The 41,895-nt window shown below is 41.8% G+C and carries 46 protein-coding genes, 1 tRNA gene, 1 rRNA gene and 1 other RNA gene; 12 read left to right on the top strand and 37 right to left on the bottom strand.

From position 1 onward, the window contains the following. The 22 genes from VMW78_04335 to VMW78_04440 all read right to left on the bottom strand — a co-directional run. Window positions 1-61 (bottom strand): 16S ribosomal RNA (locus tag VMW78_04335); the annotation flags it as partial. Window positions 62-513: 452 nt separating this feature from the next. Continuing rightward, a complete protein-coding gene (tyrS, locus tag VMW78_04340) occupies window positions 514-1,800 on the bottom strand; it encodes a tyrosine--tRNA ligase (protein HUV50231.1) in 1,287 nt (428 codons plus the stop codon). Window positions 1,801-1,965: 165 nt separating this feature from the next. Continuing rightward, window positions 1,966-3,528 (bottom strand): ribonuclease Y, encoded by a 1,563-nt coding sequence (rny, locus tag VMW78_04345; protein ID HUV50232.1) that lies wholly within the window; start codon window positions 3,526-3,528, stop codon window positions 1,966-1,968. Window positions 3,529-3,930: 402 nt separating this feature from the next. Beyond that, window positions 3,931-4,111: non-coding RNA, 6S RNA (ssrS, locus tag VMW78_04350), on the bottom strand. 54 nt (window positions 4,112-4,165) lie between these two features. Continuing rightward, the gene (locus VMW78_04355; GenBank protein HUV50233.1) at window positions 4,166-4,459 is read right to left on the bottom strand and encodes a cell division protein ZapA; all 294 of its coding nucleotides are present in this window, start codon (window positions 4,457-4,459) and stop codon (window positions 4,166-4,168) included. A 274-nt stretch (window positions 4,460-4,733) separates the two neighbouring features. Further along, on the bottom strand, window positions 4,734-4,973 hold the full coding sequence (locus VMW78_04360) for a hypothetical protein (protein HUV50234.1): 240 nt from the start codon (window positions 4,971-4,973) through the stop codon (window positions 4,734-4,736). A gap of 45 nt (window positions 4,974-5,018) precedes the next feature. Beyond that, window positions 5,019-5,783 carry an NTP transferase domain-containing protein gene (locus tag VMW78_04365; GenBank protein HUV50235.1) on the bottom strand — a complete coding sequence of 255 codons (765 nt, stop codon included), beginning with the start codon at window positions 5,781-5,783 and terminating at the stop codon, window positions 5,019-5,021. Between the two features lie 122 nt (window positions 5,784-5,905). Continuing rightward, window positions 5,906-6,316: a F0F1 ATP synthase subunit epsilon gene (locus VMW78_04370; GenBank protein HUV50236.1), complete on the bottom strand. Its 411-nt coding sequence runs from the start codon at window positions 6,314-6,316 to the stop codon at window positions 5,906-5,908. 22 nt (window positions 6,317-6,338) lie between these two features. After that, a complete protein-coding gene (gene atpD / locus VMW78_04375) occupies window positions 6,339-7,754 on the bottom strand; it encodes a F0F1 ATP synthase subunit beta (GenBank protein HUV50237.1) in 1,416 nt (471 codons plus the stop codon). A gap of 78 nt (window positions 7,755-7,832) precedes the next feature. Next, window positions 7,833-8,726: an ATP synthase F1 subunit gamma gene (atpG, locus tag VMW78_04380; protein HUV50238.1), complete on the bottom strand. Its 894-nt coding sequence runs from the start codon at window positions 8,724-8,726 to the stop codon at window positions 7,833-7,835. 76 nt (window positions 8,727-8,802) lie between these two features. Beyond that, complete coding sequence (gene atpA / locus VMW78_04385; protein HUV50239.1) at window positions 8,803-10,320, bottom strand: F0F1 ATP synthase subunit alpha; 1,518 nt, start codon at window positions 10,318-10,320, stop codon at window positions 8,803-8,805. Then, the gene (gene atpH / locus VMW78_04390) at window positions 10,320-10,871 is read right to left on the bottom strand and encodes an ATP synthase F1 subunit delta (GenBank protein ID HUV50240.1); all 552 of its coding nucleotides are present in this window, start codon (window positions 10,869-10,871) and stop codon (window positions 10,320-10,322) included. Before atpH ends, atpA begins: the two co-directional genes overlap by 1 nt. Next, window positions 10,871-11,476, bottom strand: coding sequence for an ATP synthase F0 subunit B (locus VMW78_04395; GenBank protein ID HUV50241.1), 606 nt, complete (start codon window positions 11,474-11,476; stop codon window positions 10,871-10,873). The genes atpH and VMW78_04395 overlap by 1 nt, the downstream gene beginning before the upstream one ends. A gap of 2 nt (window positions 11,477-11,478) precedes the next feature. Beyond that, complete coding sequence (locus tag VMW78_04400) at window positions 11,479-11,904, bottom strand: ATP synthase F0 subunit B (protein HUV50242.1); 426 nt, start codon at window positions 11,902-11,904, stop codon at window positions 11,479-11,481. 118 nt (window positions 11,905-12,022) lie between these two features. Continuing rightward, a complete protein-coding gene (locus VMW78_04405; GenBank protein ID HUV50243.1) occupies window positions 12,023-12,433 on the bottom strand; it encodes a polymer-forming cytoskeletal protein in 411 nt (136 codons plus the stop codon). A gap of 115 nt (window positions 12,434-12,548) precedes the next feature. After that, the gene (rodA, locus tag VMW78_04410; protein HUV50244.1) at window positions 12,549-13,652 is read right to left on the bottom strand and encodes a rod shape-determining protein RodA; all 1,104 of its coding nucleotides are present in this window, start codon (window positions 13,650-13,652) and stop codon (window positions 12,549-12,551) included. Window positions 13,653-13,873: 221 nt separating this feature from the next. Continuing rightward, complete coding sequence (gene mrdA / locus VMW78_04415) at window positions 13,874-15,649, bottom strand: penicillin-binding protein 2 (GenBank protein HUV50245.1); 1,776 nt, start codon at window positions 15,647-15,649, stop codon at window positions 13,874-13,876. A gap of 66 nt (window positions 15,650-15,715) precedes the next feature. After that, window positions 15,716-16,141 carry a hypothetical protein gene (locus VMW78_04420; GenBank protein ID HUV50246.1) on the bottom strand — a complete coding sequence of 142 codons (426 nt, stop codon included), beginning with the start codon at window positions 16,139-16,141 and terminating at the stop codon, window positions 15,716-15,718. A gap of 116 nt (window positions 16,142-16,257) precedes the next feature. After that, window positions 16,258-17,091, bottom strand: coding sequence for a rod shape-determining protein MreC (gene mreC / locus VMW78_04425; GenBank protein HUV50247.1), 834 nt, complete (start codon window positions 17,089-17,091; stop codon window positions 16,258-16,260). Window positions 17,092-17,095: 4 nt separating this feature from the next. After that, window positions 17,096-18,136, bottom strand: coding sequence for a rod shape-determining protein (locus VMW78_04430; GenBank protein ID HUV50248.1), 1,041 nt, complete (start codon window positions 18,134-18,136; stop codon window positions 17,096-17,098). A gap of 137 nt (window positions 18,137-18,273) precedes the next feature. Beyond that, on the bottom strand, window positions 18,274-19,368 hold the full coding sequence (locus tag VMW78_04435; protein ID HUV50249.1) for a serine hydrolase: 1,095 nt from the start codon (window positions 19,366-19,368) through the stop codon (window positions 18,274-18,276). Between the two features lie 72 nt (window positions 19,369-19,440). Further along, window positions 19,441-20,361 carry an LD-carboxypeptidase gene (locus tag VMW78_04440; protein ID HUV50250.1) on the bottom strand — a complete coding sequence of 307 codons (921 nt, stop codon included), beginning with the start codon at window positions 20,359-20,361 and terminating at the stop codon, window positions 19,441-19,443. 89 nt (window positions 20,362-20,450) lie between these two features. Between VMW78_04440 and VMW78_04445 the strand changes: the two genes are divergently transcribed. Beyond that, a tRNA-Pro gene (locus VMW78_04445) sits at window positions 20,451-20,527 on the top strand. 22 nt (window positions 20,528-20,549) lie between these two features. Here VMW78_04445 and VMW78_04450 read toward each other — a convergent pair. Continuing rightward, on the bottom strand, window positions 20,550-21,338 hold the full coding sequence (locus tag VMW78_04450; protein HUV50251.1) for a hypothetical protein: 789 nt from the start codon (window positions 21,336-21,338) through the stop codon (window positions 20,550-20,552). Between the two features lie 231 nt (window positions 21,339-21,569). Between VMW78_04450 and VMW78_04455 the strand changes: the two genes are divergently transcribed. Together VMW78_04455 and VMW78_04460 are read left to right on the top strand one after the other, a co-directional pair. Then, a complete protein-coding gene (locus VMW78_04455) occupies window positions 21,570-22,853 on the top strand; it encodes a citrate synthase (GenBank protein HUV50252.1) in 1,284 nt (427 codons plus the stop codon). Next, on the top strand, window positions 22,854-23,504 hold the full coding sequence (locus VMW78_04460; GenBank protein ID HUV50253.1) for an HD domain-containing protein: 651 nt from the start codon (window positions 22,854-22,856) through the stop codon (window positions 23,502-23,504). Between the two features lie 7 nt (window positions 23,505-23,511). On the opposite strand, the gene amrB is transcribed toward VMW78_04460, so the two are convergent. The 14 genes from amrB to VMW78_04530 all read right to left on the bottom strand — a co-directional run bounded on the left by amrB (window position 23,512) and on the right by VMW78_04530 (window position 34,704). Further along, a complete protein-coding gene (gene amrB, locus VMW78_04465) occupies window positions 23,512-24,369 on the bottom strand; it encodes an AmmeMemoRadiSam system protein B (protein ID HUV50254.1) in 858 nt (285 codons plus the stop codon). A 16-nt stretch (window positions 24,370-24,385) separates the two neighbouring features. Continuing rightward, complete coding sequence (gene hypB / locus VMW78_04470) at window positions 24,386-25,057, bottom strand: hydrogenase nickel incorporation protein HypB (protein ID HUV50255.1); 672 nt, start codon at window positions 25,055-25,057, stop codon at window positions 24,386-24,388. Between the two features lie 17 nt (window positions 25,058-25,074). Continuing rightward, entirely contained in the window at window positions 25,075-25,434 is a 360-nt protein-coding gene (gene hypA, locus VMW78_04475) for a hydrogenase maturation nickel metallochaperone HypA (protein HUV50256.1), read from the bottom strand. Window positions 25,435-25,495: 61 nt separating this feature from the next. Next, window positions 25,496-27,520, bottom strand: a complete 2,025-nt coding sequence (locus tag VMW78_04480) for a pyruvate carboxylase subunit B (protein ID HUV50257.1) — start codon at window positions 27,518-27,520, stop codon at window positions 25,496-25,498. After that, the gene (locus VMW78_04485) at window positions 27,517-27,747 is read right to left on the bottom strand and encodes a hypothetical protein (protein ID HUV50258.1); all 231 of its coding nucleotides are present in this window, start codon (window positions 27,745-27,747) and stop codon (window positions 27,517-27,519) included. The genes VMW78_04480 and VMW78_04485 overlap by 4 nt, the downstream gene beginning before the upstream one ends. Before the next feature lie 125 nt (window positions 27,748-27,872). After that, complete coding sequence (locus VMW78_04490; GenBank protein HUV50259.1) at window positions 27,873-29,426, bottom strand: carboxyl transferase domain-containing protein; 1,554 nt, start codon at window positions 29,424-29,426, stop codon at window positions 27,873-27,875. A 47-nt stretch (window positions 29,427-29,473) separates the two neighbouring features. After that, window positions 29,474-29,875 (bottom strand): methylmalonyl-CoA epimerase, encoded by a 402-nt coding sequence (gene mce, locus VMW78_04495; protein ID HUV50260.1) that lies wholly within the window; start codon window positions 29,873-29,875, stop codon window positions 29,474-29,476. 27 nt (window positions 29,876-29,902) lie between these two features. After that, the gene (locus VMW78_04500; GenBank protein HUV50261.1) at window positions 29,903-31,195 is read right to left on the bottom strand and encodes a pyridoxal phosphate-dependent aminotransferase; all 1,293 of its coding nucleotides are present in this window, start codon (window positions 31,193-31,195) and stop codon (window positions 29,903-29,905) included. A gap of 146 nt (window positions 31,196-31,341) precedes the next feature. Further along, window positions 31,342-31,560: a NifU family protein gene (locus VMW78_04505; GenBank protein ID HUV50262.1), complete on the bottom strand. Its 219-nt coding sequence runs from the start codon at window positions 31,558-31,560 to the stop codon at window positions 31,342-31,344. A gap of 22 nt (window positions 31,561-31,582) precedes the next feature. After that, on the bottom strand, window positions 31,583-32,695 hold the full coding sequence (gene tgt / locus VMW78_04510; protein HUV50263.1) for a tRNA guanosine(34) transglycosylase Tgt: 1,113 nt from the start codon (window positions 32,693-32,695) through the stop codon (window positions 31,583-31,585). Between the two features lie 97 nt (window positions 32,696-32,792). Beyond that, window positions 32,793-32,933 carry a hypothetical protein gene (locus tag VMW78_04515; GenBank protein HUV50264.1) on the bottom strand — a complete coding sequence of 47 codons (141 nt, stop codon included), beginning with the start codon at window positions 32,931-32,933 and terminating at the stop codon, window positions 32,793-32,795. A 75-nt stretch (window positions 32,934-33,008) separates the two neighbouring features. Continuing rightward, window positions 33,009-34,064, bottom strand: a complete 1,056-nt coding sequence (gene queA, locus VMW78_04520) for a tRNA preQ1(34) S-adenosylmethionine ribosyltransferase-isomerase QueA (GenBank protein ID HUV50265.1) — start codon at window positions 34,062-34,064, stop codon at window positions 33,009-33,011. A gap of 43 nt (window positions 34,065-34,107) precedes the next feature. After that, window positions 34,108-34,470 carry a four helix bundle protein gene (locus tag VMW78_04525; protein ID HUV50266.1) on the bottom strand — a complete coding sequence of 121 codons (363 nt, stop codon included), beginning with the start codon at window positions 34,468-34,470 and terminating at the stop codon, window positions 34,108-34,110. A 48-nt stretch (window positions 34,471-34,518) separates the two neighbouring features. Then, window positions 34,519-34,704 carry a DUF2065 domain-containing protein gene (locus VMW78_04530; protein HUV50267.1) on the bottom strand — a complete coding sequence of 62 codons (186 nt, stop codon included), beginning with the start codon at window positions 34,702-34,704 and terminating at the stop codon, window positions 34,519-34,521. 543 nt (window positions 34,705-35,247) lie between these two features. Between VMW78_04530 and VMW78_04535 the strand changes: the two genes are divergently transcribed. The 9 genes from VMW78_04535 to VMW78_04575 form a co-directional block, all read left to right on the top strand. Next, on the top strand, window positions 35,248-35,511 hold the full coding sequence (locus tag VMW78_04535; protein ID HUV50268.1) for a hypothetical protein: 264 nt from the start codon (window positions 35,248-35,250) through the stop codon (window positions 35,509-35,511). Window positions 35,512-35,517: 6 nt separating this feature from the next. Then, complete coding sequence (locus VMW78_04540; GenBank protein HUV50269.1) at window positions 35,518-35,772, top strand: hypothetical protein; 255 nt, start codon at window positions 35,518-35,520, stop codon at window positions 35,770-35,772. A gap of 105 nt (window positions 35,773-35,877) precedes the next feature. Continuing rightward, the gene (gatB, locus tag VMW78_04545; GenBank protein HUV50270.1) at window positions 35,878-37,320 is read left to right on the top strand and encodes an Asp-tRNA(Asn)/Glu-tRNA(Gln) amidotransferase subunit GatB; all 1,443 of its coding nucleotides are present in this window, start codon (window positions 35,878-35,880) and stop codon (window positions 37,318-37,320) included. Window positions 37,321-37,528: 208 nt separating this feature from the next. Beyond that, window positions 37,529-37,906 carry a GxxExxY protein gene (locus VMW78_04550; GenBank protein ID HUV50271.1) on the top strand — a complete coding sequence of 126 codons (378 nt, stop codon included), beginning with the start codon at window positions 37,529-37,531 and terminating at the stop codon, window positions 37,904-37,906. Between the two features lie 118 nt (window positions 37,907-38,024). After that, window positions 38,025-39,704, top strand: coding sequence for a VCBS repeat-containing protein (locus tag VMW78_04555; protein HUV50272.1), 1,680 nt, complete (start codon window positions 38,025-38,027; stop codon window positions 39,702-39,704). A gap of 482 nt (window positions 39,705-40,186) precedes the next feature. Then, window positions 40,187-40,456 carry a type II toxin-antitoxin system PemK/MazF family toxin gene (locus tag VMW78_04560; protein HUV50273.1) on the top strand — a complete coding sequence of 90 codons (270 nt, stop codon included), beginning with the start codon at window positions 40,187-40,189 and terminating at the stop codon, window positions 40,454-40,456. Window positions 40,457-40,552: 96 nt separating this feature from the next. Beyond that, window positions 40,553-40,789, top strand: coding sequence for a hypothetical protein (locus tag VMW78_04565; GenBank protein HUV50274.1), 237 nt, complete (start codon window positions 40,553-40,555; stop codon window positions 40,787-40,789). Between the two features lie 2 nt (window positions 40,790-40,791). Continuing rightward, window positions 40,792-41,199 carry a type II toxin-antitoxin system VapC family toxin gene (locus tag VMW78_04570; GenBank protein HUV50275.1) on the top strand — a complete coding sequence of 136 codons (408 nt, stop codon included), beginning with the start codon at window positions 40,792-40,794 and terminating at the stop codon, window positions 41,197-41,199. Window positions 41,200-41,652: 453 nt separating this feature from the next. Further along, on the top strand, window positions 41,653-41,895 hold a 243-nt coding region (locus tag VMW78_04575), incomplete at its 3' end, for a hypothetical protein (protein ID HUV50276.1).

Here is a 41,895-nt window from a genome sequence, read left to right on the forward strand (position 1 = left end):
CTTGCATGTGTTAAGCACGCCGCTAGCGTTCATTCTGAGCCAGGATCAAACTCTCCAATTAAATTTCTTTAAGTTGCTTTTGCAACAAATTTACAAGAGACCTAACTCACAAGCTGTCACTATTTAGTTTTCAAAGATCAAGATTAAAATTCTCTGCAGCAGGCTTCAAAAAATATGCTCGCTGTTTTCCAAAAAGGCATTTCTATAATATCTTTTGCATGATGTCAAGAAGTTTTTTCTTAATTTTTATTGATATATAAAAATATATTTATCTGAACTGCAAAAGCAAATGTAATCCCTGTCTTGCTGCATAAATTTTTGATCATATAAATAAATTATAATGTATGTAAAACTTATAATTGTCAAGCAGGATTTTTAAGAAGTCATCATATTTTATGGTATTGTAAAAAAACGAATTTACCACAAAGGATATATAAATAATTATTTAAAATTACAAAATTTTCTCTGCACCCCCTGTGGTAAAAAAACCAATTTTTTACGGGCTTGTCATATTTAACATCTAATCTTTATTTTGTGAAAATGTTTTTTACCCGCCCTTAACAATATCTCCTTATTATTAAGGTCATTCTCGTTTATCATATATTCAGTTGAATTAATTCGATTGTTATTTATATATGCCCCACCCTGCTTGATCAGCCTCATTGCCGCACTTCCTGATGGGGCAAGCCCTGCAAGATGAAATAATTTAAATGCAGGAATGCCTGCCTGGATCTGTTCTAAATCAAAAAATGAATTCGGCACTGAAATATCATCAAAATCGGCCTTATCTCGCGGGATAGTGCTTGCAGGCATTATCCTCTCCGGCACAATACGAGTACCAAACATACTTGATGCTGCATTATAAGCTTTTACCGCCTCCTGTCGACCATGAACAAGTTGAGTTGTTTCAAAAGCAAGTACCGTTTTAGCGCTGTTTAAATCATCATCCTCCAGCTTTTCAACATCTCTAATTTCATCTATAGGCAAAAAAGTATAAAGGGCCAAAAAACGAACAACATCATCATCATCTGTATTGATCCAGTATTGATAATATTCATATGGACTCGTTCTTTCAGAATCAAGCCAAACAGCTCCATCGGCTGTTTTTCCCATCTTTGCGCCGTTACTTGTAGTAATCAATGGAGAGATTATACCAAAAACGGTCTCTCTGCGCATCTTTCGAACAAGCTCAATACCGCTAATTATATTCCCCCACTGGTCGCTTCCTCCCATCTGAAGCCTGCAACCATATTTATCAAAAAGATTTAGGAAATCATATGCCTGTAAAAGCATGTAATTGAATTCAATAAAGTTCAACCCCTCTTCTGCTTCAAGGCGCATCTTATAGCTTTCCGCCTTTATCATTCGATTGACGCTGAAATGCCTTCCGATGTCTCTGAGAAAAGGTATATATTTTAATTCGGTCAACCAGTCGGCATTGTTTAATATAAGGGCTTTCCCTTTGCTGAAATCTATAAAGCGAGACAGTTGCTTTTCTATCCCCCGCGCATTATGTTCCACTATTTCAGGCGTAAGCAGCTTTCGCATCTCAGTCTTGCCGCTCGGGTCTCCAACAAGCCCTGTCCCGCCTCCAATAAGAGCTATGGGACGGTGCCCATGCTTCTGCATATGGGCAAGCGACATTATAGGCACAAGGCTTCCAATATGCAGGCTTGATGCTGTTGGATCAAAACCGATATAACCAGTAATATTCCCCTGATCAAAATATTCAACCAACTCATCGTTATGAGTGGTTTTTTCAATAAAACCACGCTCTTGAAGCGTCTCAATTACATTCATGATTCAATTCCTAATTTATATCAAGTCAGCACGCATTTGGTACAGATATGAGTGCCTAAAGTCTGCCCTCATCATGTATGCATTGGCTTAAGAAACCTGTATCAACCAGCAGAATCCCTTAACTTCAGGCATTTCAGGCGCTTATTTTTGAGCTAACCCTAAGAGTTATTTGTTTGCATATTCCACTGCTCTGGTTTCTCTAATAACTGTAACCTTGATCTGACCCGGGAATGTTAATGACTCTTGAATCTTTTTTGCAATATCTTTGCTTAAAAAAACTGACTCCTCATCTGAAATTATTTCACTTTCGACTATTACTCTAAGTTCCCTGCCGGCCTGAATAGCGTAAGTGTTTGAAACTCCTTTAAATGAATTAGCTATTTTTTCAAGATCTTCCAGCCGTTTAATATAATTTTCAAGTAATTCTTTTCTAGCTCCAGGCCTTGCCCCGGAAAGCCCGTCAGCAGCCTGTACCAACAAATCATAGACCGAACTAGGTGGTATATTCTCATGATGAGCAGCTATAGCATTTACAATTTTAGTGGCTTCACCAAATTTTTTAGCAAGCTTAGAACCGATCAAAGCATGTGGCCCTTCGACCTCGTGATCCACTGCTTTTCCAATATCATGCAATAATCCCATACGTCTTGCCAGTTTTTGATTAAGTCCTAATTCAGAAGCCATAATACCACATAAAAACCCCACCTCAACTGAATGCTGCAGAACATTCTGCGAATAACTTGTTCGAAATTTTAATCTACCGACAATCTTAATTAGCTCATTATGAATACCATGAACTCCTAAATCAAAGGCAGCCTGTTCTCCTGCCTCCTTTATTGCCAAATCAATTTCCTGTTCAACCTTTTTTACAACATCTTCTATCCGCGCCGGATGTATTCGACCGTCTGATATCAACCTCAAAAGTGAAAGCCGAGCCACCTCCCGCCTGACAGGATTAAAACCAGACAGTATAACCGCCTCAGGAGTATCATCTATAATAAGATCGATGCCTGTAGCAGCCTCAATAGCGCGTATATTACGCCCCTCTCTTCCGATTATACGCCCCTTCATCTCATCGTTGGGAAGTTGCACAACAGACACGGTTCGTTCGGCAATAAAATCCCCGGCATATCTCTGGATGGCAGTAGCTATAATTTTTTTAGCTGTTTTATCTGCCTCTTCTTTTGTTTCATTCTCTATTCTTTTAATCAGTCTGGCAGACTCATGTCGCGCCTCGTTTTCCATAGCCCTGATCAATAACTCCTTGGCCTGCCCTGCCGCCAATCCGGAAATCTTTTCAAGCTGTTTTTTTTGTTCTTCTATTAAGTTATTATATTTTGCTTCACTTTGCTCAACTTGCTCAACATTTCTTGCCAACTGCTTTTCTTTTCCGAAAATCTCCCTGTCTCTCTGCTCAAGTTGCTCAATTTTTCTATCAACACTCTCCTCTTTCTGTATCAACCTTCTTTCTTTTTTCTTTAATTCAGCTTGAGTCTCTTTTGTTTCAGCATCAAATTCACTTTTCATGTTGAAAAGTCTATCTTTTGCTTCGAGCGCAGCCTCTTTTATCAGTGTTTTCGATCTCCGTTTAGCATCTTCTACCAGCCGTGATGACTCTAACTCAGCAGACTTAAGCTTCTGAGAAATAATCCTTCCCTTCACCCAATAGGCAATGACACAACCTAACATTAAGCCGATTATGCCAAATAATATATTATATGCATTCATTGCTAATCTCCATGGATATATATAAAACTACATAATTTGCACTAAAGCAAAATTATTAAAATGGCGCTTGAAACCTACTATTAATTTTGCTCAACTTCAAGCCCGCCTGTGCGTTGCACGCAGGAAAGGCGATCCGCCGCAGACGGATTAACTGTAGGAATACATATAGTATTTCAAGAATTAATCAGCCTTAGGCTGATTAAAAAGTGACACGCAGTGACACGCAGTGAAGCATCAGCGCTAACCATTAGCGCTAACCATCAGCGATCAATTAGCCAAAAGGGGGCATTTTGCAAAAGTCTCAAATAATGTAAGGTGGATTTGGGATGAGATGTTCGAAAAGCTGAATTGGATTGACAATATACTCTTTATTTAAAGTTAACGTCCTATTTGTAAATAAGGAAGACCCCCGCCAAATAGCCGTGTTAGAAGGTCTTTGAGCCAAGGCTCAAAGTGGGCGCCTTATGGTTTCTTTAGGCTTTTCTGTACAAGCAGAACCTGCTCACCAAAACCAGTGAAAGCTCCCTTAAATATGAATGTTGGGTCAAAGAACATCTTCCAATCACGAACACGGCAGGGGCCGTACCTTTTAAGCGATCCGCTTATTCATTTAGTTGCAACCTGACAGCTGCTTATATTATTGCATATTAGCACTTAATGTATGTATTAAATTTGCTGAACGTTCAGAAAGCTCCTGTAATAAATACGAATAATTCCTTTTTAGCTCAAAATTTTCATTAGCAATGTTTAGAGCTGCTGCAATCAATATCGCCAGCCTCGTAATATCAGATGTTTGGCCTGATTGCTGAGTTTCGACTTTGGCTACCTCTTTTACCAGTAGTGCAGCGACCTCTTTTGCCTCTGTGATTTCTGATTCAGCTTTAAATTTATAAGGCTGCCCGAATAGCTCTATTGTAAGTAGTTGTTCCAATGAATAAGTCTTCTTCCTTTCCGAAACCATATCTTGAGATCTTTGCGCCCCCTTTTTTGCCTAATTAGGCGCTGATGGTTAGCGCTGATGCTTCACTGCGTGTCACTTCATTTCAGCGTCAAGCTAAAATTTTAATCAGCCTAAAGCTGATTATTAATCCGTCTGAAACTGATCGCCTTCCCTGTCTGCGTGCAATGCGCAAGCAGACTTGAACTTGAATTCCGCTTTTAGCGGGAAGCATTTTTAAAAGATCTCATGTTGTTGGCTGCCGGTGTTAAGATTCTATTATATTATTTAATTTGACCAACAAACCATCAACCTTTGACCGCACCAAATCCCTTTCTTCTGAATAACTCTCTTCCGCCTCAACCCTGCTTTGAAGCTCATGTTCCAATTTTTCAATTCTTTTTTTAAGTTCTGCATTAGTCGCTTCATGTGACTTGCAAAGATCAACTAATCTTACAACTTTTTCCTCAATTTCTTCAAACTGTCGCAAAATTAACTCATTATCCAATCTTACACCTCATTAATTACATTTAATCTTTTTTATAAGCTAAAGTCAAGATATTTTACCTGACCTTTTATGCATGACAGCCTCAACCGCTATTAGATCCTGGCATGTATTAACGCCCATAACCTCTTCATAATCTCTACTCGCCAGTACTCCGACAACCTTTTTTTCTCTATATCCTATTTCGACTATATCTGTAAAATAAAGTTCGGCTTGAGCATTATCCGATTTTATCTTTCCCAGATAATTTAATAAAAACTCCTTTTTTACGCAATAGATCCCCGCGTTTATAGTCTTTATCTTTTTTTGTTCATCTGTTGCATCCGCTTCTTCAACTATTTTAGAAACGTGCAAGTCTTCATCCAATATAACCCTGCCGTAACCTGTAGGATTGTCGATCTCAACCGCTAAAAGGGATATATCGCGTTTTGCCTTAATATGATCATCTATAAGCCGTACAACGGTATCTGAACTAAGCAGCGGCACATCACCACACAATATAACCACATCTTCTATATGTTCAGGGATATAAGGCAGCGCACACAAAACCGCATGACCTGTTCCGAGCTGATCTTTCTGTATAGCATAAATCAACTCATTATTTTCCGATACTATTTCACGTATCTTGTCAGCCTGGTTGCCCACAACCATTATCACATTATTCCCGACAACCCTTTTTGCTGTTTGGACAACATACATCACCATGGGTTTGCCAAGAATTTTATGCAGCACCTTGGCCTTATCGGACTTCATGCGTGTACCCATTCCTGCCGCCAGAATAATAACAGCAACATTCCCCGCAATATTTTGCATCTATCACCAACCTTAATTAATAAAAAAGGGCAAACCATATTATGGTCCGCCCTTTTTGCAGTATTTATAAAATAATTTACCTGTTATTTCAGGCCAAAACAGGTTTCATGTCAATGCAACCCTTACCTTATTGTTTCAGCAAGCTTAATACGATATAAAGCCCTTTGCAAAGCAGCTCTGGCTCTTTCATAATTAATATCCGGTTTCTTTGAGGCCAAACGCTCCTGGGCGCGTTTTAAAGCACTTTTAACACGTTCCATATCTATATCGCGTCTCCTTTCAGCAGACTCGGCTAATATGGTGACCTTATCAGGAAGCGCCTCTGCAAATCCGCCGCTGATAAAAACGCATTTTTCAACCCCATTAGCATCTTTATAACGAAGCGTACCCAATTTAAGGGTTGTCAAAAAAGGGGTATGGCCTGTCAAAACACCAAACTCTCCAAGGGTACCGGGCCCTACGACTATCTGAGCATCTTCACTAACAACAGATGCTTCCGGCGTAACTACTTCTAATCGAATATTTCCAGCCATAATTTACCCTCTTTCTTATAATTTATGCAGCAGACATCTGTTTGGCTTTTTCAACAACATCTTCAATACCTCCAACCATATAAAATGCCTGTTCAGGAACATCATCATGTTTGCCTTCACAAATCTCCTTAAATGCTCGAACAGTATCTTCAATTTTTACATATTTACCAGGTTTTCCGGTAAAAGTTTCCGCTACATGGAATGGTTGTGAAAGGAATCTCTGTATCCTCCTTGCGCGCCCAACAGTAACCTTATCCTCCTCGGACAGCTCTTCAATGCCGAGAATCGCGATGATATCCTGAAGCTCTTTATATTTCTGCAGCATATTCTGAACCGAACGTGAAACATGGTAATGCTCCTCACCTATATAAGCGGCATCAAGAATCCTCGAAGACGAATCAAGAGGATCCACAGCCGGATAAATTCCAAGCTCAGTAATTGCGCGGGAAAGAACAACTGTTCCGTCTAGATGGGCAAATGTTGTGGCAGGCGCTGGATCCGTCAAATCGTCTGCGGGAACGTAAACACACTGAACCGCGGTAATAGAGCCTTTATCGGTTGATGTAATCCGCTCCTGAAGCACGCCAAGATCAACTGCCAATGTTGGTTGATACCCACAGGCAGAAGGCATCCGTCCAAGAAGGGCTGAAACCTCAGATCCGGCCTGAGTAAAACGGAATATATTATCAATAAATATCAAAACGTCCTGGCCCTCTTCATCACGGAAATATTCCGCAGCAGTAAGCGCGGAAAGCGCAACACGCGCCCTTGCTCCTGGAGGCTCGGTCATCTGTCCATAAATAAGAGCAGCCTTTGGGAGAACGCCCGAGGCCTTCATTTCATGGTAAAGGTCATTTCCCTCACGGGTTCGCTCGCCAACACCGGCAAATACGGATATACCACCATGCTGCATTGCTATGTTATGAACCATCTCCATCATAACAACTGTTTTTCCGACTCCGGCGCCTCCAAACATTCCCATCTTACCACCGCGGGGGAAGGGCACAAGCAGATCAATAACCTTAACACCGGTTTCAAGAACACGAACCGTTGTATCCTGCTCAGTAAATTTCGGAGCTAAGCGGTGTATAGGCATCATCTTTTCCTGGCTTATCGGGCCTAAACCATCCACAGGTTTTCCAACCACGTTGAGAACACGACCAAGCCCGGCCTGACCAACCGGCATCATTATAGGTTTGCCGGTATCTTTAACAGGCATCCCGCGCACAAGACCATCTGTAACATCCATAGCAATAGTACGGACAACATTATCACCCAGATGCTGAGCAACCTCAACAACAAGATTGTCCGGTTCATCGTTAATAGTCGTGTTGGTAATCAGAAGAGCGGTAAGGATTGTAGGCAATTTTCCCTGCTCAAACTCAACATCAACTACAGGCCCCATAACCTGTGTAATTTTACCTATGTTCTCTCCCATCTATAGACCTCCAAATTTGTTATTGGTTCCCCGTTATTCGATTAACGATTAACAAATAACGATTAACTGTTTTCAGGATTACCCTTTAAGCGCCTCAGCACCACCGACGATATCCATCAAATCAGCGGTAATAGCTGCCTGCCTGGCCTTGTTATACGCCAAAGTGAGGCTTTCAACTATATCGTCACAGGCTTTTGTTGCATTATTCATAGCGTTCATACGCGCGGCATGTTCACTTGTTGATGTCTCCAAAAGAGCACTGTATAACTGAACACAAATATTCTTTGGGAGCATATCTCTCAACAGTTCGTCTGTTGAAGGCTCGCAGATATGTTCCGCAAGATAAGGCTTTTCCTCCCCAGTCGTTTCTTCCTCAGGCAATTCAATGGGCGGTATTGGAAGAATCTGCTTAAGCGCAGGAACCTGTCTGGCCATGCTGATAAATTCCGAATATATGATATAAACCTCATCATATTCTTCATCAAGAAACCCATCAACAGCCTTCTGGCCGGAAACAGCTGCTATATTAAATCCAAATTTGGCTCCGACAATCCCGAGATGCTCGCCCAAGATCGGTATTGCCTTTCTACGACACCAGTCACGCCCTTTTTTGCCAAAATTGGTAAATGCTACTTCAATGTTTTGCTCTGATTTTTCGTTTAAAAATTTTTCAGCCTTTGAAATCAGGTTTGTGTTAAAGCCGCCGCATAAACCTCTATCAGAAGTACATAAAATAACATTAATCTTCTTAACCTTTTCGCGTGGCATCAAAAGCGGGCTGGTTTCCTCTCCTGCTTTTTCCGCAAGGCTTCCAAGAACTTCAGAAAACTTGGTGGCATACGGCCTAAACGCTCCCATTGTTGCTTGAGAACTCCGAAGTCTGGAGGTGGCCACCATATTCATGGCCTTTGTAATCTGCTTTGTCTTTTTTACCGCAGTTATTTTTAATTCAACTTCTTTTAATGTCGCCATAAAGCTCAGCCCTTATATTATTACAGGTTACAGGTTACGCTTTAGTGTTATAATCATTCAGACAGCTGTATGCCGCTTATTTTATTGTATCCTTGAACTCGTCGTCATATGCCCTCAAGGCTTCCGACATTATCTTATCCAGATCAACCGAGATCTGTTTTTTCTCTTCAAGCTCTTTAAATATCTGTGGATACTTGGCTTCGATAAACAGATAAAGACCTGCCTCATATTTTGCCATAACATCAACAGGATATTTATCTAAAAAGCCTTTTGTTCCAGCATAAAGCATGGACACCTGCTTTTCCATCGGCAAAGGATGATATTGGGGTTGTTTTAAGATTTCAACCAGCCTTGCGCCTCGGGTCAGCTGGGCCTGAGTTGCTTTATCCAGATCGCTGCCAAACGCGGCAAATGCCTCAAGCTCCCGATACTGAGCCAGATCGAGTCGAAGACTACCGGCCACCTGTTTCATTGCCTTGACCTGTGCCGCTCCACCAACACGCGAAACCGAAAGACCCACATTAATCGCCGGCCTGACACCGGCAAAAAACAGAGCCGGCTCAAGATATATCTGCCCATCGGTAATGGAAATAACATTTGTCGGAATATAAGCAGACACGTCACCGGCCTGAGTTTCAATGATCGGCAGTGCTGTCAAAGAACCTGCGCCAAGCTCATCATTGACTTTAGCCGCACGTTCAAGGAGACGTGAGTGATTGTAGAAAATGTCGCCGGGATATGCTTCACGGCCCGGGGGACGTCTCAAAAGCAGAGAAACCTGACGGTAGGCAGCTGCCTGCTTGGAAAGGTCATCATATATAATAAGAGCATGCTGACCTTTATCGCGGAAATATTCGCCCATCGCACATCCCGCATAAGGCGCTACGTACTGCAGTGTCGCAGGATCGCTTGCACATGCGGAAACAATGGTTGTATATTCCATAGCTCCATGCTTCTCAAGAATGGCATGAACCTGGGCTACGGTCGACTGCTTCTGGCCACAGGCAACATAAATACAATATACATCCGTGTTCTTTTGCGCCAGGATTGCATCAATCGCAATAGCTGTTTTTCCGATCTGCCGGTCACCGATAATAAGTTCCCGCTGGCCGCGGCCAACAGGCGTCATGGAATCAATGGCTTTCAAACCGGTATAACATGGTTCATGCACACCTTTTCTTTCAATAACGCCGGGTGCAACCCTCTCAACCCTGCTGAACTCTTTTGTATCAATAGGGCCTTTGCCGTCAAGGGGTTCACCTACAGCCGAAACAACACGTCCCAGAACTGCTTCACCCACAGGAACCTGAGCAATACGTCCGGTACGCTTGACAATATCACCCTCCTTAATGTTGGTATCTTCGCCCATAATGGCAACACCGACATTATCTTCCTCAAGGTTCAATACAAGCCCTAAAATATTACCCGGAAATTCAACAAGCTCCAAAGCCATTGCCTTTTCAAGGCCATATACCCTGGCAATACCATCACCTACCGACAACACGACTCCTGTCTCGCTTAACTCAACCTTCTTGTCGTAATCTACAATCTGATCTCTAATTATTTGACTTATTTCTTCAGCTTTTAGTTCCATTAGACACTCTCACCCCTTTTTAAAGATTCTCTCATGTTGAGTAATTGTGTTTTAACACTGCCATCTAAAACAAGATCCCCAATCCTCGTAATAATCCCACCTATAAGTCCAGCATCCTGTTTTACCTCAAGAATAACTTCCTTACCAGTCCTTTTTGATAAAGCATTGCTGATTTTTTCAACGGTTTCCGATGTAAGCTCAGTAGCCGAAATCAGGCTGGCACGAGCAACGCCCTTTAACTCATCAGCAAGCGTGTGATAAAATTCGCTTATACTCTGCAGGAACCCAATCCTTCCTTTATCAAAAAGCAATAGAAGATAACTTCTCATGGTTTTAGAAGGACTCAATTTATCAATGATTGCCTGCAATACCTTTTTACGGCTTGAAACATCATAAAGAGGATTGCAAATCGCCTGCTCAAGCTCTGCCTCTCTTGAAACCAACCCTGCGATACCATCCAGTTCCTCTCTATAGGTTTCAGCCTGTCCGTCTTCTTTACCAATAAGCAGAAGCGCTTTGGCATAACGCCGTGCTATAGCCAAATTTTTCATTAGGCCACCACCTTCTCTAAATATTCATCTATAAGTTTATCCTGATCTTCACCGGTAATTCTGCTTTTTATAATCTCTTCAGCCTTTATAAGGGCTTTCTCAAATATCTCCTCCTGGAGTTTTGACTTGGCCAGTTTTAATTCATTTTTAATATTTCTGGCGGCCTGGTCCTCAAGTTTCTTGACTTCTAATTCAGCATGCTCAAGTATTCTTGCTTTGGCCTCTTTCCCCTGTTTAACGTATTCTGCAATTATATTTTCAGCCTCCTTGTCTAACAGGGAAAGCTTTTCATTATATTCGGCCAGCTTTTTCTCAGCCTCTTTTTTCTTAAGTTCCAGATCATTTAGCTGATCCCTTATCCCTTTAATGCGCGCATTTAGCGCCTGAGCCACGGGCTTGCGTAAAAGGAAAAACAGGGCCACGATTAAAACAGTGAAATTCATGACCTTGTAAGTATCCGTAGCCACCCAGCCTTTTGTCTCGCCCCCTCCAGATGAACTCCAGGCTACTCCGGAAAACATTAAAACCGCAACGACGATCATAATAACTGCAATTAAATTACACTTCCGGCTAACACAAGGCTCTTTTTTATTAAACAGTTTCATTATTAAAAAGCCCTCCCCAGAATTTTTTGACCAATAGCGTTTGCAAATGAATCAAGTTCTTGCCGCAACGACTCACTGGCTACTTCAACATCTTTTGCGATTTTTGCACGAATCTCCGCCAAATCTGCCTGAGCCTTTTTATTTATTTTTTCAATTATCTCTTTTTCTTTATCAGAGGCTTCCTGTAACAAAACCCCTTTTTCATTCAATCCCTTGGCCTTTGCCTCCTTAATTCCCAGGCCAAACGCATCATCTTTCTCTTTTATATCCTTCCCGACCATATCAATTTTCTGCTCAAGACCGCCAATTTTTTCCTTTCTTTGGATCAGAACCTTCCGGATCGGTTTATATAAAACGACATTTAAAATCCACATCAAAAAGATGAAATTGACGATCTGTATAATAACTGATCCATCAACACTAACCATAAGAAATCCTCCGTCACATTATTATAATTATATAAAGTAGGACTATTTTTTAATAAAAATTGTTTTTATTGCTCCGGCGACCTATAGCACCTGCAACAACATGTTGTCAAAGGTTTTTTTAGATTTTATTTGTCTTTAAATTATTAAGTTTTTTAGCGGAATCTATCGGCTTTTCTGATGAAATTTCCCTGTTTTTCATGCTGCATTTTCCATTAAACACAGCACCGGCTTCGATTAAAATAACATTTGCCTGAATATCGCCGACAACACGGCCTGGAGGATAAATTTCAATTCTGTTTTTTGCATTTATACTGCCGTTGATCTCACCCATGATGATCGCCTTGTCAACAACAATGTCCGCGTCAATAACGGCTTTTTCTCCTACTACGACAGTGCCTCCATTACTGCAAATTTTACCTTTAACCTTCCCATCTATCCTTATAGTACCCCAAAATTCGATTTTTCCTTCAATACCGGCATCAGACCCCAAAAATGTGTTTATCGAGTCTGCCTTTTTTCCTTTTTTCATACCTCCTCCTGAATTCCGGGTGCAATATAATATTTCAATTTATTTTGGCCCTTAAAGTTTTACCCGCCTAAGGCGGGTAAAACTTTAATAAATAAAAAGGTGACAAATTTTGAAATCATTCTATCAAAAACCGCCTCATGCTTATATTCATTAAGATACCGATGCAGATCATTACAGTTATTATTGATGAACCACCATAGCTGATAAACGGCAGAGGGACTCCCACAACCGGCATTAATCCCATAACCATACCGATATTTATAACAATCTGCCAAAATATCAATATGGTAATTCCGCCAGCAAGTATGGTGCCGAAAGTATCTCTGCACCCATGGGCAATAGTCAAACCCCGAACAACAATCAGCAGAAAAAAAAGAAGCACAACTAAAGAGCCGACAAAACCCCACTCCTCGGCCAGCACTGAAAATATAAAATCAGTATGATGTTCGGGTAAAAAAGCAAGTATGTTTTGAGTTCCCTGCAAAAACCCCTTTCCAAAAATCATGCCGGAACCTACGGCGATCTTGGATTGAATAATATGATAGCCGGCGCCAAGCGGGTCGCGGTCAGGGGTCAAAAATATTAATATTCGTTGTTTTTGGTATTCTTTAAGCAAAAACCATATAACTGGAGTTAATATAGAACAAAAAGCCGTTATGTATATATACGAATGCTTTTCAATTTTTACAAAAACGGTCATTGAGCCGGCAATCAATGCAAGCACGATAGCTGTCCCTAAATCAGGCTGATTAACTATCAAAACAAAAGGGATTAATACTAATATTAAAGGCTTTATTAATTCACGCAATGTTAAACCGGAAGTATGTGCATGTTTTGAATAATACCGGGCCAGAATAATTATTACAGCTATTTTAACAATCTCGGACGGTTGAATCGAAACCGGCCCCAATATCAACCAGCGCTTTGCCCCTCCTGCATAACTTCCGAAAAATAAGACCGCGATCAAAAGCATGATGCATATTGCATAAATTGCGTGGGCCCATCGTTCCAGCATTTTATAATTAAACAAAAAGGAAACTACCATTGCAACCAATCCGATAAAATACCAGACCAACTGCTTTATGCACAGTATCTTTTGGGGACTAGGAGCTCCTGCCATTACAGCGCTGTAAAGAAGCACAATACCCACAAATCCCAGTATAATGGTCAGCCCTAATAAAACCCAATCAAAGTACTCTATAAGCCGCCGATCAAACATACATTATCCTTAAATCAAGTTATAAGACAACCGTTCACGGTTCATAGTTCGCGGTTTACAGTTTTTTTAATCTCATTGCTTAATTTCCCGAAGCCCGCTTCGATAAATTGAGAATTAACCTTTTTTACAATCATCAATCCTTTAAGCCTCTTGATTTTCCGTTTTGATCAACCGTGAACTGGAAACTGTGAACCGTGAACGGTTACGTTATAAGTCAGTACCTATTGCTTCAAATATGTCCTTATAAGTTCTCTTGCTATTGGAGCCGCTGTACTTGCGCCATGTTCCCCATGTTCGACAATCACAGAAACAGCGATTTTTGGATCCTCAGACGGAGCAAAGGCTACAAACCAGGCATGTGGTTTTAAATGAGATGCCACGACCTGTTCATCAGGTTTTTCATCCTCCTTCCTTCCTACAACCTGAGCCGTGCCTGTTTTTCCACTGATATCAATGCCGTCAATACGCGCGATCCTTGCGGTTCCTTTTTCAGCATTTACAACCTGCCACAGGCCTTTTTTAACAATCTCCAGAGTTTGTGTGCTTGCAGGCAACTTACCTGTGATTTTTCTTTTGGTATGGGAACTATCATCACTTATAATTTCGCCTTTAGCTGTTTCAATTGTTTTCAAAATTAATGGCTTATACCTTATGCCGCCATTAGCCACCGCTGAAGTCAACACCAATATCTGTAACGGAGATACAAGATTATACCCCTGCCCTATTGAAACCGAAAGAGTCTCTCCTTGCAGCCATGCAACACCGGTGCGACGCTTTTTCCAGGCAGCGGTCGGAACCAGCCCAGATGCTTCATGATCAAGATTTATCCCGGAAGGAGATCCGAGTCCACAGGCCTTTGCATACCATGCGAGCCTGTCAATGCCCAGCTTTTGGCCAACCTGATAAAAAAAAACATCGCATGATTCGGCTAATGCCCTTGCAACATCAACATTACCATGCCCTGTCTTTTTCCAGCATCGAAAATCACGATCGCCAAATTTGTAATGACCCTGGCAGTAAAATGTAGAATCCTTATTTATAATTCCTTCCTCAAGACCGGCGATGGCTGTTATGATTTTATAAATCGATGCCGGCGGGTACTCTCCCTGAATCGCCTTGTTTTCCATGGGCCTGAACCGGTTGGAAACCAGTGCATACCATTCTTCATGTGACATACCGCTAACGAAACTATTCTGGTCAAACGAAGGGCTGCTCGCCAGGGCGAGAATTTCTCCAGTGGCTGGATCCATGGCTGCTACAGCGCCTGCCGCACCTTCCAAAAGTTTTTCAGCCTTTTGTTGGAGCTTAATATCAATAGTAAGACAAATATTATGGCCGGGCAGGGCATCAACCGTCCTTAAGGTCCTAACAATCTGTCCTGTGGCATTTACCTCGACCTGTCGGCCACCCGGTTTTCCCCTTAAATAACCACCATAAACCTTTTCAACGCCGAACTTCCCGATAAAATCTCCGCTACCGCATCCCGGATATTTGTCGCTTTTAAGCTCATCTAAATTTATTTTGCTTAAATATCCTATAAGATGTGCCGCAGTCTGCCTGTTAATGTAATGCCTTCGAGGCATTACATTAACTTCAATACCGGGAAGATCGTATTTGTGGGCTTCAATCACGGCCAGCGTATCCCGTCCGATATCAGGTTTCAATAAGAACGGCTTATAGACAGAGATGCCCTTGCATTCCTTAATCTTGGACATAAGATTATCAGGGGTGGTCTTTATATACTCAGATAACTTTTCAATTGTATTATCTATAGGTTTGGCATCCTTTAAAATTATACTCAAATCAAAGGATGGACGATTGTCCACCAGCAATATCCCGTTGCGGTCATATATCAGCCCTCTTGGAGGATCTATACTCTGGAGCCGTATGCAATTATTTTCAGAAAGTCGCCTTAACTCCTCCCCTTCAATTACCTGCAGATAAAACAATCGACAAATAAGCACAACAAAAACAATTATAACGCAGTACATAATCACGATCAAGCGTTGCTTGAACCAATCGCTGTCAGCTGTATTTAAATACTTGCCCAATGTTGCGCCCTTTTATTGCCTCTTAATTTCCGGGAATTGTTTATGCGAAAAAACGGCGGCCAGCTTATTAAATAATTTATTCCATCTTTTATAAGTGAAATTATAAAATTGAATAATAAACGGCCCTGTACATATTGCCAATACAACCTGAATTACAGCAGTATTTATGATAGATGAAGAAAATTGCATGCCCGGCTCCAGCATGGCAAAGGTTCCCAATAATATTATAGTCTCTATTAATACGGCTGCTGTAACAACAAAAGGCAAAAGAATATAATTGGTCACACGAAAAAATTTTATGAGTTGTCTAGCGCCGATAAACAGCCAGAAATATGTTGTTAAATATACCCCAAAAGGGCCTCCGGAAAGGCTATCCATCGCTAATCCCATAATAAGCACAACAGGCATGCCTTCACGAACACTGAAAAAAAGACCCATATAAACAACATAAAGAACTGACAGATCATAAAATGTATTGAATAAGGGGAAACAGGGCAAAACTGTTGTTTGAAAGATTATCAGGCATAAACAGGCGAAAATGTGAAAGCAATAGGTCATTTATCGCTAACATCTGATATTAACTTGGCATTCAATACAACTAAAACCTCTTCCAGTTTTTCAAAATCAACATAAGGTGTAACTATTACTTCCTGAAAGATACCAAAATTACGCTTAACAACTTCCGAAACCTCCCCGATACGCACCCCTTTTGGGAAAACAGTATCCAGCCCTGACGAAACAATGGTATCTCCGGCCCTGATATCATGTTTGCGCAGGGCATATGTGAAAAAACATTGACCGGTCGAGCCGCCTTTTACAATCCCGCGTGCTCTGGTCCTTTGCACCAAAGCATCAATCGCGCTAATCTGATCAATAACAAGAAGCACCTTGGAAGAATGGAGTGAAACATCAATAACCTGGCCCGCTATTCCTTCAGGCACTAATACCGGCAATCCTCTTTCTACACCATCTGATTTACCCTTGTCTATGATTATGGTTTTAAACCATGGAGAGGGATCCTTGCCGATTACTTCGGCAACAAGCGCCTGGCCGGCCATGTTTTTTCGGAAATTCAATAGATTTCGAAGCCGGAGATTGAAAATCTCTGTCTCATTAAACCGGTTGTTTTTTTCAATAGCGCGACTTAAAGCTTTCTTAAGCTTATCGTTTTCCTGTTTTACTGCAATAAGGCAAAAATAGTGACTCCAAACATTTCTCATAAAAAAAATCGAAGAGGTAGTAATTTTTTGAAAAGGGGTTATAAGGAAAATGGCGATCTGCCCAGGTCCATGGGTATAATAGCGGCGGCCTGTAATAGAAAGAGCTATTAAGTTAACAGCGATCAGAACAATTATACCAACGATCATTACAATTTTTTTTGAGAACATGAAATTATATAATCATAACCTGTCTTAACATATCAATGTTGTCGATGGCTTTGCCTGAACCGAGAGCTACGGTTAATAATGGATTATCGGTTATTGTTATCGGAAGGCCGGTTTCTTCCCTGATAAGTTTATCTAAATCTTTTAATAGGGCTCCGCCACCTGTTAATACAATCCCCCGATCAACAATATCCGCGGCCAACTCCGGCGGAGTCTGCTCAAGAGCAATTTTTATCGTCTCCACAATCGCATCGATCTGCTCGGAGATCGCTATCCGGATCTCTTCTGAATCAATCAACAGAATTTTGGGGATTCCAGAAGCAAGGTCTCTGCCTTTAACCTCTATTGTTTTCAGATTCTGCAAGTCAGGATATGCATTCCCGATAGTGGTTTTAATTGTCTCCGACGTTCTTTCACCGATCAACAGGTTATATTTCCTCTTTATATACTGAATAATCGCAGCATCCATCTTATCGCCGGCCACTCTGATCGATCTGCTGTAAACAATTCCTGCAAGAGAAATCACAGCAACTTCCGTTGTGCCGCCGCCAATATCAACGATCATATTACACGTTGGTTCAGTAATAGGAAGGCCAGCGCCTATTGCGGCCGCCATAGGCTCTTCAATAAGAAATACCTCACGAGCTCCTGCTGATTCAGCCGATTCTTTGACAGCACGCTTTTCAACCTGGGTGATTCCGGACGGCACTGCAATAATAATTCTTGGCCTGAGAAAAGTCCGCCTGTTGTGAACCTTGCGAATAAAATGCCGCAACATTGCTTCAGTCACTTCAAAGTCGGCAATAACTCCGTCACGCATAGGACGGATTGCCAATATATGGCCCGGCGTTCTTCCAAGCATATTTTTTGCTTCAGTGCCCACAGCCAAAACACGGTTTTTAGACCTCTGGTCTGTTCTTACCGCAACTACCGATGGCTCGCTTAGCACTACTCCTTTGCCTTTGACATAAACAAGGGTATTTGCGGTGCCAAGATCGATAGCAAGATCATTAGAAAATAAACCTAAAATTCCACTAAAAAAACCCATAACTCCTCATTTCCGCACACATAAAAAATATGTATGCAAATATTTATTTATATACTAATTTTTATTAATTTATCAAATATATTCTGCCATTACAAGCGAAATATCATTGGAATATACAATATGATGTATTTATGAAGTCATAATTTTAAAAGGCAATCCATAATTGCATTGTGGACTTTCGGCCTGAAAAACTTTATTTTATTATTTTCACGTGATGGGTGTACACGATTGGTCAAAAGTATAACAATAATATTCCGCTTAATGTCCATCCAGAAGGAAGTGCCTGTAAAGCCAAGATGCCCTACGCTCCTTTTTGAAAAAGAGTCTCCGCAACTTGGGTTAGCCGATGACGGGGTTTCAAATCCAAGCGCCTTGTCTGTTCCTTTTTGCTCCTTAAAAAAAGTGTGAAGAATATCTTTTTCAAACAGGTTGATTTGCTTGGTGCCGTAAAAATCCGACAACAGAGACGACAGAAGGATATAGAGGCTGCCGGCAGATCCAAAGAGGCCGGCATGCCCCGCGATACCTCCCATCATATAGGCATTTTCATCATGCACTACCCCCTCTAAAAGGATATTTCGCCAGGGAGATATTTCAGTAGCTGCAAATTCTTCTATAATCGGCCTTGAATCAAGACCTGCAAAAAACAGTCCCTTGTCTGAATCTATGCCGAGCGGCATGTATATCTCATCACCCACATAATGATCAAGACGTCTTCCAGTCACAGTTTCAACCACCCATCCAAGAATCATAAACCCAAGATCGCTGTATAACACCTTTTCCCCTGCGGGATGCAACATGGATTCTTTTACAAGAAGGCGCTTTAATGCCTTGCTTCTCGCATCCGGCGGGACCTTGCTTAGCTTATAATAATATTCACGATAAGCAGGAAGACCGGAATTATGGCACAAAAGAGATTTTATCTTTATCTGCCCCTTGTCTGTTTTTTTAAAACAGGGCAAGATTGATTCAAGTGTTTGCTCAAGACCAAGTTTGCGTTGTTGGACCAGCCTCATAACAGCCGGTGTTGTTGCAAGTGGTTTTGTAAGGGATGCCAGGTCAAAAATGGTATCCATGGTCATTTTACGTCTTGAGAAGATATTGGCATATCCATAAGCTTCAAAAAAAACTATTGAATCATTCCTTGCGACCAGGAGCACTGCTCCGGGAAAAACCTTCTCGGATATTGCATGCCTCATAAGGCTGTCAACTTGCTTGAGATTATCAGTCATTTGATATCCGTTATAATCTGCTGGCCCCTGAATACTGACCCCTGACCCCACACTAATTGAGTTTTTGCTCAATTAGTGTGTTGTTGCCGGTTCATGAAACAACAATAACTGCCTGTCTGTATCAAGAGTTGCATTAAGGCCGATCGGAATTGTAATATTATTTTTTCCATGCCCGACTTCAAAGCCGGCGAGCATTGGGATATTATCATCTTTGAAAATGTTATCCACAATCCCGAAAATTTTACCAACAGGACCACAATCTTTAAAAGAACCAAGAACAAGTCCCGCCAAGCCCTCGAAACACCCGGCAAGCTTCATATGGCTTAGCATCCTGTCAATTCGGTAACATGCTTCGCCCTTATCTTCCAGAAACAAAATATGCCCTTTAAACACAGGTTCAAAAGGTGTCCCGATAAGATGGCACAAAGTGGTAAGGTTGCCTCCTGCAACCGGACCTGAAGCTAAGCCATGCCTGATCGTTTTCCCTGTTTTTGGCATTATTGCAAGCCCGGCGTCTGATGAAACAGCGGCAAGCAATGCTTCCCTCGTCTTCCTGGAAGCATCGCCCAAACTTGTCACCATGGGCCCGTGAAAGACGACAAAACCGAACCTCGTGTATAACACCGACAGGATTGCGGATATATCGCTGAATCCAATAAAAATTTTCGGATTTTTCTTAATTGATTTAAAATTCAACAATGAAAGTATCCTCATAGAGCCGAACCCACCCCTTGCACAAATAATTGCCTTTATTTTCCTGTCGGCAAAAAAAGTGTTTATAAGGTTGGCCCTATGAATATCCGGCCCGGCAAGATACCCGTTTTTAATATGGATATCATCAGGGACAACTATGCTAAATCCCATAGCTTTTAGAACCACAACACCCCGGTCAAACTCTTTCCTGTCAAAAGAACCGGCCGGAGCAACTATTCCTATAGTATCTCCAGGCATTAGTCTGTCCGGTAATAATTGCGTATTTTCCCTGACACTCATCAGAAAATCCCTTAATCCCTTAATCCCCGAATTTTACCATATGATATATTGACATATAAGACTTAAAGAATTATACAGATAACATCTGTCGGGGCGTGGCGCAGACTGGTAGCGCACTTGAATGGGGTTCAAGGGGTCGGAGGTTCAAATCCTCTCGCCCCGACCAGAATATACCTTTTGCAAATCCATTATAAATTCTTCGAAACAACCGCCTCTTTTAAATATGTAAAGACAAAATACCCCTCTTTTGAGGCCTTTTCTTTGCCCGTTGCCACATGGTGCATCAGCTCAATTTCCCCCTTGTCAAGGCTGCTGATCTGCCTGTCAATAAGCTTCAGTAAATTATAGGTTAAGCTGTACATTACAACAGGGCCGAAAATATCTTCATTGTTTTTACCTTTGCTTAAAGCGCCGATAATATGGTGGTCGCCTGTTTTCATTGCCTTTGGCGGAGGGCTGTATCCGAGCAGTTCGGCAAACAGTGTAAGAGCTTCTATCACACCGTCAGCATCCGCTCTTTCCAGCGCTGCCGCGCCATCTTTCTCAATCTCCTCGATATCAGATTCATTATAGGAAAGGTCCAGCATATCAATGCATTCTTTCTGAATGGTTTTAACGGATCCCTCCCTTTTGCTGAGAACCACATCCTTATCATTTAATATCTTGATAATATTTCTTATATTAACCATTTCCTTGACAGTCGGACTTTTACGCAACACAACATCTTCGACCGTAGTATTGTAAACGGCAAGTCCATTATCAAGAACCAGAATCCTTTTCAGATCACCATTTTCCTGCAAAATATAGAGATCAAGATCACGCTCCTGTATTAATTGATAAGAACCCATTTCAAGAAGACTGCGCATTGTTTGCTTGTCAAGCTTGCGGCCGGTGTCAGGAGGCCCGATAGAATTAAGCACAATCTTTGTCGTTTTATCTATGTTTATCTTTTTCAAAAGATTTTCTTTAAAGGACATGCTTATCACCTCTTTTTTTCTGTGATCCCAGTGTGCTCTGTGATAAAAATTTAATACTTTTTTATAATTCCAGGCCATCAAAGTCAACTAATCAATTAATATAAGGTATAGACAGGATAAAATCAAATTACCGGTTGCTTATCATAAAGATTATGTATATATATTTTAAGTTAAGCATTTCGCTCAATTGAGGTGTTGCTACTCGGGTTCAGGGGAATAAAGGAATAAAATATGGATGATTATGCAAAGATAATATATAACGGCAAAACATATAAAGTCCCTGTTGTTGAAGGCTCGGAAGGGGAAAAGGCTATAGATATTTCCAGCCTTCGCCAAAAGACCGGTTTAATTACACTCGATCCTGGATTTTCCAACACCGGCAGCTGTATCAGTTCAATTACTTATTTAGATGGTGAAAAAGGGGTTCTGCGTTATCGCGGCATACCGGTTGAGCAGCTTGCCGAACAATCAAGCTTTACAGAAACTGCCTATCTTTTGATAAACAGAGTTTTGCCGACAAGAAAAGAGCTTAATTGCTTTTCAGTTCTGTTAAATGACCACTCCCTTGTGCATGAAGATATGCAGACTTTTTATCAGAACTTCCCAAGGGCTTCTCATCCAATGGGCATTCTATCATCAATGGTAAATGCATTAAGAAGCTTTTATCCGGAACTTCAGACCACAGAAGAAGAGATTAACATAATGGTTACGCGTCTTCTCTCAAAGATCAGGACCATGGCGGCAATGTCTTATAAGATATCAAGAGGCCACAAGGTAGTTTATCCCCGCCACGACCTGCCATATTGCGCAAATTTCCTGAATATGATGTTTGATAATCCGGTCAAACCTTATAAGATTGATAAAGATATTGTTAAGGCCTTGAATGTTTTCTGGATTCTTCATGCCGATCATGAACAAAACTGTTCCACATCTGCCGTAAGGGTTGTCGGAAGCGGAAGGGTTAATCTTTACGCTGCAATTTCGGCGGGAATAGCTGCACTCTGGGGGCCCCTGCACGGCGGGGCAAATCAGGCGGTTATTGAAATGCTTTCAGAAATACAAAAAAATGGCGGCAAGTTGGATAAGGCCATTAAAAGGGCTAAAGACAAAAAAGACCCTTTTAGATTAATGGGCTTTGGCCATAGAGTATACAAGACCTATGACCCGCGCGCCAAAATAATGAAAGAAATGTGTGATAACGTTGTGAAAAAGCAGAAAATAAAGGATCCTTTGCTTGACCTGGCAAAGGAACTTGAAGAAATTGCGCTAAATGATGATTATTTTAAAGAGCGCAATCTTTATCCGAACATCGATTTTTATAGCGGCATAATGCTGCGCGCCATGGGCATTCCTACAAATATGTTTACCGTCATGTTCGCCATCGGCAGGCTTCCCGGATGGATCGCTCAGTGGAAAGAGAGCGCTGATGATCCAGATTGGAAACTAAGCCGTCCACGCCAGCTCTATATCGGACCGACAAAAACTGAATTCATTCCCATTGATAAAAGAAGATAGATGGATCAAGCAGATTCTTTAATCGAACATATAAAGTCTGTCGCAAAAAATATGTTTCACGGAGCCAGAGGCAGCCACGACTGGGACCATACACTTAGAGTGTGCAGTTTGTGCAAACATATAGGAAAGGCTGAAGGAGTAGACATGCTTGTGCTCCTCACAGCTGCATATCTCCATGATATAGGCAGGTGCCTTCAGGATGAGTCATGCGGCGAAATTTGTCATGCTGAAAAAGGAGCGGAGATGGCATGGCCCATAGTGAAGAAACTCCCTGTTTCAGAAAAACAAAAGGAAAATATTGTCCACTGTATCAAATCACATAGATTCCGCGGTAAGCACACGCCAAAAACAGTTGAAGCAAAGGTGTTATTTGATGCAGACAAACTCGATGCAATCGGCGCGGTCGGTGTGGCAAGGGCATATCTCTTTGCCGGAGAAATCGGCGCAAGGCTTCATAATCCTGATATAAGTGTTGAAAAATCCATGTCCTATTCAAAAGATGACACAGGTTTCAGAGAGTTCAAGGTTAAGCTTTCGCGAATAAAGGACAGGATACTGACAAAAGAAGGAACAAAAATAGCAAAAGAACGGCATGCTTTCATGGATAATTTTTTTAAACGGTTTTTAGAAGAATATGAAGGGAAAAGGTAAATATTGATTAATCAGTAAAAACTATCCCTGTATATCCAACAAAGCTGTGGCCCGGGCTTTTATCATAGCTTGTAGCATAGGCAATGGATTCCGCGTGTTTTGCGCCAAGCTGTTTTGATGCTGACATGGCTGTTGCGGCAGCGCCTGAACAGCAGGCGTTCTGGTGTGACAGGGCTTCGGTTATGACACCTTCAGGGTCCATTTTCAGCATAGCCTCAACTATCCTTCGATCATTTTCATTACGCACCCAATCAAGCGATGCATGACCGGTTCCCTCCGGCACAAACCCATAGTTTAAGCCATAATGTGTCAGGTCGGTAGAGCCTACAATTTTTACACGAAGACCCATCTTTGTCGCGATCTCTGCCGCTGCCTTACCTATTTCAAAAGAGCTTTTATCAGGAGGAACGCCTATTGGAACTATTTTTACATCTTCAAAAAAGTATTTAATAAACGGGAGCTGGAGTTCTATTGTATTGTCCTGCGCAAAGGGCTCGGAAGTTTCAATATTAAATGTAAATTTCCGGGCAAGCTCTCCTGCAAGCTCATTATCGACTGGAATTTCACCAAACGGGGTTTCCCACGATCCATCTTTCATAATATAACATGGAGAATCAGGATGAAGATGCATGCCAAAAATAATCACAACATCTATCGGCTTTTCATCTTTGAGGCAATTGATTACATTGCAGGCAATACTGCCTGAAAAGTACCACCCTGCATGTGGAACAATCCCGCCGATCGCCTTGCCTTTCAAGGAATCCTTAACCTTTATTTCTTTAAGAAAACCTTTAATCTCCTTTTCACACTCCACCGCGCTGTCAGGATACCAACTTCCAGCAAAAATCGATCTTCTAACATTCATTGTTGTCACCCTGTTTTTAATAAACCTTTTGTTTACTCTTTACCTGACTTTTAAGCCAGTCAATCCAGGGACCAAACCCTATATCCTTTGTCGCGGAAATTTCAAAAACAGGCATAGCGGGATTTATCTGCTTAATATTTTTAAGCGTTAAATTCTTATCATATTCCAGATATGGCAAAAGATCGATTTTATTTAATATCGCAGCGTTACATTTACGAAACATCAGAGGATATTTTACCGGCTTATCCTCCCCTTCTGTTACGCTAAGAACGACCACTCGCGCGTCTTCTCCGATATCAAATTCAGCAGGGCAAACCAGATTCCCGATATTCTCCACGATTAAGAAATCGATGGCATCCAAATCAATGTTGCTTGCCGCCTTCTCAATAACATGGGCTGCAAGATGACAGTCTCCTCCGAATTCATCTGTATTAACCTGCACAACAGGAACGCCTGTTCTGGCAAGTCGATCAGCGTCGTTTGAAGTACATATATCTCCCACTATAACAGCGGTTTTTATTTCCGGCATGATATAAGACAGCGTCCTTTCAAGTGTAGCTGTTTTCCCAGATCCCGGAGAACTCATTACGTTGAGCACAAAAATCCCCTTTTCCGCAAAAAGATTTTTGTTTTGCTGAGCCATTTTTTCGTTAACATCCAGAACCTTGCGAACTATTTTTATTTCCATGTTGATTCCCTTTTGTTTTACTCTCCCTGTTCGTCCACAACCTCAATCGAAATTATATCAAGTTCCCTTCCGGAAACAATATCAATTAATCCGCTTTTGCATTTTTTGCATTTAAAAACAGGACTGTTTATAGTCCATTTAAGATCGCATTCCCTGCACCTGGCTACAACTGGAACATTTTCAATGTTCAGCTTTGCTCCGGCAAGAGGTGTATCTTTTGATACAATATCAAAACAAAACCGAAGGCTCTCCGGCACAATTGCAGAAAGTTTGCCTACCTTCAAATTGACACTTTCAACACACGCATTTTTTATATCAGCAGGTATTGAAGACATTGCGATCTCGACTATCTCCATTGCTACTCCCATCTCATGCATATATTAATCCTCAACTTTAGGCACTTTAGCTCACTTTAGGCACTCGTAACTTCTTTACTGCCTACTCAATAATGCAAAGCACATCACCATTTGCAACAGAATCGCCGACTTTGAAATTAATGGATTTGATTATGCCGCCTGTCGGAGACGGAAGGGCATTCTCCATCTTCATGGCCTCCAGGATAATAATTGTTTCCCCTTTCTTTACAGCATCTCCTATCCCTTTTTTATAGCTTATTATTATACCGGGCAGAGGAGCTGAAAGAGGGGTGCCCTTACTCTGCGTGCCGAAGGCAGACGCAGCCCCCTTAACCGGTGGAGAAACAGGAACTTCTGCAGGCGGTGCAAAATAAACAGAAGGTGCAGGCGGCGTTACACCTGCCGGAGGTACAGCCGGAATAGATGCTGATGCGGGTATCTGCCGGACATATCTCATAACCGGCGATCCTCCCGGCTCTTCCACTCCGACCTCAAAGTACTCATCATCAACAAACACGTTGAAGCTGCGCAGACCTTTACCCTTGGAAGGAGCCTCTTTTTCCGGCTTTTCAACAAGCTTTCCGGCAAGGGCCTTTTTAATAAGACTCTGCTCAGCCTTAACATCGGCCATTGTTCTTGCCTTGACCTTCTCAGGCGGCGCCTCTTTGTCGTATTTCCATTTTAAAAACCTTTTCCCTGTAACAGGATAAAGCGCATATATAAGAACATCATCCAGATCCACCGCAAGGTCTTTCACATCCTCTCCGGCCTTTTCCAGCTCAGGCTCCAGAACCTCGGCAGGTCTGCATGTAATCGGCGCTTCTCCCCTTGAGTAGCCTTTTAAGCTTTTTGCCTTAATCTCAGAATCAATGGGAACAGGGGTCTTTCCATACAGGCCGTAGCACAGGTCTTTAACCTGGTCTGTAATCATCTTGTATCTCTCTTTTTCATCGTCAAACAAAACGTTGTTGACAGCCTGAACACCGACAATCTGGCTGGCAGGGGTAACAAGGGGAACCTGACCGAGATCTTTCCTGACCCTGGGAAGTTCGGCATATACATCCTCTATTCTGTCAAGAGCATTCATTTCTCTCAACTGGTTGGCAAGGTTGGACAGCATCCCCCCAGGAATCTGGTGGAGAAGAACATTGATGTCGATTATGGAAAACTTTTTATCGTCAACCAGGTGCCTGTACTTGGGGATAATATCTGTTTCAAGAATTTCGTTGATAGAAGCCAGGAGCTTGATGTCAAATCCGGTGTCTCTGTTTGTTCCAAGAAGGGACATAACAAATGGCTCAACAGCCGGATGTGATGTGCGGTACGCGTAAGGGGACAGGCAGGTGTCAATAATGTCAACACCCGCTTCTATAGCCTTTAAATGAGCCATGTCCGCCATGCCTGAAGTAAAATGGCTGTGAAGATGAACCGGAACCGATACAGCGGCTTTTAATGCCTTGACAATGGCATATGCGTCATAGGGGGCTATCATGCCGGCCATATCCTTTATGCAAACGCTGTCCGCGCCCATCCTTTCAAGGTCTTTTGCTTTATTTACGTAATATTCAAGGTTATAGACGTCTCCGCCCATACGCGGCTCGGTTATTGAAAAGCATATACAGCCCTGAAAATGTTTTTCGCATTTTTTGATAACAGGAACAACCGTCTCAAAGTTACGAAAGTCATTTAAAGCATCAAATGTCCTGAAAACATCAATGCCGTTTGCAGCGGCCCTGTCAACAAACGCTTTGGCAACATCATCAGCGTAATTTCTGTATCCAACCAGGTTCTGCGCTCTGAGCAGCATGGACATCGGAGTCTTTTTAAAATATCTTTTTAAAACCCTGATCCTTTCCCATGGGTCCTCATTCAAAAATCGATGCATAGTGTCAAAAGTAGCGCCTCCCCATGTTTCCACGGCCCAGAACCCGACATGGTCCATCATCTCTGCAACAGGAATCATGTCTTCGGTACGTCCCCTTGTGGCAAACAAAGACTGATGGCCGTCACGCAGGGATAAATCCATTATTTTGAGAGGGTTTTTTGCCTTGGGCCTGTCCTCACTGTAATCCATTTTTGTAATTTCCACCTGATTATGATCGCTCATCTTATAGTTCTCCTTACTCCATGAAAGGCCTTCATCTGCATGAGGCCACGCATCTGCATCTGCGCCTGCCGTCCGCTTATACCCCACAGATTTAATGAAACTTGTTTTGATACAAAATCAGCGCTGTCGGCTACAACCGCGGGCTGCATGCCTACAGCCTCCTCTTCTGTTTTAATATAGCTCATTACCGCAGCTATTGCAGCTACCATTTTCTTTTTGTTTTCCATCAGCCTGTCACCATTATTATTATCCCATCATTACATTGACCATATAAATTTTTCAATAAATACCGGAGAGGTCAACTGGTGATAAAATGTAAAATATCTGACTGTTTGAGAAATCGCTCAATCCCTCACACCGGTATATTCCCATGTTTTTTAGGAGGCCTGGTCTCCCGCTTGGTGCACATCACCTCAAAGGCATCAATCAAACGGGGCCTTGTTTCCGCCGGCACAATCACGGCATCAACATAGCCTCTGGTTGCCGCGCAATAAGGATTTGAAAAAAGATCCTCATATTCTTCAATTTTTTCCTTGCGCATTGCAACAGGATCTTCGGCAGCCTTAATCACTCTGCGATGGATAATATTAGCCGCCCCCCCGGCTCCCATTACGGCAATCTCAGCGCCCGGCCACGCAAAGGCCATGTCCGCGCCCAAATGTTTCGAAGACATCGCAATATAGGCTCCTCCGTAATCCTTGCGGGTAATGAGAAGTATCTTCGGAACCGTTGCCTCTGAATAACACCAGAGCAGCTTTGCTCCGTGACGGATAATTCCTCCCCATTCCTGCTGGCTTCCGGGAAGATAACCCGGAACATCGGCTATTGTCAGTATCGGAATATTAAAGGAATCGCAAAAACGTATAAACCTCGTGGCCTTGTCCGAAGCGTTAATATCAAGACATCCGGCCAGAACCTCGGGCTGATTTGCGATAATGCCTATGCTTCTATTATTAAGCCTGGCAAAACATACTATTATATTTTTAGCATAATGCTCATGCGGCTCAAAAATCTCACCATTATCAACAATCGAACAGATAACATCCTTCATATCATATGATTGACCTGGATTGTCCGGAACAATTGTATTAAGAGCCGGATCTGTCCGGGCAGGGCTGTCTCCTGTATCCACTAAAGGAGGATCCTCCATGTTGTTTGACGGCAGATATGAAAGGAGCTGTTTTATTTTATTTATGGCGTCTTCGTCGCTTTCTCCTGCAAAATGGGCAACCCCGCTTTTTTCATTGTGTACCATGGCCCCGCCAAGATCCTCAAAGGTAATCTCCTCTCCTGTCACGGATTTTATAACCTCAGGACCGGTGATAAACATATAGCTGCTGCCCTTTACCATGAAAACAAAGTCTGTCATGGCCGGCGAATAAACCGCTCCTCCGGCAGTAGGCCCCATAATGGCTGAAATCTGCGGAATAACTCCGGAACCGGCTGAATTTCGAAAAAAGATCTCGCCATATCCTGAAAGAGCATCAATCCCCTCCTGTATCCTTGCCCCTCCTGAATCATTAATGCCCACAAAAGGCGTCCCTGCCTTGAGGGCAAGATCCATGACCTTGCATATCTTTTTCGCGTGCATTTCACCCAGGCTGCCGGCTCTGGATGTAAAATCCTGGGAAAAAGCAAACACATGCCTTCCATTAACAAGGCCATGACCTGTTATTACGCCGTCAGATGGAATTTCGACCTTTTCCATGCCGAAATTTACGCACCTGTGCGCAACAAACATGTCGATCTCACGAAATGTACCAGGATCAAATAAATGATTTAATCTCTCCCTGGCTGTCAGCTTCCCTTTCTCATGCTGTTTCGCGACCGCCTGTTCACCGCCCATCTTCAGGATTTTTTCTTCCATATCCCTTAGATGCCTTATTCTATCTTCAGCAATCCCCATTATCTGTTTCCTTTCATTACAAGGTATCAGGCGTTAACACCCAATCTCTATCTTTCACACAATTCAACCAAAACCCCGTTTGTTGCTTTTGGATGCAGAAAAGCTATTTTTGCGCCTCCCGCACCCTTTCTCGGTTTTTCATCAACAAGCCTTACACCTTTTTCCTTTAATTCTTTCAAAGCCTCTTCTATGTTTTCAACACGCAAAGCAATGTGATGTATCCCTTCTCCCCTCTTTTCCAGATATTTCCCGATAGGTCCATCAGGGTCGGTAGTTTCAATCAGCTCGATCTCACTTTCTCCGATCGGGAAAAAAGTGGTAATAAGCTTCTCATCCGCCATTTCTTCAGAGTCTTCAAGCCAAAGCCCAAGAATATCGCCCCAGAATTTTTTTCCCTTAGTTATGCTCTTTACCGCTATCCCGAGATGATCAATCTTCAACACCTTCATAAAATCTCCTTTTAAAATGTTCGGGGTTCAAGGTTCACGGTTCAGGGTTCTCTGACCCCTGACCCCTGTTTCTTTTTTTTCATTCGATATTCGATGTTGGACGTTCGATGTTCGATGTTCATTTTTTTCTCTTCTCAATCCCTTATACCTGTCCATCGCCCTTTTAAATCCGGGCATGGAATTAATTATGGTTTTATCATCCACACAAAATGCAATCCTGAAATGACCCGGGCCGCCGAAACCGCTTCCCGGCACAGTAAGAATCAATTCATCCTGAAGTGTTTTTACAAATTTCACATCATCAGAAACCGGGGTTTTGGGAAAGAGATAAAAGGCGCCATGCGGCCTGATAAACTCATACCCGCAATCAGCAAGACCGTCACACAGCAGCTCTCTTTTCCTCGCATATCCGGATATATCCACGCTTATACCCTGCAACGATCCCACAACACGCTGCATAAAGGCAGGCGCGTTTACAAATCCTAAAATCCTGTTGGCAAGTGCCATGCCGCGGAACAAATCATCCTTACACGCAGCAGCAGGATTAATTGCAATAAATCCTATCCGCTCCCCGGGAATGGAAAGATCCTTGGAATAGGAGGTGGCTATTATAGTTTCGTTGTAGCATGAAAATATGCTCGGCACATCAAGACCATCATAAACAATCTTCCTGTATGGTTCATCAGATATAAGATAGATAGTCCTGCCCAGAGATCTGCTCTTTTCCTTTAAAAGCGCGCCAAGCCGGATCAGGCTTTGCCTGGAATATATCTGTCCCGTGGGATTGTTGGGAGAATTTATCATAACCGCTTTGGTATTTTCATTTATCGCAAAGGAAATCGCATCAATATCAAGGGAAAAGTCGGGCTTTGTCGGTGCTGTTTTCAAGACCCCGCCGTGGTTGTCAGCGTAAAAACCGTACTCAACAAAATAAGGGGCCGGTGTAATAATCTCATCGCCTGGATCAAGTATGGTCTTCAGGATAACATTTAATGCCCCTGCTGCTCCGCATGTCATGATAATCTCATTCGCAGAGATGTTTGTCTGCTGCTCCACGGAAAGATAATCGGCGACAGACTTTCGAACATGCGGATATCCTGTATTGGGCATATAAGCATGATCTCCGGTTCCGGACGCGTTAACGGTATCGATTAAAACCTTTCTGAACTCTTCAGGAGGCTGAAGATTCGGATTTCCCAGGCTGAAATCATATATCCTGTCCGCGCCATGCTCAGCCTTAAGACGCGCGCCCTCTTCAAACATCTTCCGTATCCAGGACGACTTTGACAGCATTATTTCAACCTTTTTCGCTATCGTCATAATATATTCTCTGTAAAAAGATTATTTTTTCACCACAAAGCATTTTAAATTTTGAATGCTAAATTTTCAATTCAAAACTCAAATTTTCGGATTAAGGGGATTACAGGATTAGAGGATTATCCCTTTAATCCTTAATCCCTATCTTTCTATACCTGTTCTACCGATTTTATCTCTGGAATAGCCTTTTTTAATGACTGCTCAATCCCGTTTTTTATCGTCATCTGAGACATGGGGCATCCTGCGCATGCGCCCTTCAACCGAACCTTGACCACTCCGTCTTCAAAACCAACAAACTCGACATCGCCGCCGTCAGCCTGAAGCATGGGCCTGATTTTGTCTATAGTTTCCTTGATTTTTTCCCGCACAGTCAAATCCCTCCTTAATTTTTCACCTAACACTTCTCATTCCATAAAAATCCTTCTTAAAAGCATCAAAACCGCCGTCAATTATTGCCTGCCGCATATTTTTCATGAGTCCAATATAATAATGGATATTATGAATCGTGTTTAAACGGTACGCAAGCAGCTCCCTTGCCATATAAAGATGGCGCAGATACGCCCTGGAATAATTGCTGCATGTATAACATTGGCATCCGGACTCAACAGGCTTTGTATCGGTTTTAAAACATGAATTGCTAATATTTATTGTGCCCCAGCTCGTAAACAGTTGACCGTTTCTGGCATTTCTTGTGGGAAGCACGCAATCAAACATATCCGCCCCAAGCGCGACAAGCTCTACAATATCTTCCGGCATTCCCACACCCATGACATATTTAGGCTTTAAATCCGGCAGCCTGGGAAGGGTGAAATCAGCGATATCAAGCATTATATCCTTTGGCTCTCCGACGCTTAACCCGCCTACTGCATAGCCGCTGAATCCGATATTCACCAGATCATCAATCGATTCCGCTCGAAGATCCTTGAACATGCCGCCCTGGACAATTCCGAACAGAGCATTGCCTGCTCCATTTTCCCAGCTCTGTTTGCATCTTTTTGACCAGGACGTGGTAAGCTTTGCAGCATCTCTTGCCGTGTCCATATCCGACGGATATGCAATGCAATTATCCAGGCACATGATTATATCTGAACCAAGACAATTTTGTATCTCAACCGCCTTTTCAGGGGTCAGCATATGGCTTGACCCGTCAATATGCGACTGGAATAAAGCCCCTTCCTCGCTTGTCCTGGACAGCTTTGCAAGGGAAAACACCTGAAACCCGCCGCTGTCTGTTAAGATCGGCCCCTTCCAGTTCATAAACTTATGAAGACCGGAAAAAAGATTTATCACCTCGCACCCGGGCCTTAAGTATAAATGATAAGTATTCCCTAAAATTATCTGCGCGCCTGCATCAAGCAGCTCTTCGGGCGACACGGATTTCACACTCGCAAGTGTGCCCACAGGCATAAACACAGGAGTCTCAATCATGCCATGAGACGTGTTTATAATTCCGGCCCTTGCTCGTGTTTCTTTTGATTCAGCTATTATCTTAAAGTTAAACATCGTTAAATACAGGTGTTAAGTTGTTTTAAAAGATGAACGTCCAACATCGAACATTGAACATCCAACATCGAATAATGATGTCGCTCCGCTCCTCAATTTATTTCTGTTTCTTTTCAGCCGTTTTGATACTCGCAACAAAAATCTTAATTAATTCCTCTGTTTCCTGCAAAATATCATCTAATAGTTCAGGTTTTTTAATTAGCAGCCTTTCTTCCAGATCATATGTCTGTTTCTTCATCTCTTTCCATTCGATGTTCGATGTTGGACGTTCGATGTTCGATGTTCATCTTTTTTCAATGCCTATCCTCTAATCCTACATTATCACCATCGCATCCCCGTAGCTGTAAAACCTGTATCTTTCCTTTATAGCCTCGCTGTATGCTGCCAGAATATTTTTACGGCCTGCAAAGGCCGATACAAGCATAAGAAGGGTTGATTGAGGCAGATGAAAATTTGTAATCATAGCGTCAACAGCTTTAAACCTGTAACCCGGATATATAAACAGATTGCAATTCCCGCTTCCATAAGAAACATTTCCGTTATTATCGGATGCAAACTCCAGGCTGCGCACGCAGGTCGTGCCCACAGCCACAATCCTGCCCCCCTTTGCCTTTGCGTGGTTTATTGTTTCCGCGCTGGTTTTTGAAACATAGTATTGCTCGGAATGAATTTTGTGATCCCTTATATCAGACGCCCTTACCGGCAAAAAGGTACCGTATCCCACATGCAGAGTAATTTCAACTATGTTTACACCCATGGATTTGATTTTTTCAAGCAGCTTTTCTGAAAAATGCAGCCCTGCCGTAGGAGCCGCAACCGCCCCTTTTTGCCTGGCATAAACTGTCTGGTAGGATTTTCTGTCATTGCACGGAGAAACTCCGCCGCTTCTTTTAATATAAGGCGGAAGCGGCATATTGCCTATCCTGTAAAGAAGGCTCTCAAAATCGCCGTCATAAAAAAATCTCAGTGTATGAATTTCATCCTGAGAAGCTATCACCTCTGCCGTTAATCCCTGATCAAAAACAAATGATGTTCCGGGCTTTGGACGTTTTGAAGCCCTTATAAGGCACTCAAAAACAAATTCTTTATTTTTTTCCTTATTTTTATCAGCATAATCAAGGATAAGGGCTTCAACCTTTCCACCTGTATCCTTATGCCCGAAAAGCCGTCCTGGAATAACCTCTGTGTTGTTTACAACCAGCACGTCCGACGGCAAAAGAAAGCTGCAAATCTCATAAAACAGATGATGCGAAACCTCTCCGGTCCTGCGGTTTAAAGACAACAGCCTTGACCGGTCTCTCTTGCCTGCCGGCTCCTGGGCAATAAACTCTTCAGGAAGATCATAGTTATAATCAATAAGTGAATACATAATAATTAACCTCTAATAGGGGTCAGGGATCGGGGATCGGGGATCAGGCCTTTTTCTTGATAGACCTTCGCAAACCATTTAGCATCCTGCCAATTTCTTCTGCCTTATTTAGCATTTTATCTATTTGATTTTCATTGATATAGTTTAAGCGTCCAGCTATCTGGATATGGGTTTCAACCTCTGCAAGAGAACCACAGGCAATTGACAGATGTTGAAGAAATTCCTTGCTGTGCTGACGTTGACGGCCCTCGGCGATATTTGCCGGAATTGATACTGCCGCACGTTGTAATTGACTGGCAAGTCCATAAATCTCGTTTTTCGGGAATTCCTTCGTCATTTTATAACAGATCACCACTAAATCCATTGCTTTCTGCCAAACTTCTAAATCTCGATAGCTTTTTATCATCCCTGCCCCCCCGATCCCTGACCCCTGATCCCTGACCCCTACTATTTTTTACCCCTTTCCTAAATATATCATCCACAGCCCTGCAACCATAAGCACAAGTCCGAATTTTCGGAGGGCGCTGTCCGGCATTTCAAGAACCTTTTGCACCCAGGACTTCATCTTTTCAGGAAATGCAAAATAAGGAAGCCCTTCAATTATCATCACCATTCCGATTACGCACAGAAAAAATTTCATTTAATTCCTTTTTGATGAATTCGTAAAAAGTCGAATTCATCAGGTGTTAAGTGTTAGGTGTTAGGTGTTAGGTGTTAGGTTAAAGAAACACGCTGTTTTATCAAGCTCTTAACACTTAACACCTAACACTTAACACGTTGCGTAAAAAATGGTTTTTTGATTTTTTACGAATTCATTAACTTTAGGCACTTTAATATACTTTAGCTCACTTGTAACTTGAATTTTTAAACTTATGCGGCCTGTTTTGTCAAAACAAAATGGCTTGACTATGCACCGCAATAGGATATAAATTGTTCAGGGTTGAATATAATTTTGAGTTTTTAATTTTTAATTTTAAATGAAGGCAAAATCGTTTTTAATTTAATCCGCCAAAGGGCTCTATCAAATTTGGCGCAGCCAATTTCATATAAAAAGATGGAGCGCAGCGACTCATTAACTTTAGGCACTTTAATATACTTTAGCTCACTTTAGGCACTTTAATAATCCTAACACCTATTGACTGTTTCGTGATTGTTTTTTTATTTTTTGCCATAAGGGGAATATATGCCACAAATAACTCTCAAAGAGACAATAACTAAAAAAATAGAGATACCTATGGATACACTTTTTGAGCTTATTGATAACCTGACGGCTGAAGAACGAAAAAAGTTGTTAGTAAGACTCGAAGCAAAACCGGTTAAATTAAGACCTTTCAAAAAAGATAAAATTAATTCCATTTTAACTGACTTTGCGGCAACAAACTTGTATAAGGATGATTTCCTGAAGGATTTAGAAGAAGGACTGAAAAAATCATCAATATATTTATAGGTCAAAATGCCTGTTATTGCAGAACTCAGAGACGATATTAAAGAATACATAAAGAGGCACGAACTTTCTAAAAAGTGGGAAAAAGCCAAAAAACTTTTTGAAAACGATCCTTCGCATCCATCTCTTAATACCGAATTGCTTGAACCAAAACATCGCCTGATCTATTCTTTTAGAATAGACAGAAAATATCGTGCTCTATTCATCTGCTTGCCTGAAGATAAGGTAGAATTAATAGCTGTTACAAAACATTACCATAAATAAAACTATTTAAACTTTTTCTGTTTCGTGTTTTCGTACTTTCGTGTTTTCGTGATTGTTTTTTTAATTTTTTTCCTCTGTGATCTCTGTGGTTAACAAAATATAATTATGGAATTTGAACCGGTTATCGGGCTTGAGGTTCATGCCCAGCTAAAGACAAAAACAAAAATTTTCTGCAACTGCTCAACATCCTTCGGAGCTCCTCCAAACACCCATACATGTCCGGTATGTTTAGGCATGCCCGGAGTGCTTCCGGTACTTAATAAAAAGGTGGTTGAATACAGTCTGCGCACGGCCCTGGCTACAAACTGCGGAATTAACCGTGAAAGCAGGTTTGCCCGCAAAAACTATTTTTATCCCGACCTTCCAAAAGGGTACCAGATCTCCCAGTATGAACTTCCGATCGCGGAGCATGGATTCCTGAAAATAGAAACCAACGGCCGCAAAAAAGAGATCGGCATCACCAGGATACACATGGAAGAGGATGCAGGCAAGCTGACCCATGATTCTGACAGGCCGTTTAGCATGGTCGATTTCAACAGGACAGGGGTTCCCTTAATCGAGATAGTCAGCGAGCCGGATATCAGATCGCCCGAAGAGGCAGGCGCTTATCTCAGACAGCTCAGGTCGATCGTGCGTTATCTGGGTATATGCGACGGCAACATGGAGGAGGGAAGCTTTCGGTGTGATGCAAATGTATCGATCAGGCCGGTTGGGTCTGAAACTTTCGGCACACGCGCGGAGCTTAAAAATTTAAACTCCTTTAAGCATGTTGAAAAGGCGCTGCATTACGAGATAATAAGGCAAAGGGAAATTCTTGCTGAAAGCGGTCAGGTGGTACAGGAAACAAGGCTGTGGGACCCTGATAAAAACAGAACAACTTCAATGCGATCAAAGGAGGAGGCTCACGACTACAGATATTTTCCAGACCCTGATCTTTTACCCATTGTAATTGACGATATATGGATCAATGAGGTAAGGAAAAGCCTGCCCGAGCTTCCAAATGAAAAAACAAATCGCTTTATAAAGGAATTCTCCCTTTCTTCAAATAACGCCGAAGCATTGACATCAAGCCGGGAGGTTGCGGAATACTTTGAAGAATGTGTAAAACAATTCCCCAATCCAAAACAGGTTTGCAACTGGATTATGGGGGAGCTCACGGCTCTTTTGAATGCTGAAGGAAAAACAATATCAAAATCCCCTGTGTCTGCCAACGACCTTGCCGGGCTCCTCAAGCTTATTGATGACGGAATCATAAGCGGCAAGATCGCAAAAACCATATTTGAAGAAATGGCACAAACAGGCAAGGCCCCGGAACAGATAGTTACGGAAAAACAGCTTGTACAGGTTACAGATGTTTCAGCAATAGAGGAGGTTATATCAAAGGTGTTAGCCGCATGCCCCAAAGAGGTGGAAGGCTATAAAAACGGCAAAACAAATCTTTTAGGCTTTTTCGTGGGACAGGTAATGAAGGAAACAAAAGGAAAGGCAAATCCAAAGATTGTAAATGAAATTCTGAGAAATAAGTTGAAGAGTTGCTTGCAGGATTAACCACAGAGAGCACAGAGAACACTGAGTATTATTTTTAAAAAAAACTTCCCTCCTCTATGGCCTTAGTAAGCTCTGGGGTAAATGGTTGTCGAAATTTTGTGCATTATTATTAACCACAGAGAGTACAGAGAACACTGAGTAATTTTATTTGTTTTTATTTATCTTTTTCTCTGTGGCCTCTGCGTGCTCTGTGGTAAAATAAAATTTTATGAAAAAAATAAACGACATTACTGAAACTATAATTGGCTCTGCAATGTCGGTTCATAGGGAACTTGGACCTGGCCTTTTAGAATCAGCCTATGAAGCATGTTTAGCCTATGATATTGCCAAAAGTGGGCTTTCAGTTGAACGGCAAAAAGAATTGCCTGTAAAGTACAGAAATGTTAAGTTAGATTGTGGCTATCGCATTGACCTGTTAGTAGAAAATAAGGTGATCGTTGAAATTAAAGCAATAGACAAATTAGCTCCAATACATACGGCACAGCTTTTGTCATATCTGAAATTATCCGGCTGTAAAGTAGGTTTATTGATCAATTTCAATGTTAAAATTCTAAAAGATGGGATACGCCGATTGATCAATGATTAATAATTATTCACCACTGGCAGCACAGAGAACACAAAGCATTTTTTTGTTTTTTTTATTTAACCTTTTCCCTCTGTGGTCTCCGTGGTCTCTGTGGTAAAAAAACATGAAGGAGGAATTTTTGAAAACTTTATTTAATAAACTCATCAGGCTGGCTTTTATTAGCATTGCCTTTATAATCATTATAGATCTACCTGCTCTTGCCTTTGCAAAACAAAGCAGGATCGCGATCGTTCCGTTTACGATGAATGCTGAAAAGGATCTTGCCTTTCTGCAGGAAGGCATTCTTTCAATGCTGTCATCCCGCCTTTCATGGGAAAACAAGGTCTCTATCATCGCCCGGCAGGAAACAGCCACGGCCGTTAAAACCATCGCCGCCCCTTTAAATGAGGAAAACGCGCGCGAAATCGGCGTGATGCTGAAGGCCGATTTTGTGCTTTTCGGCAGCCTTACCATATTCGGAAACAGCGTGAGCCTGGATGCAAAAATAGTGGATATCGCAGACAACACAAAACCTTCCCTTTCCTTTTTTAACCAGAGCCAGGGCATGGAAGAGGTAATCCCGCGCATCAATCTGTTCGCGGAAGAGATCAATGAAAAGGTTTTTGGCAGAAAAACCGCGGTCAGGCAGCTTCCGCAGCAAGTAGTTCCCGAGCAGGGACCGTCCCAGTATATGCATCCTGAGCGTCTGCTTTCAGGAGAGTTTATTGAATCTGAAGGGGACGTTGAAGGAGGCAAAACCCCATTTGTCATGACAGGCCGCGGCGATGCCGGCCCGGGATTTTGGAAAAGCAAGAATTTTCGCATGCAGATAAAAGGCCTGGCATTAGGGGATGTTGACGGAGACGGCAAGACAGAAACAGTAATGGTTGCAAACCAGGAGGTGCATATCTACAGGTCTGAAAATGATCTCTTTGTAAAGATAAAGGAGATTGCGGGCGAAGAATATTATAAATATCTTTCTGTTGATGTTGCTGATATTAATAAGGACGGAAAGGCTGAAATATTTGTCACATGCCTGGATAAAAGCAGCAAGTCGCTTAAATCCTTTGTGCTGGAATGGAACGGCAGCGATTTTAAGACTGTCGCGGATAATGAAAACTGGTATTTCAGGGTTATTTCCCGTCCTGTGCTCGGGCCCTTGCTCATTGGGCAGAAAATGGGCGTGTCCGACCTTTTTATGCCCGGCGTATATGAGCTTGTGTGGACAGGCAGCAGCTATAAGCCGCAGGGTAAAGTCGCTATGGGCCTTCCGGAAAATATTAATATTTTCGGCTTTACCATTGGAGATCTTTTAAATGACAAAGGCGAGGTTGTGGCTGCGTTTGATGAAGAAGAACGGTTTAGGATATATACTACAGGCGGAGAGCAGGAATGGAAAAGTGAAGACAAATTTGGAGGCAGTGAAAACTATATTGACATCGATTTTCAGGACAAGCAAGGAGATTCTGAAAGCCGTGTTTATTTGCCGCACAGGCTTTATATCGTTGATCTGAACAAGGACGGCAAAACAGAGATAATTACAGTAAAAAACAAATCAATCTCCGGCAATCTGTTTAAAAATTTCCGTCATTACAGCGGAGCCTGGTTTGAATCACTTTCGTGGGACGGATTGGGGCTTGCCCAAAACTGGCATACCCGCCAGGTCTCAGGTTATATCTGCGACTATGCGATAGGAGATATCAACAATGACGGCAAGCTTGAGCTTGTAGCCGCAATTGTAAGCCAGCGCGATGTAATAGGTCAAAAGGCCAAAAGCTCGGTCATAACTTATGATCTGGCGCCGCTGATGGGGGAATAGGGGGTTAGAAGATTAGAGGATTGATAAGAGAAAAAGATGAACATCGAACATCGAACGTCCAACATCGAATGTTGAATGAAAAAAGATAAGGGAAAAGATGAATATCGAATGTAGAACAAGGAATTTCGAATTATGAAGTTTTTTACTTCGATATTCTGCGGTTTAAAATTCCTCTTGATCTTTCACCACAGAGCACACAGAGAATTATTTTAAAAAACCTTCCCCCTCTGTTGTCTCCGTGGCCTTTGTGGTAAAATAATGAAAAGTGGGGGATAATATGCTAATTCCAACCAAAATTCAGATTGATAAAACAAATTACGAATTTATCAAAGAGGCCTGCAAAACTCTGCATTACAAAAGTTTGAGCGAATATATGCGAGAGGCCATCAACACCAAAGTGTCTGAAGACCGTAAAAAACTCAGAGAACTGAAAAGAATAGAGGCCATGGAGATGATGGGCAAAGCGTCGTATGATAATGTTTTTGAATCAATACAAACATCTCAGGCTTGCCATTGTTGTGCCTGTTACTGCCTGGAGCCCATACTGGGATAAAAATCCGTTTTTTGTTTCTTTGGAACCTGATTCAAGCAACGGATTACAGAAAAGATCAGCAATTGATTGTTTCCAGATCAGGGCTATCAGCCATGATAGATTTGTGAAAAAGATCGGGAACATCCCGGATAATGAAATTAACCTTATAAAAAAGTCAATTGCCTTAATTCTGGATATTCAACCAGAACAGTGTGAATAATATGATCTGGCGCCGTTGATAGGGGTCAGGGGTCAGGGGTCGGGGATCAGGGATCAGGGGGCAGAGATCAGGAAATAGGGATTAGGGGATAAAACAGTGAGAATAATATTAGACATTCAAGATAATGAAAGAGCAAAGAGTCTTGTAGAAGTTCTTAGCCAACTTTCTTTTGTCAAAATAGAAAAGAGCAGAGAAAAAATTATAACAAAGAAAAAATTAAAAGCCTTAGATGATATATTTGGGGTCTGGAAAGATCGGAATATATCAAAAGGAAGTTTAAGGAGAGAGGTTTGGAAAAGAAGGTATGAGAAGATAGGATTGGGGGTTGAGTAGCTATGATCCTTTGTGATACCGATGTTATTATTGAGTATATGAAGGGGAACAAAGTTGCAAAAAGGGAAATCGTGGAAATAGGAATAGACAATATAGCTGTATCATCAGTATCTTTGATGGAGTTATTTTATGGTGCTTTAAATAAAAGAGAACTTAACCTAATAAAGAAAGCTTTAAACACTTTCAAAATTATCCATATAGATACAGAAATTTCAAACAAGGCGGTAGGACTTATAGAGAAATATTCCAAAAGTCACGGATTAGAGCCTCCGGATGCTTTGATTGGAGCAACGGCCATGGCTGGAAATATAGAGCTTTTTACATATAATATCAGTGACTTCAAATTTATAGATGGCTTGATACTTTATAAATCAATTTCTCGCGGAACCCCGAGAGGACGCAGGAATTAAAGGATTAAAGAGGGTTGAATATCGAATGTCGAACAAGGAATTTCGAATTATGAAGTTTTTTACTTCGACATTCTGCGGTTCCTTTGTTCCGCGGTTCAAAATTTATCACGAAGAATATCAGTTGGTTAGCGCCTAACACCTGACACCTGACACCTAACACCTATTTTATCCTTGACAATACAGGATGATACATATAATTAAGCTAAAATCAGCTTGATCTCTAATAAAATTAAAAGGATTAGGGGTTAAGGATTAGAGGATTAATCTTTTAATTTAAAATTCAAAACTTAAAATTCAAAATTAACAAAGGGGGTGATGCGTGTCGGTTTAAGCCGCGGGTTGACAACCCAATAGAATATTATTGAGATAAAATATTATTGAGATAGAATATTGTTTAAACGAATTAAAAATTATCAGGAATTTTTTTTAATTTAATTTTAAGGAGAAAAACAGATGAAAAAATTTACAATTGCAGCTCTGGCCATCTGCCTCGCATTTGCTATGGCAGCTCCGGTTATGGCTGTTGACGCCAATTTCAGCGGCGCCTACAGGGTAAGAGGAAGTTATGTATCGGCATGGGATTTGACCGACAAATCAGAATCAAATGCCTTCATGGACATGCGTTTGAGGCTCCAGACAGACTTAATAGTTTCAGACATCCTGTCTGTTACCATGAGGTTTGACGCATTAGACGGC

The organism is Anaerolineae bacterium, from assembly GCA_035529315.1.
Classification (GTDB): Bacteria; Desulfobacterota; Desulfobacteria; order Desulfobacterales; family ETH-SRB1; genus Desulfaltia.

Excerpts from the sequence above, each read along its gene's own strand:
- VMW78_04515 (HUV50264.1), bottom strand. The coding sequence starts at position 32,933 with ATGAAGAAACAGACATATGATCTGGAAGAAAGGCTGCTAATTAAAAAA.
- hypB (HUV50255.1), bottom strand. The coding sequence starts at position 25,057 with ATGGAAATAAAAATAGTTCGCAAGGTTCTGGATGTTAACGAAAAAATG.
- VMW78_04370 (HUV50236.1), bottom strand. The coding sequence starts at position 6,316 with ATGGCTGGAAATATTCGATTAGAAGTAGTTACGCCGGAAGCATCTGTT.
- atpA (HUV50239.1), bottom strand. The coding sequence starts at position 10,320 with ATGGAACTAAAAGCTGAAGAAATAAGTCAAATAATTAGAGATCAGATT.
- VMW78_04485 (HUV50258.1), bottom strand. The coding sequence starts at position 27,747 with ATGGAAAACAAAAAGAAAATGGTAGCTGCAATAGCTGCGGTAATGAGC.
- VMW78_04530 (HUV50267.1), bottom strand. The coding sequence starts at position 34,704 with ATGAAATTTTTTCTGTGCGTAATCGGAATGGTGATGATAATTGAAGGG.
- VMW78_04430 (HUV50248.1), bottom strand. The coding sequence starts at position 18,136 with ATGGGTTTTTTTAGTGGAATTTTAGGTTTATTTTCTAATGATCTTGCT.
- VMW78_04365 (HUV50235.1), bottom strand. The coding sequence starts at position 5,783 with ATGCAAAATATTGCGGGGAATGTTGCTGTTATTATTCTGGCGGCAGGA.
- VMW78_04570 (HUV50275.1), top strand. The coding sequence starts at position 40,792 with ATGATCCTTTGTGATACCGATGTTATTATTGAGTATATGAAGGGGAAC.
- VMW78_04435 (HUV50249.1), bottom strand. The coding sequence starts at position 19,368 with ATGACTGATAATCTCAAGCAAGTTGACAGCCTTATGAGGCATGCAATA.
- atpH (HUV50240.1), bottom strand. The coding sequence starts at position 10,871 with ATGAAAAATTTGGCTATAGCACGGCGTTATGCCAAAGCGCTTCTGCTT.
- rny (HUV50232.1), bottom strand. The coding sequence starts at position 3,528 with ATGAATGCATATAATATATTATTTGGCATAATCGGCTTAATGTTAGGT.
- VMW78_04535 (HUV50268.1), top strand. The coding sequence starts at position 35,248 with ATGCCACAAATAACTCTCAAAGAGACAATAACTAAAAAAATAGAGATA.
- amrB (HUV50254.1), bottom strand. The coding sequence starts at position 24,369 with ATGAATGTTAGAAGATCGATTTTTGCTGGAAGTTGGTATCCTGACAGC.
- VMW78_04525 (HUV50266.1), bottom strand. The coding sequence starts at position 34,470 with ATGATAAAAAGCTATCGAGATTTAGAAGTTTGGCAGAAAGCAATGGAT.
- VMW78_04550 (HUV50271.1), top strand. The coding sequence starts at position 37,529 with ATGAAAAAAATAAACGACATTACTGAAACTATAATTGGCTCTGCAATG.
- gatB (HUV50270.1), top strand. The coding sequence starts at position 35,878 with ATGGAATTTGAACCGGTTATCGGGCTTGAGGTTCATGCCCAGCTAAAG.
- VMW78_04440 (HUV50250.1), bottom strand. The coding sequence starts at position 20,361 with ATGAGTGTCAGGGAAAATACGCAATTATTACCGGACAGACTAATGCCT.
- VMW78_04450 (HUV50251.1), bottom strand. The coding sequence starts at position 21,338 with ATGTCCTTTAAAGAAAATCTTTTGAAAAAGATAAACATAGATAAAACG.
- VMW78_04540 (HUV50269.1), top strand. The coding sequence starts at position 35,518 with ATGCCTGTTATTGCAGAACTCAGAGACGATATTAAAGAATACATAAAG.
- atpD (HUV50237.1), bottom strand. The coding sequence starts at position 7,754 with ATGGGAGAGAACATAGGTAAAATTACACAGGTTATGGGGCCTGTAGTT.
- VMW78_04480 (HUV50257.1), bottom strand. The coding sequence starts at position 27,520 with ATGAGCGATCATAATCAGGTGGAAATTACAAAAATGGATTACAGTGAG.
- VMW78_04395 (HUV50241.1), bottom strand. The coding sequence starts at position 11,476 with ATGAAACTGTTTAATAAAAAAGAGCCTTGTGTTAGCCGGAAGTGTAAT.
- VMW78_04490 (HUV50259.1), bottom strand. The coding sequence starts at position 29,426 with ATGGGGATTGCTGAAGATAGAATAAGGCATCTAAGGGATATGGAAGAA.
- hypA (HUV50256.1), bottom strand. The coding sequence starts at position 25,434 with ATGCATGAGATGGGAGTAGCAATGGAGATAGTCGAGATCGCAATGTCT.
- VMW78_04500 (HUV50261.1), bottom strand. The coding sequence starts at position 31,195 with ATGACGATAGCGAAAAAGGTTGAAATAATGCTGTCAAAGTCGTCCTGG.
- queA (HUV50265.1), bottom strand. The coding sequence starts at position 34,064 with ATGTATTCACTTATTGATTATAACTATGATCTTCCTGAAGAGTTTATT.
- rodA (HUV50244.1), bottom strand. The coding sequence starts at position 13,652 with ATGTTTGATCGGCGGCTTATAGAGTACTTTGATTGGGTTTTATTAGGG.
- VMW78_04460 (HUV50253.1), top strand. The coding sequence starts at position 22,854 with ATGGATCAAGCAGATTCTTTAATCGAACATATAAAGTCTGTCGCAAAA.
- VMW78_04400 (HUV50242.1), bottom strand. The coding sequence starts at position 11,904 with ATGGTTAGTGTTGATGGATCAGTTATTATACAGATCGTCAATTTCATC.
- mce (HUV50260.1), bottom strand. The coding sequence starts at position 29,875 with ATGAAGGTGTTGAAGATTGATCATCTCGGGATAGCGGTAAAGAGCATA.
- atpG (HUV50238.1), bottom strand. The coding sequence starts at position 8,726 with ATGGCGACATTAAAAGAAGTTGAATTAAAAATAACTGCGGTAAAAAAG.
- VMW78_04420 (HUV50246.1), bottom strand. The coding sequence starts at position 16,141 with ATGGGTCTTTTTTTCAGTGTTCGTGAAGGCATGCCTGTTGTGCTTATT.
- VMW78_04455 (HUV50252.1), top strand. The coding sequence starts at position 21,570 with ATGGATGATTATGCAAAGATAATATATAACGGCAAAACATATAAAGTC.
- tgt (HUV50263.1), bottom strand. The coding sequence starts at position 32,695 with ATGTTTAACTTTAAGATAATAGCTGAATCAAAAGAAACACGAGCAAGG.
- VMW78_04405 (HUV50243.1), bottom strand. The coding sequence starts at position 12,433 with ATGAAAAAAGGAAAAAAGGCAGACTCGATAAACACATTTTTGGGGTCT.
- tyrS (HUV50231.1), bottom strand. The coding sequence starts at position 1,800 with ATGAATGTAATTGAGACGCTTCAAGAGCGTGGTTTTATTGAAAAAACC.
- mreC (HUV50247.1), bottom strand. The coding sequence starts at position 17,091 with ATGTTCTCAAAAAAAATTGTAATGATCGTTGGTATAATTGTTCTGATC.